Annotated in this window: 55 protein-coding genes; 35 read left to right on the top strand and 20 right to left on the bottom strand. The window is 65.7% G+C overall.

Annotation, left to right across the window (positions count from 1 at the left end; genetic code table 11):
* Positions 1-272 precede the first annotated feature (272 nt).
* Both OVO38_RS10995 and OVO38_RS10990 read left to right on the top strand, forming a co-directional pair.
* Positions 273-1,361: a hypothetical protein gene (locus OVO38_RS10995; RefSeq protein WP_267208499.1), complete on the top strand. Its 1,089-nt coding sequence runs from the start codon at positions 273-275 to the stop codon at positions 1,359-1,361.
* Positions 1,362-1,495: 134 nt separating this feature from the next.
* Positions 1,496-2,107, top strand: a complete 612-nt coding sequence (locus OVO38_RS10990; RefSeq protein ID WP_095553809.1) for a recombinase family protein — start codon at positions 1,496-1,498, stop codon at positions 2,105-2,107.
* 700 nt (positions 2,108-2,807) lie between these two features.
* On the opposite strand, the gene OVO38_RS10985 is transcribed toward OVO38_RS10990, so the two are convergent.
* Complete coding sequence (locus OVO38_RS10985) at positions 2,808-3,206, bottom strand: SHOCT domain-containing protein (RefSeq protein ID WP_095553808.1); 399 nt, start codon at positions 3,204-3,206, stop codon at positions 2,808-2,810.
* 232 nt (positions 3,207-3,438) lie between these two features.
* Between OVO38_RS10985 and OVO38_RS10980 the strand changes: the two genes are divergently transcribed.
* The 12 genes from OVO38_RS10980 to OVO38_RS10930 all read left to right on the top strand — a co-directional run bounded on the left by OVO38_RS10980 (position 3,439) and on the right by OVO38_RS10930 (position 14,612).
* Positions 3,439-3,732, top strand: coding sequence for a transposase family protein (locus OVO38_RS10980; RefSeq protein WP_095553807.1), 294 nt, complete (start codon positions 3,439-3,441; stop codon positions 3,730-3,732).
* Positions 3,733-4,187: 455 nt separating this feature from the next.
* The gene (locus OVO38_RS12495) at positions 4,188-4,331 is read left to right on the top strand and encodes a DUF3039 domain-containing protein (protein ID WP_095553806.1); all 144 of its coding nucleotides are present in this window, start codon (positions 4,188-4,190) and stop codon (positions 4,329-4,331) included.
* A gap of 11 nt (positions 4,332-4,342) precedes the next feature.
* Positions 4,343-4,882 carry a flavodoxin domain-containing protein gene (locus OVO38_RS10975; protein WP_095553805.1) on the top strand — a complete coding sequence of 180 codons (540 nt, stop codon included), beginning with the start codon at positions 4,343-4,345 and terminating at the stop codon, positions 4,880-4,882.
* Positions 4,883-5,084: 202 nt separating this feature from the next.
* Positions 5,085-7,901, top strand: a complete 2,817-nt coding sequence (leuS, locus tag OVO38_RS10970) for a leucine--tRNA ligase (RefSeq protein ID WP_267208498.1) — start codon at positions 5,085-5,087, stop codon at positions 7,899-7,901.
* Positions 7,902-7,966: 65 nt separating this feature from the next.
* Entirely contained in the window at positions 7,967-9,157 is a 1,191-nt protein-coding gene (locus OVO38_RS10965; protein WP_267208497.1) for a hypothetical protein, read from the top strand.
* Between the two features lie 134 nt (positions 9,158-9,291).
* Positions 9,292-10,230, top strand: coding sequence for a hypothetical protein (locus OVO38_RS10960; RefSeq protein WP_095553802.1), 939 nt, complete (start codon positions 9,292-9,294; stop codon positions 10,228-10,230).
* 83 nt (positions 10,231-10,313) lie between these two features.
* The gene (locus OVO38_RS10955) at positions 10,314-11,102 is read left to right on the top strand and encodes a hypothetical protein (protein ID WP_267208496.1); all 789 of its coding nucleotides are present in this window, start codon (positions 10,314-10,316) and stop codon (positions 11,100-11,102) included.
* Positions 11,092-12,618, top strand: coding sequence for a hypothetical protein (locus OVO38_RS10950; protein ID WP_267208495.1), 1,527 nt, complete (start codon positions 11,092-11,094; stop codon positions 12,616-12,618). Before OVO38_RS10955 ends, OVO38_RS10950 begins: the two co-directional genes overlap by 11 nt.
* A 49-nt stretch (positions 12,619-12,667) precedes the next feature.
* Positions 12,668-13,360 (top strand): hypothetical protein, encoded by a 693-nt coding sequence (locus tag OVO38_RS10945; RefSeq protein WP_095545650.1) that lies wholly within the window; start codon positions 12,668-12,670, stop codon positions 13,358-13,360.
* 31 nt (positions 13,361-13,391) lie between these two features.
* Positions 13,392-13,892: a VanZ family protein gene (locus OVO38_RS10940; protein WP_167457448.1), complete on the top strand. Its 501-nt coding sequence runs from the start codon at positions 13,392-13,394 to the stop codon at positions 13,890-13,892.
* A 10-nt stretch (positions 13,893-13,902) separates the two neighbouring features.
* Entirely contained in the window at positions 13,903-14,274 is a 372-nt protein-coding gene (locus OVO38_RS10935; protein WP_095553798.1) for a YidH family protein, read from the top strand.
* Positions 14,274-14,612 carry a DUF202 domain-containing protein gene (locus tag OVO38_RS10930; protein WP_095555622.1) on the top strand — a complete coding sequence of 113 codons (339 nt, stop codon included), beginning with the start codon at positions 14,274-14,276 and terminating at the stop codon, positions 14,610-14,612. Before OVO38_RS10935 ends, OVO38_RS10930 begins: the two co-directional genes overlap by 1 nt.
* A 7-nt stretch (positions 14,613-14,619) precedes the next feature.
* Here OVO38_RS10930 and OVO38_RS10925 read toward each other — a convergent pair whose 3' ends face one another.
* Genes OVO38_RS10925 through OVO38_RS10915 form a run of 3 tightly spaced genes read right to left on the bottom strand, consistent with a single transcriptional unit; the run spans position 14,620 to position 17,524 of the window.
* Positions 14,620-16,035: an IS1096 element passenger TnpR family protein gene (locus OVO38_RS10925; RefSeq protein WP_095278390.1), complete on the bottom strand. Its 1,416-nt coding sequence runs from the start codon at positions 16,033-16,035 to the stop codon at positions 14,620-14,622.
* A gap of 37 nt (positions 16,036-16,072) precedes the next feature.
* The gene (locus OVO38_RS10920; RefSeq protein WP_233126980.1) at positions 16,073-16,987 is read right to left on the bottom strand and encodes a hypothetical protein; all 915 of its coding nucleotides are present in this window, start codon (positions 16,985-16,987) and stop codon (positions 16,073-16,075) included.
* Complete coding sequence (locus tag OVO38_RS10915; RefSeq protein ID WP_095555624.1) at positions 16,988-17,524, bottom strand: hypothetical protein; 537 nt, start codon at positions 17,522-17,524, stop codon at positions 16,988-16,990.
* Positions 17,525-17,541: 17 nt separating this feature from the next.
* Here OVO38_RS10915 and OVO38_RS10910 point away from each other — a divergent pair, with 17 nt between their 5' ends.
* Entirely contained in the window at positions 17,542-18,732 is a 1,191-nt protein-coding gene (locus OVO38_RS10910) for a multidrug effflux MFS transporter (RefSeq protein ID WP_095278385.1), read from the top strand.
* On the opposite strand, the gene OVO38_RS10905 is transcribed toward OVO38_RS10910, so the two are convergent.
* Together OVO38_RS10905 and OVO38_RS10900 are read right to left on the bottom strand one after the other, a co-directional pair.
* Positions 18,729-19,328, bottom strand: coding sequence for a response regulator (locus tag OVO38_RS10905; protein ID WP_267208494.1), 600 nt, complete (start codon positions 19,326-19,328; stop codon positions 18,729-18,731). The genes OVO38_RS10910 and OVO38_RS10905 overlap by 4 nt on opposite strands.
* Complete coding sequence (locus OVO38_RS10900; RefSeq protein ID WP_267208493.1) at positions 19,325-20,425, bottom strand: sensor histidine kinase; 1,101 nt, start codon at positions 20,423-20,425, stop codon at positions 19,325-19,327. The genes OVO38_RS10905 and OVO38_RS10900 overlap by 4 nt, the downstream gene beginning before the upstream one ends.
* An 89-nt stretch (positions 20,426-20,514) precedes the next feature.
* Here OVO38_RS10900 and OVO38_RS10895 point away from each other — a divergent pair, with 89 nt between their 5' ends.
* Positions 20,515-21,495 (top strand): ABC transporter permease, encoded by a 981-nt coding sequence (locus tag OVO38_RS10895; RefSeq protein WP_267208492.1) that lies wholly within the window; start codon positions 20,515-20,517, stop codon positions 21,493-21,495.
* Positions 21,496-22,155, top strand: a complete 660-nt coding sequence (locus tag OVO38_RS10890; protein WP_122086420.1) for an ABC transporter ATP-binding protein — start codon at positions 21,496-21,498, stop codon at positions 22,153-22,155.
* On the opposite strand, the gene OVO38_RS10885 is transcribed toward OVO38_RS10890, so the two are convergent.
* The 3 genes from OVO38_RS10885 to OVO38_RS10875 all read right to left on the bottom strand — a co-directional run bounded on the left by OVO38_RS10885 (position 22,124) and on the right by OVO38_RS10875 (position 25,243).
* Positions 22,124-23,236, bottom strand: coding sequence for an MFS transporter (locus OVO38_RS10885; RefSeq protein WP_095553877.1), 1,113 nt, complete (start codon positions 23,234-23,236; stop codon positions 22,124-22,126). The genes OVO38_RS10890 and OVO38_RS10885 overlap by 32 nt on opposite strands.
* Positions 23,237-23,302: 66 nt before the next feature.
* A complete protein-coding gene (locus OVO38_RS10880; protein ID WP_267208491.1) occupies positions 23,303-24,115 on the bottom strand; it encodes a hypothetical protein in 813 nt (270 codons plus the stop codon).
* Positions 24,116-24,133: 18 nt separating this feature from the next.
* Positions 24,134-25,243: a hypothetical protein gene (locus OVO38_RS10875; protein ID WP_267208490.1), complete on the bottom strand. Its 1,110-nt coding sequence runs from the start codon at positions 25,241-25,243 to the stop codon at positions 24,134-24,136.
* Between the two features lie 271 nt (positions 25,244-25,514).
* On the opposite strand from OVO38_RS10875, the gene OVO38_RS10870 reads away from it, so the two are divergent.
* Positions 25,515-26,261, top strand: a complete 747-nt coding sequence (locus tag OVO38_RS10870) for a TIGR02206 family membrane protein (RefSeq protein ID WP_267208489.1) — start codon at positions 25,515-25,517, stop codon at positions 26,259-26,261.
* Here OVO38_RS10870 and OVO38_RS10865 read toward each other — a convergent pair.
* Genes OVO38_RS10865 through OVO38_RS10855 form a run of 3 tightly spaced genes read right to left on the bottom strand, consistent with a single transcriptional unit; the run spans position 26,237 to position 29,526 of the window.
* Positions 26,237-27,184, bottom strand: a complete 948-nt coding sequence (locus tag OVO38_RS10865; RefSeq protein ID WP_095538202.1) for an NAD(P)-binding domain-containing protein — start codon at positions 27,182-27,184, stop codon at positions 26,237-26,239. The genes OVO38_RS10870 and OVO38_RS10865 overlap by 25 nt on opposite strands.
* A complete protein-coding gene (locus OVO38_RS10860; protein WP_267208488.1) occupies positions 27,177-28,709 on the bottom strand; it encodes a bifunctional ADP-dependent NAD(P)H-hydrate dehydratase/NAD(P)H-hydrate epimerase in 1,533 nt (510 codons plus the stop codon). The genes OVO38_RS10865 and OVO38_RS10860 overlap by 8 nt, the downstream gene beginning before the upstream one ends.
* Before the next feature lie 10 nt (positions 28,710-28,719).
* Positions 28,720-29,526, bottom strand: a complete 807-nt coding sequence (locus OVO38_RS10855) for an Fpg/Nei family DNA glycosylase (protein WP_122086409.1) — start codon at positions 29,524-29,526, stop codon at positions 28,720-28,722.
* 46 nt (positions 29,527-29,572) lie between these two features.
* Between OVO38_RS10855 and OVO38_RS10850 the strand changes: the two genes are divergently transcribed.
* From OVO38_RS10850 to OVO38_RS10840, 3 genes are read left to right on the top strand one after another with little or no spacing between them, the layout of a single operon-like run.
* The gene (locus tag OVO38_RS10850; RefSeq protein ID WP_267208487.1) at positions 29,573-31,066 is read left to right on the top strand and encodes a DUF1846 domain-containing protein; all 1,494 of its coding nucleotides are present in this window, start codon (positions 29,573-29,575) and stop codon (positions 31,064-31,066) included.
* Positions 31,067-31,119: 53 nt separating this feature from the next.
* Positions 31,120-31,479 (top strand): excisionase family DNA-binding protein, encoded by a 360-nt coding sequence (locus tag OVO38_RS10845; protein ID WP_240510767.1) that lies wholly within the window; start codon positions 31,120-31,122, stop codon positions 31,477-31,479.
* Positions 31,466-32,371, top strand: coding sequence for a rhodanese-related sulfurtransferase (locus OVO38_RS10840; RefSeq protein WP_267208486.1), 906 nt, complete (start codon positions 31,466-31,468; stop codon positions 32,369-32,371). The genes OVO38_RS10845 and OVO38_RS10840 overlap by 14 nt, the downstream gene beginning before the upstream one ends.
* On the opposite strand, the gene OVO38_RS10835 is transcribed toward OVO38_RS10840, so the two are convergent.
* Genes OVO38_RS10835 through OVO38_RS10825 form a run of 3 tightly spaced genes read right to left on the bottom strand, consistent with a single transcriptional unit; the run spans position 32,346 to position 34,188 of the window.
* Positions 32,346-32,753 carry a hypothetical protein gene (locus OVO38_RS10835; RefSeq protein ID WP_267208485.1) on the bottom strand — a complete coding sequence of 136 codons (408 nt, stop codon included), beginning with the start codon at positions 32,751-32,753 and terminating at the stop codon, positions 32,346-32,348. The two genes, OVO38_RS10840 and OVO38_RS10835, sit on opposite strands and share 26 nt — an antisense overlap.
* A 3-nt stretch (positions 32,754-32,756) precedes the next feature.
* Entirely contained in the window at positions 32,757-33,719 is a 963-nt protein-coding gene (locus OVO38_RS10830) for a universal stress protein (protein WP_239216654.1), read from the bottom strand.
* A 10-nt stretch (positions 33,720-33,729) separates the two neighbouring features.
* Complete coding sequence (locus tag OVO38_RS10825) at positions 33,730-34,188, bottom strand: MarR family winged helix-turn-helix transcriptional regulator (RefSeq protein ID WP_095278352.1); 459 nt, start codon at positions 34,186-34,188, stop codon at positions 33,730-33,732.
* Between the two features lie 58 nt (positions 34,189-34,246).
* Between OVO38_RS10825 and OVO38_RS10820 the strand changes: the two genes are divergently transcribed.
* The 8 genes from OVO38_RS10820 (at position 34,247) to rplI (ending at position 40,508) form a co-directional block, all read left to right on the top strand.
* On the top strand, positions 34,247-34,624 hold the full coding sequence (locus OVO38_RS10820; protein ID WP_095278595.1) for a DUF5318 family protein: 378 nt from the start codon (positions 34,247-34,249) through the stop codon (positions 34,622-34,624).
* A 77-nt stretch (positions 34,625-34,701) separates the two neighbouring features.
* Entirely contained in the window at positions 34,702-36,996 is a 2,295-nt protein-coding gene (locus OVO38_RS10815; RefSeq protein WP_416358592.1) for a transglycosylase domain-containing protein, read from the top strand.
* Positions 36,997-37,009: 13 nt separating this feature from the next.
* The gene (locus OVO38_RS10810; RefSeq protein WP_267208484.1) at positions 37,010-38,518 is read left to right on the top strand and encodes a glycosyltransferase family 87 protein; all 1,509 of its coding nucleotides are present in this window, start codon (positions 37,010-37,012) and stop codon (positions 38,516-38,518) included.
* A complete protein-coding gene (locus OVO38_RS10805) occupies positions 38,464-38,655 on the top strand; it encodes a hypothetical protein (protein ID WP_095278346.1) in 192 nt (63 codons plus the stop codon). Before OVO38_RS10810 ends, OVO38_RS10805 begins: the two co-directional genes overlap by 55 nt.
* A gap of 38 nt (positions 38,656-38,693) precedes the next feature.
* Positions 38,694-38,999 carry a hypothetical protein gene (locus OVO38_RS10800; protein ID WP_267208483.1) on the top strand — a complete coding sequence of 102 codons (306 nt, stop codon included), beginning with the start codon at positions 38,694-38,696 and terminating at the stop codon, positions 38,997-38,999.
* Positions 39,000-39,113: 114 nt separating this feature from the next.
* On the top strand, positions 39,114-39,410 hold the full coding sequence (gene rpsF, locus OVO38_RS10795) for a 30S ribosomal protein S6 (protein WP_095278341.1): 297 nt from the start codon (positions 39,114-39,116) through the stop codon (positions 39,408-39,410).
* Between the two features lie 48 nt (positions 39,411-39,458).
* A complete protein-coding gene (locus OVO38_RS10790; RefSeq protein WP_095535639.1) occupies positions 39,459-40,004 on the top strand; it encodes a single-stranded DNA-binding protein in 546 nt (181 codons plus the stop codon).
* 51 nt (positions 40,005-40,055) lie between these two features.
* Positions 40,056-40,508 (top strand): 50S ribosomal protein L9, encoded by a 453-nt coding sequence (rplI, locus tag OVO38_RS10785; RefSeq protein WP_095278337.1) that lies wholly within the window; start codon positions 40,056-40,058, stop codon positions 40,506-40,508.
* Between the two features lie 11 nt (positions 40,509-40,519).
* Here the strand turns inward: rplI and OVO38_RS10780 are convergent, their stop codons facing one another.
* Entirely contained in the window at positions 40,520-42,013 is a 1,494-nt protein-coding gene (locus tag OVO38_RS10780; RefSeq protein ID WP_267208482.1) for an HNH endonuclease signature motif containing protein, read from the bottom strand.
* Between the two features lie 551 nt (positions 42,014-42,564).
* Between OVO38_RS10780 and dnaB the strand changes: the two genes are divergently transcribed.
* The gene (gene dnaB / locus OVO38_RS10775; RefSeq protein ID WP_095545669.1) at positions 42,565-44,064 is read left to right on the top strand and encodes a replicative DNA helicase; all 1,500 of its coding nucleotides are present in this window, start codon (positions 42,565-42,567) and stop codon (positions 44,062-44,064) included.
* On the opposite strand, the gene OVO38_RS10770 is transcribed toward dnaB, so the two are convergent.
* Genes OVO38_RS10770 through OVO38_RS10760 form a run of 3 tightly spaced genes read right to left on the bottom strand, consistent with a single transcriptional unit; the run spans position 44,045 to position 46,670 of the window.
* Positions 44,045-46,171 carry a heavy metal translocating P-type ATPase gene (locus tag OVO38_RS10770; protein ID WP_267208500.1) on the bottom strand — a complete coding sequence of 709 codons (2,127 nt, stop codon included), beginning with the start codon at positions 46,169-46,171 and terminating at the stop codon, positions 44,045-44,047. The genes dnaB and OVO38_RS10770 overlap by 20 nt on opposite strands.
* A gap of 37 nt (positions 46,172-46,208) precedes the next feature.
* Positions 46,209-46,409 carry a heavy-metal-associated domain-containing protein gene (locus OVO38_RS10765; protein WP_095538188.1) on the bottom strand — a complete coding sequence of 67 codons (201 nt, stop codon included), beginning with the start codon at positions 46,407-46,409 and terminating at the stop codon, positions 46,209-46,211.
* 48 nt (positions 46,410-46,457) lie between these two features.
* The gene (locus tag OVO38_RS10760) at positions 46,458-46,670 is read right to left on the bottom strand and encodes a transporter (protein WP_095538187.1); all 213 of its coding nucleotides are present in this window, start codon (positions 46,668-46,670) and stop codon (positions 46,458-46,460) included.
* 105 nt (positions 46,671-46,775) lie between these two features.
* On the opposite strand from OVO38_RS10760, the gene OVO38_RS10755 reads away from it, so the two are divergent.
* Together OVO38_RS10755 and OVO38_RS10750 are read left to right on the top strand one after the other, a co-directional pair.
* A complete protein-coding gene (locus tag OVO38_RS10755; RefSeq protein ID WP_267208481.1) occupies positions 46,776-47,159 on the top strand; it encodes a thioredoxin family protein in 384 nt (127 codons plus the stop codon).
* A gap of 60 nt (positions 47,160-47,219) precedes the next feature.
* On the top strand, positions 47,220-48,020 hold the full coding sequence (locus tag OVO38_RS10750) for a PspA/IM30 family protein (protein ID WP_267208480.1): 801 nt from the start codon (positions 47,220-47,222) through the stop codon (positions 48,018-48,020).
* Here the strand turns inward: OVO38_RS10750 and OVO38_RS10745 are convergent.
* Positions 48,017-49,126 carry an NYN domain-containing protein gene (locus tag OVO38_RS10745; protein WP_095545674.1) on the bottom strand — a complete coding sequence of 370 codons (1,110 nt, stop codon included), beginning with the start codon at positions 49,124-49,126 and terminating at the stop codon, positions 48,017-48,019. The genes OVO38_RS10750 and OVO38_RS10745 overlap by 4 nt on opposite strands.
* A gap of 206 nt (positions 49,127-49,332) precedes the next feature.
* Between OVO38_RS10745 and OVO38_RS10740 the strand changes: the two genes are divergently transcribed.
* The 3 genes from OVO38_RS10740 to OVO38_RS10730 are packed head-to-tail and all read left to right on the top strand — an operon-like array spanning position 49,333 to position 51,562.
* A complete protein-coding gene (locus OVO38_RS10740; RefSeq protein ID WP_095538183.1) occupies positions 49,333-49,707 on the top strand; it encodes a GntR family transcriptional regulator in 375 nt (124 codons plus the stop codon).
* Positions 49,704-50,531, top strand: coding sequence for an ABC transporter ATP-binding protein (locus tag OVO38_RS10735; RefSeq protein WP_267208479.1), 828 nt, complete (start codon positions 49,704-49,706; stop codon positions 50,529-50,531). The genes OVO38_RS10740 and OVO38_RS10735 overlap by 4 nt, the downstream gene beginning before the upstream one ends.
* A complete protein-coding gene (locus tag OVO38_RS10730; RefSeq protein WP_267208478.1) occupies positions 50,528-51,562 on the top strand; it encodes a hypothetical protein in 1,035 nt (344 codons plus the stop codon). Before OVO38_RS10735 ends, OVO38_RS10730 begins: the two co-directional genes overlap by 4 nt.
* The last annotated feature ends 159 nt before the right edge of the window (positions 51,563-51,721 follow it).

Raw genomic sequence — 51,721 nt, 5'->3', positions numbered from 1 at the left:
GCTGGGCAGGACGAACATAACCCCAGCACAACACACCCAAAAACCACCCATCCCACCCCCAAAAAAGCACACATTTTGTCGCTTAAGTCGACACGCCGAGAAAAGCACACATTTTGTCGCTTAACCCATATTCTCTTTGCTAATTACACCCGTATGGCTTAAACCCATTCTATTTGGGAAGAGCGTCAATAAATTTAGGGATTATAAAAGCCCCGGGTGCTTACTGAAGTAGAGGCACATCGGGGCGTTCAGTTAAAGGATAGCATGAAAATATGAGCAACGAAATTAGAAATGAAACTCATGGAGTTTTGGCTGGTTTTCCGCAACCTCGTTTAGAACCGTTTCTTAGGGCCGCTGAGGGTGACGAAGCGAAGGCTCTTGATCTGTACGTGTGGAATACCCAAATGGCGGGGGCTGCACTAGAGCAGATTTCACACCTTGAGATCCTACTTCGCCATGCCATCGACACTCAGCTATCAAAGAGAGTGCGTGAGGATACAAGAAAAATTCCTTGGTTTCTCTTACCCCCATTTTACTCCGCACAATCGCAAGCAATCGACAAGGTTCGAGAAAGGCTTCGTTCCGAAGGAAAGGAAACTCGAGATCAAAATGTTGCTGGATTGTCTTTCGGTTTCTGGTCCGGTTGGATGGGGGCAAAGCATGAGGAGTTATGGCGTGAGACTCTGCACAACGCTTTTCCTGGGGCAGGGCTCCGCAAAGATGTCACCGTATTAGCTGAACAGATTCGTAAATTCCGCAATCGCGTTGCCCATCATGATTCTCTCTTAAATATCGATGTCGGTTTTGAAATGCGGGCAGTATTCAGTCTTGCCGAGATGATAAACAAAGATGCCGCGGACTGGATGAGAACGGTGGACCGGACGCGCGACATGGGTATTAAAAAACCAATATCCCCGTTGGATACCGTTGTTGTCCCCTCTGCACAGGCAAAACTTGATGACGGTCCGCTTAACGCGTACATATGCCAGCCTGGGCGCTTTTTTCAAGAAGTAGGCCACATGGCTTTCTATGAGGGGCGAGAAATTGGGGTTGATGTGCCATGTATCAAGGCCCGTTATGACAATGTCCTTTGGAATGAGACAGAAGCGGATCGCCTTAAGCTAAGTGAGAAAAAGGAAGACAAAAAATTGGGCAAGGTGATGGCTTCTAGTCTCGAAAAGGGGTGGTCACCGGGTAAGTACCAAGTATTTCTCCTGTCTCGGGCTGGTGATCCCGATCATGTAGCCCTCGAGAAACCCCTCCAGAATGACCGCGCGGGAAAAGGGTCTGCCTTTGTAAATAAGCAAAGGTACACCAGTGTTCACCGGTTGCGTCACGCTGAAAACGTTTGGGATCTCTAAGCACATCCGTTTGTATTTTTAGGGCACACGCCAGCGGCACATGTCGGCCTCGCGCTCTTCTCGGTGTCTCAGTGGACACTCTCGAATTCAACGAGACGAAGTCCAGCAGGGTTTAGAGATAGGGGGACGGGGCGATGGTGACCTACACCGGGCAGCGCGTGGGGTACATGCGCGTGAGTTCTACAGACCAGAACCTCGACAGGCAAAGCCTCGCGATAGGCGGCTGCGACAAGATCTTCTCCGATAAAGCCTCCGGCAAGGGCGTAGACGGCCGCCAGGGGCTTCGAGAGGCCTTGAACTACCTCCGGGAGGGCGACCTGTTCGTTGTGGCCTCTATGGACCGTTTAGCGCGTTCCCTGCGTGATCTGGAGTCCATCGTCACGCGACTAACCGATGATGGCGTCACACTCCACTTCGTGAAAGAGGACCTCGTCTTTCGCCCGAACTCCGAGGACCCCTACGCGCGCTTCCAGCTCCACCTGATCGGTGCCGTGGCAGAACTCGAGCGCTCATTAATTCGCGAACGCCAGCGCGAAGGGATCGAAGCAGCAAAAGCTCGAGGCGTCTACACCGGGCGAGCGCGCGTCCTCACCGACGAACAAGCCCGCGAGGCCAAGGCCCTCGCCAAACAAGGCATGACCAAGAAAGCCCTCGCCCAGAAGTACGGGATCGGCCGCTCACCCCTCTACCGATACCTCGCGCAAACCGAAGAGACGGAACACCCCTCAGATACGCACCACGCTTAGTTACCGACGGAGGCGAGCGAGCGCACCGCTACCCCCCATCATTTCCCGCTGATTACCACTTACACGCCGAAGCGGGGGCGATTTTTTAAGTGGTCGGCAACTTAGCCTAATCAGATGTTTCCCCTCAGGGGCCTCTAGGCGGCACTCCTGATGCCACCCCCGCATCCCTCCACCCGCTCACTGGCACCCGCTAGCTGTACGGACCGGAGACGTTGATCGATGGGACCGGCATCAGCCGACCATGTGCAGGGCGATTGATTCCTTGACCTGTTCGATGAACGCCCGAGTCGCCGACCAGTATGTGGCCGGCACTGAGCTGCGTCAGCCATCGCGGTGCGACGACCACTCCGCTGCCGTCCAGTTCAGTGGTGGTCGAGGCGGCGTCGACGCTGACCTCGCCCCGCTGCGGCCATGAGATCCCAGCGCCGCGCTGACCTGGTGGCATAGAGAAGGACCACCCTCGACAGAAGCGGCGCCGAGGGTGGCGGGCGCGACCTTACGCTGTGAACCGGTGCACAACCAGAGCCATCGAGTGACCCCCAAGGTCAGGTGGCGCCCCCTCGATGGCGGCGCGGCACCCGGAGCCTAGGAGCCAAGCTGGCCAGCGTCCGGCGAACCGCGAATTCGCCCCGCGACAAGGCCGCGCCGGATGGCCGCCCTCGGACCGCGACGCTGTGGCTGGCGAGGGAGCGGACCAGGGTCAGACCGAGGAGAGCGCCCTTGCCTTGATCTGGTCGAACTCCTGCTGGGTAATCGCTCCCGAGTCGAGAAGGGCCTTCGCCGAGGCGATCTCATCGGTCGGGCTCGATCCGGCGGAGCCGCCGGCGACGGACTTGATGTACTCATCCTGCCGCTGCTGGAGCTCCTGGTGCGCCTCGACCGCGCGGTCGGTCATCCCCCGACCTCGAACAAGCAGGTACGCGAGCATTCCGATGAACGGCAGCACGACGATGAACACCACCCACAGCGTCTTCGCGAAGCCGCCGAGGTCCTTGCTGCGGAAGAGATCTCCGAAGATCCACCACAGGGACATGAACCATGCGAAGAAGATGAAGAACTCGAACATGGCGAGTAGGAATGAGCCGTTGTCGTCGAACATTTGCTGATTGCCTCCTGACTGGATGGACGCTGGCCGAGCGGTCCACGCGGACCCCAGCGCACGACGGTTAGGAACAAGGACGTGCCCGGGCCGTCGCCGAACCATGTTAGCAGCTCTTCCTCACCAAGCGTGGTAGCCGGGTTGCGACGCGCTGACCGGGTTGGGCTGGTGAAGACGGGCCTGGGACTCCACGATTCGTAGCGACCAAGCAACGGATCGAGAGGAGTCCCAGGTGAGTGTTGAGGCTACCGTCCTGCCCGCTGCGATGCTCGGCATCTCGGGGTTGGTGGTGCTTGCCGCCGGTGAGTACGGCGGTGAGCTGGAGCTGTTGGTGGAGACCTCCGAGTCGGTGACCGGGTGCCCGCGGTGCGGGGTGGTCGCGGTGGCCCACGGCCGGCGTGAGCATCTGGTGCGTGACATCCCCTCGGCGGGGCGGCCGGTGCTGCTGGTGTGGCGCAAGCGGCTGTGGCGGTGCGCCGAACCGGCGTGCCCGCAACGTACCCGGTCTGAAGCGTCCTGGGTTTAGTTCCTACCTCTGCTAAGGAAGGATTGGCACTCTAGTGGCTGCGGGTTGGATGAGCTTTCTTCCTGGTTGGGGCTGAACGCTGCAGCATCCCTCCTTGGTTTGAGCGCCCTGCATGTTCGTTTACTTGGCCGTGACGGAAAGGTGAAGCTGCGGTCCGCTCCTGATGGGATTGAAGTGGAGACCGCCTCTGTTCTTTCCAGGCTTTCGGACGCGATACGGAGCCGGGAGGTCTTTGCGCGTCACGCCGCCCATCCTGATGAGCTTGTTGCGTCGTCAGTTGCATCGCTATCTGCGTAACGTTATTACGCATGGTTCTTCCAGCACGGCTCACTATCTACTGCGCGACACACTCTGTGCTGCGGGGAAATCGAAGTGCGAAACCGCCGGCGTGGTTTAGGCCGGGTAGCATGCACCATCTCGTTGCAGAACAAATAACGCAGTAGCACGTTCGCACCGTGTCCGCCGCCATCGCCCAAGGTAGTCCAGTTTTTGCGCTCTGCGGAACGGTGTTCGTGCCGCGTCAAGATCACAAGAAACTTGCCGCGTGTCCTCGGTGCATGCGCATTCAGGGTCTACTAGAACAATCCGAATCGAAATAATGAAGGTAAAAATGCACATCTACTTCTCCTCCGTCTACGGTTCCACGAAGCAGTATGCCGAGGAGCTCGCGCGTCGCCTCAGCACGACCGCGCAGGAGATACTCAACCACGCTGAAGTGCCCGACACGGCAGCAGAGGGCCCCATCATCGTCCTGGCCCCAGCGCACGGCCCGATGAACGCGGCAGCCAAGTTCGTAAAGTCGCTCCCGGAAACAACGATCCAGGCCCGCCCCACCTGTGTGGTCGTGGTCGGCATGACGCTAGACCATGTAGTCCGAGAGGCAGACCCCACGGCGGAACTGCTCGGCGACCGGGCGGACCAGGTACAGCGTTTCTACCTCCCGGGCCGACTGAATTACTCGGAGCTCACCACTGCGCACCTGGGCGTGATGCGCGGGATCATTGGCGCGCTCAAGTTGAAGCCGCGGAAGTCGGAAAACGAGCGCTCGATGATCGAGATGTATAAGAAGGACACCGATCGCGTCGACCTCTCGCGCCTCGACGAGATCGTGGCGTGGGCGGAAGTAGCCAAAGGCGCACAAAACAATTAAAAAATATATCGAAACAATTTGTCTACCAGTCAAAACGTCATAAACAAACCCCAAAACCCGTCCTATCTCTTTCCGATATCTTTTCCGGTTCAAAAATCGCGCCAAAAAGAATTCCCTGGGGAAATTCGTTGCGGGACCACGAGCGTCGGTCGTCGATAAGCAATAGTCCCTGACCGCGCCGGGCCTACTACACTGCTTAACTATGACTGACGCGACCCCGCACCGCTATTCCGCAGAGCTGGCCAACGACATTGAGCAGAAATGGCAGTCGTACTGGCGCGAGCACGGCACGTTTAACGCCCCCAACCCGGTCGGCGACCTGGCCACCGGCGAGGAGCTCCCGAAGGAGAAGCTCAACGTCCAGGACATGTTCCCGTACCCCTCGGGCGCGGGCCTGCACGTGGGCCACCCGCTGGGCTACATCGCGACGGACGTGTACGCGCGCTACAACCGCATGCTGGGCAAGAACGTCCTGCACACCCTGGGGTACGACGCGTTCGGTCTGCCTGCGGAGCAGTACGCCATCCAGACGGGTACGCATCCGCGCACGACCACGGAGAAGAACATCGACAACATGACCCGCCAGCTGGACCAGCTGGGCCTGGGGCACGACAAGCGCCGCTCCGTGGCAACGACGGACCCGGAGTTTTACAAGTGGACGCAGTGGATCTTCCTGCAGATCTACAACGCCTGGTTCGACGAGGAGCAGCAGAAGGCTCGCCCGATCGAGGACCTGGTGCGCGACCTCATGACCGGCGCGCGCACGACCAAGGACGGCCGCAACTTCCGCGACCTCACCACGGCGGAGAAGCACCAGGCTATCGACGAATTCCGCCTCGTTTACCTCGACGACTCGATGGTCAACTGGTGCCCCGGCCTGGGTACCGTGCTGGCCAACGAGGAGGTCACGGCGGAGGGCCGCTCGGAGCGCGGCAACTTCCCGGTCTTCCGCAAGCGCCTGCGCCAGTGGATGATGCGCATTACTGCCTACTCGGATCGCCTGCTCGAAGACCTTGACCTGCTGGACTGGCCGGACAAGGTGAAGAGCATGCAGCGCAACTGGATCGGCCGTTCGCGCGGCGCGGAGGTCAACTTCGACTCCGCCGCGGGCGACATCACCGTTTTCACCACCCGCCCGGACACGCTGTTCGGTGCCTCCTTCGTCGTGCTCGCTCCGGAGCACGAGCTTGTGGGCGCCCTCGTGGCCGACGCCTACCCAGAAAACACCGACGAGCGCTGGACCAACGGCCAGGCCACCCCGCGCGAGGCCGTGGACGCCTACAAGCGCTCCATCGCCGCCAAGTCCGACGTGGAGCGCCAGGAGAACAAGGACAAGACCGGCGTCTTCCTGGGTACCTACGCCACCAACCCGGTCAGCGGCGAGCAGGTCCCCATCTTCATCGCGGACTACGTGCTCACCGGCTACGGCACGGGCGCCGTCATGGCGGTGCCGGCGCACGACGACCGCGACTACGAGTTCGCCACCGCCTTCGGCCTGCCGATCATCCCGGTGCTGGACGGCGACGTCTCCGAGGAGGCCTTTACCGGCGATGCCACCCACATTAACTCCGCCAACAACGATGGCCTTGACCTGAACGGGTTGGGGAAGGCCGAGGCGATTGAAGCGGCGCTGCGGTGGATCGTCGAGAAGCACAAGGGCGCAGAGAAGATCCAGTACAAGCTGCGCGACTGGCTGTTCGCCCGCCAGCGCTACTGGGGCGAGCCGTTCCCGATCGTGTACGACGAGCACGGCCAGGCGCACTCCATCCCGGAGGATCAGCTGCCGGTCGAGCTGCCGGACGTGGAGGACTACAAGCCGGTCTCCTACGAGCCGGACGACGCGGACTCCGAGCCCTCGCCGCCGCTGGCCAAGGCCAAGGATTGGGTCGAGGTGCGCATGGACCTCGGCGACGGCGAGAAGACCTACTGGCGCGACACCAACGTCATGCCGCAGTGGGCCGGTTCCTCCTGGTACCAGCTGCGCTACGTCGATCCGACCAACGAGAACGCCTTCTGCGACCTGGAGAACGAGCGCTACTGGACCGGCCCGCGCGGCGAGAACGACCCGGGCGGCGTGGACCTGTACGTTGGCGGCGTCGAGCACGCGGTGCTGCACCTGCTCTACGCCCGCTTCTGGCACAAGGTGCTCTTTGACCTGGGATTTGTTAGCTCCAGGGAGCCGTACCGCCGCCTGTTCAACCAAGGCTACATCCAGGCCTACGCCTACACGGACGCCCGCGGCGTGTACGTCCCGGCCGCCGAGGTGGAGGAGAAGGACGGCCGATTTTTCTTCGACGGAGTCGAAGTCAACCGTGAGTACGGCAAGATGGGCAAGTCGCTGAAGAACGCGGTCGCCCCGGACGACATCGCCACCGACTTCGGCGCGGACACCCTGCGCGTCTACGAGATGTCGATGGGCCCGCTGGACACCTCCCGCCCGTGGGCGACGAAGGACGTCGTTGGCGCGCACCGCTTCCTGCAGCGCCTGTGGCGCCTGGTGGTCAGCGAGGAGACTGGCGAGGCCAACGTCACCGACGCCGAACTTTCCGAGAACGACGCGAAGCAGCTCCACCGCACCATCGCGGGCGTGCGCGACGACTACGAGCACCTGCGCGACAACACCGTGGTGGCCAAGCTCATTGAGTACGTCAACTACCTCACCAAGGCGTACCCGCAGCAGGCCCCGCGCGCCGCGGTGACCCCGCTGGTGCAGATGGTTGCGCCGGTCGCCCCGCACGTCGCCGAGGAGCTGTGGGCCAAGCTCGGCCACGCCGACACGATCACGTTCGAGCCCTTCCCAACCTTCGACGAGTCGCTGCTCACCGATGACACGGTGGAGATTCCCGTGCAGATCAACGGCAAGGTCAAGGCTCGCATCAACGTCGCCGCCGACGCTTCCAAGGAGGACATGGAACAGGCAGCGCTTGACGACGCCCGCGTGACCGAACTCACCAGCGGCAAGCAGATCGTCAAGACGATCGTGGTGCCGGGCCGCATGGTCAACCTGGTGGTGAAGTAGGGAAGTCCTGTCCGTCCCCTGCCGAGGCGGGCGTTATCGGTGGGGCGGCTGTTATTATCGGCCGCATGACTACACCGAACAATGGAAACACCCCGGGCGACAATAGCCCGAGCGGGGACTCCCCGTACGGCTACGAGCCGTACCCCGACAACCCGGCGGGGAGCCACCCGGAGAACACTGGCTCCTCCGCGTGGAACCCGGACAGCGCCGGCTCCGCCGGCACCACCGGTTCCGGTCAGTCCGACTTCGGCCAGAACAGCGCTGACGCCTACGGCGCGAACGGCTACGGTTCCAACGAGTACGGCTCCAACAGCTACGGCGCCAGCGGCTCCAACACGTACGGCCAGGGCGGCTTCGGCCCGAACGGGTACGAACAGTTCGATGTGAACGCCGCGGCTGGTGCCGCCGGCGCGACCGCGCTGCGCTACCACGGCCAGGAGCTCACCGACGGCACCTACGGCGACGGCGCGACCCCGCACCCGATCAATGACCCGGCCAACAACGGCTGGACGCACACCAAGGGCAACGGCAAGCTGAACATTACCGACGCGTTCTCCTGGGCCTTTAAGACCACGTTCTCCAACTGGAAGCTCTGGATCGTCCTCGGCCTCATTGCGTGTGCGTGGCAGTGGCTCACGATGATCGTCCCGACCGGCGTACTCGGCATTGTCCCGTTGTTTGTGTACCCGGTGTTCTTCTCTGCCGCGCTGCAGCAGACGCTGGCCCGCTCGTTCGGGTGGGGCGACATCAAGACTCCCGCGTACGGGAAGACCCTGGGTGTTCTGGCGGTCTTTTTTGCAGTTGTTACCGTCGGCATGTTTGTGTTCCTCACCATTGGCATGGTTGCCGGCTTCAGCAGCGTGGACCTCAACGCATTGCCAGAGAACCCGACAAGCCCGGAGGACTTCGAGGCGCTGCTTCCCCTGCTCGGCCCGCTCCTCGGCTCCATGGGCCTGCTCATGCTCATCGCATGGTTCGTATCTCCGTTCCTCATGATGACCGTGTGGTACGCCTCTGAGAACAACGGCTCCTTCGGTCAGGCGTTTAGCAAGGGCTTTGCCGACGGCAAGCGAAACTACCTGCCGCTGCTGGGGCTGGCTGTGCTTGCTGGCCTGCTCAGCTTCGTGGGCTACGTCCTTGCGTTCCTCGGCATGATCATTGCCACCCCGGTCGTGCTCCTCGCGCAGGCGCACGCGTACCGCCAGATCTCCGGCGGCCCGGTCCCGGTGGAGGACGAGTTCCCGGCGCAACTCTAAGCGTTTAACCCCGCACCGCCCCGCGCAGCCCACCGGCTGCGTGGGGCGTTCGCTATGTATCACTCACATTGCATTGTGATACAACGCTCACTTTCTGGTCGCGCAATGGTCCGCACCTTGTTACGCTCCGAACCATGACGAGACCGGAATCCCCGTACGGCCCCGATAACAACCCCGATAACAACCCAGCGTTCCACGGCTACGACCAGTACCCCGCGACCGGTTCGAACGCACCGCAGCCCAGCATCCTCTCCCATTCCGTGAACGCCATGAAGTTCCACGGCAAGCGGCTTATTGACGACACCTTTGGCGACGGCCGCACCGCGCACCCCATCAACGCCCCTGAGCGCAACGGGTGGATCCACATGAAGGGCACCGGCAAGCTCAATATCGGCGAGGCGCTCACCTGGGGTGTGAACACCACGTTTTCCCGCTGGAAGTTCTGGATTCCGTGCGGGCTCGGGCTGCTGTTGGCCTTGTTGGTTGGCCTGATCCCGTTCGTCGGGGGGCTAGTCGTAGCCGCCTTGTACCCGCTCTGCATCTCCTTGGGGCTGAAGCAGACGCTGGTGTACAAGAACGAGACATCGGAGCAGGGCACATCGACCTTCTGGGTGACACTCGGCATGTATGTGCTGACCGGGATCATGTCGCTTGGCGCCCTCGCGCTGATCGTCGCCATTGCTGAGCTGCTGCGCCTGGCCACTGGCAATCCTGCGCCTCCTCTACCTGCGGGGTACCCGGTTGTGGAACCGGAGTTGACCCCCTTTGACTACGTCGCCTTCTTCTTGTTCTTGGCCACCCTGCCGTTCTTCTGTCTGCAGGTCTGGTACGCGGCGGACAACGGCGCCGATTTCGGCGGCTGCATCGTCAGGGGGTTTAAGGCGGCGCAGCGCAACTACCTGCCGTTGCTGGGGCTCATCGTTGTCTCGTTCCTCATCTTCGTCCTCGGCGGGGTAGCGGTGGGCGTCGGCCTCATCGTCGCGGTGCCCGTCATCATCCTCACCTGGGCGCATGCCTACCGGCAGATCTCGGGTGGCCCGGTGCCGTCGAAAAGCACGCTCTCTGTACGCTAACGGTGCGCTAACGGTAAAGGGCTGAGGTCACGGATTGGTATCGGCCCCAAACATTTCCCCCAATCGCTGCTAGTCTCAGGCGCATGAGCACCCCGAATGGTGGGCAGAGTCCGTACGCGGAGCACAGCAACCCGCCGCCGATGCAGCCCGCGGGCGGGCTGCGCCTCCTGCCCGCCTACGCGTGGGCGGTGCGAGCCTGGGTAACCAACCTGATCATCTGGGGTCCGCTGAGCCTCATCTGCTTCATCGGGTTGTCAACGCGGTTTTGGCAAACGTTCGCTCTCCTGGCGGTGCCGGTGTTGATTTCGCTCGCGATGCAGCAAACCACGGTGCGGCGACTCAAGCTCGATGAGATCAGCGTGCCCGGCTTTGCCAACCTCCTGGTCCTCGCGTTCCTCTTCGGGCTCTTTGTCGGCGGCTTCGCCATCACCTTGTTCTTCGTGTTCCTTGGCGCGTCGATGTGGAGGTTCGACCCGAGCGGGCATACGCCGGAACAGCCCTGGTACGAGGCCGGCACGACATACGTCTTGCTCGGTGGCGTACTCATCTTCACCGCGGCGACAGCCTTCGTCGCGTTCGTCCCGTTCGCCGCGGCGGACGGCCGCACCAGCTTCGGCTCCGCGGTCACACTGGGCCTACGCGCGTCGGTGCGAAACTGGTTCAAGGTATTTATCGCGGTCGCCGCCCCCTACGCCTTGATGATCGTGGCGGTGTGGAATGATCTCACCATGTTCCCCGGCTCCAGGTACCTCACCTGCGGCGTCGCCGCGCTCGTCTTCCCGCTCCTGTTCCTCGCCCTCGCACACGGGTACCGCCAGGTCACCGAGGGCTTCCCGCTTATCGACGCCACCGCCAACCCCCATGACCGCTAACCCCAAAACCATCAACGCCCGCGCCGCCTTCGAGTGGTCGATCCGCACCGTGCTGAACAACTGGGCGATATGGGTGCCGCTCACGCTCGTCGCCTTCCTCGCGTGGGTCGTCCTGTGGGTCCTGCTGCAGTTTTATGGCCACCTGATCGTGTTCATGCTGGCGTCGGCCCTGTTTGCCATCGTCGCCCTGCAGCAGACGCAGCACCCCCGGCTGCGCCTGACCGAGCTGGAGTTCCCCCGCGCCTTCCAGACGCTCGGCGCGACGGCGGTGGTGGAGCTCGTCGGATTCCTGTGCTTCGCCCTCTGGCTGGGTATTGCAGCCCCTTCCTTCGCCGCGCTGGTGGACCCGTACGGCGAGAGACCACACACCCCGCTCTACACCGACCCGGCCGCCTGGTTCATCCTCGGCGGATTCGTGGCCTTTGTTGTGCTCGCGCCCCTGTGCAGCTTCCTGCCCCTCGCCGCCGCTGACGGCCACGGCCTGCTGGCCGCGACGAAGCGCGCCGCCGCGAACTGGCTGCGCCTCATGGCCCTCGAAGCCTTGTCCCTGCTCACCCTGCTCATCGGCGCAGTCTGCATCGGCGTCGGGCTGCTGGTGGCGGTGCCGATCGTCGTGTGTGCGTTCGCCCACGCGTACTGCCAGGCCGTGGGCCGCACAGTGGAGGAGCCCACAGAGCCGACAGCACCGACAGAGCCCACAGAACCAACAGAACCCGAAAAACCCACACCCGCCCCCACACCAGCCCCCGACGAAAACCCGTACGCCCAGGCCAGCAACACGTACCTCGACCCGCAGGCCTGGCCCACCGAACCCGGCACCGGGCGGGTCCGAGTGGGCCGCGCGTTCTCCTGGGCGTGGGCCGCGTTCACCGGAAACTGGGTCACGTGCGTGCAGCTGACGTTCGCGTTCCTCGTCATCAGTGTCGTGGCTGGCAACCCGCTGCTTTTCATCGTTGCGCTGTTCCTCTTCCCCGCCGTGTGGTTTGTCGTGGTGGTCCCGTTTGCGGTGTCGGCGGCGCTGCGGCAGACGGACCGCATCACGTTCTCGATCGGGGAGGCGAAGCCCCTGCACTTCGCGCAGACCGTGGTGGTCGGGCTGTTCGCCGCCGCGATTTCGTGGCCAGTGCCCTCCGCCGTGCACCGGGCGCTTCACCAGACGTTGCCGTGGGACGTGCCGGAGGGGACGCCGATGGGTCCCATCATGCTGGGCATCGGTTTGCTGTGCTACCTTGCCGTATCGCCGCTGTGGGCGCTCATGCCGTTCTTCGCGGCGGACGGCAGCGGGATCGGCCAGGCGATCGGCCGCGGGTTCCGGCGCGGCGTGCGCAACTATTTCCCGCTGCTCGCCCTGGCGCTGGTGTGCACGGTCCTCAACATTCTCGGCACCGCGGTTCTTGGCCTGGGCCTTTTGGTGACGATCCCGCTCTCACTGCTGGCGTACGCCCACGCGTACCGGGAGGCGTCGCGGGGACCGGTTCCCGTCGATAAGCACAGCACATACCGCAGCAGAAATTAATAGGGGACGTACCCGTGCAAACCCTGGGAACTTTGGTAGCGTGCGGTGTATGCAGGAGGAACATTCACGCGCGGGCACGGTCCGCATCCGCCCGGCGCTGACGTGGGGGTGGGCGGCGGCGACGTCCAACTGGCGGCTCTGGGTCCCATGTACCGCCGTCGCGCTGCTCATCACGGCGGCCAGCCTCGCGCTGTGCTACTACGTCACGCCGCTGGTCGTCGCGGCGCTCGTGATCCCTTTCGCCACGGTCACGGCGCTGCGCCAGACCCGCGAGCGCGCCCCTCGCCTGCGAAAGATGACCACCCTCTTGTACAAGGAGACGCTGCTCACCGCGCTCCTCGTCGTCTTCGTGTTCGTCGCCTGCTTCACGCTCTGGTCCACGGTCGTGGCGTTCTCCGGCAGGGTGGACGGCTTCTTCCCGTCCGGCGCGCTGTGGCTGGGCGGCGGCGCGATCGTCCTGCTCAACGTGCTCGCGCCGTGGCTGACGCAGATCATCTACTACTCTGCAAGCGGCATGACCATGTGGGACGCCACCCGGCCCGGTGTCGTCGCGGGCTCGCGCAACTACGCCCCGCTGCTGGGGCTGGCGGTGCTGCTCACGCTCCTCAACGCCGCAGGCGCACTGCTCGCCGGCGTCGGCCTGCTGGTCACGCTGCCGGTGGCGCTGCTCGCGTTCGCGCACGCGTACCTGCAGGCCTCGGGCGGCCAGGTCCCCAGCAACCACGCAGCCAACCCCCAGTAGCAGGGCAATGCGGGGCGCTAGTGTTGCCCAGGTGAAAATCTCGCCCGCCCTGTACACGCTGAGCCTCACGGTCGCGGCCGCCTTCGTGCTCGCCTTCACGGTGGGCAAGGCCTACATTTCCGTCCCCGGCCTGTGGGACGCCGCCGCGCACCAGATCCAGCAGATCCGCCTCGACCCTTTCGTCTCCTTTCAGCACTACCGCGTGTGGTGGGGCCCCTGGTTTAACCTCTTTGGCAACCTCGCCCTCTTTGTGCCTGTGGGCTATATCGCCTATCGACGCTCCGTCGCCGCCACCACCTGCTTCTGCTTCCTCGCCAGCCTCACCGTCGAGTCCCTGCAATTCCTCCTCGCGGCGGGCTACAGCGACATGGACGACCTCATCTTCAACACCACCGGCGGCCTCATCGGCGCTGCCGCCGCCTCCCTGCACAAGTCGCCCACCGCGATGTGGTTGTTCAACGCCTGCGCCGTGGTCATCCTCGTGCCGTATCTTTCGCTCGGCGCGAACCAGCTGGCCGCGTTCATCGCCTAGGGTAGGGGGCATGAGTCAGGACACGCAGCGCGGTTGGTTTACGCGCCGGGTCTTCCCGGACGGCACCGAGCCGGACCCCCGCTTCACGCTTGCTAACGAGCGCACCTTCCTCGCCTGGACCCGCACCGCCCTCGCGTTTCTGGCCGGGGGCATCGCGCTCGAGGCCTTCGACCTGCCGGGGATCGACCCCGCCACGCGCTCCATCATCGCCGCCGTGATCGTGGTCATCGCGATGGCGATCTCGCTGGGCGCGGCGGTGCGCTGGGCGCGCCTCGAGCGCGCCCTGCGGCACGGCCGCCCCCTCCCGGCCCCGGCGATCGTGCCCGTCCTCGGCGTGGGCATCTTCCTCGCCGCCGTCGTCGTCCTGGTCAGCCTGACCTGATGGGGCAGCAGACGCGGCCGATCCCGCTCGCGGACCCCGGGCTGCAGGCCGAGCGCACCTCCTTGAGCTGGGGGCGCACCGCCCTGGCCATGCTCGTCTGCGCATCCGTGCTGCTGCGCTGGTCCAGCGCGTACCCGGGCGTCATTTTCACCGTCATCGTCCTGCTCACGGTGATGGGCGCGGTGACGATGCTGCTGCAGCGCCGCGCGTACCGGCGCGAGGCGATCCACCTGGCCAACGAGCGCTCGGCGCCGAACACGGTGGGCGTCGCGGCAACCACGCTGGCCATGTGCGTGCTCGGCGGGTTGGGGCTTTACGTGGTGCTGGCGGCTGCGTGAGCGTCGATTAGCGAGCCCCCGGGTCAATCACCGCGAGCAACTCCTCCGTGATCACGTTGACGTCGCCCATCGCGTAGATCCCGCCTAGCACCATGAGGGTGTCCAGCGTGTGCTCCGCCATCGGTGAGGCCCCGGACGAGTCGGTGCTGCGCAGCACCTCGACGGTCTGCCGCCACACAAACGGGGAGAAGTAGTCGGCGAACACCGCGTGGATCATCGCCTCGTGGCCGGCCAGGGACGGATTGTTGAGGAACCGCTCGCCGGCCGCGGTGCGCACCAGGTTGGAGCCCTCCTGGGCCACGAGGCCGAGCTCCTCGAGCAGCACGCGACCCAGCTGGACCGCCTCCCACGTGTCTTCTCGCGGCTGGGTGGGGTAGACCGGCAGCCCCAGCATGCGCACGAGCTCGCGCACCACGGCGACCTTGAGGTTGCCGCGCACCGTAAGCGGTGCCTCCGGCCCGAGCACCTCCAGGTACTGCGCGAGCACCGGCGAGAATCCCTTCGGGGCGTGCATGTCCGCGGACCTCGGGCCGGGGACCTCAGCGCGTTCCACGCCGAACGCCTCCATCGCCGCGTCGACGCCGCCCATCTCGGCGATCGTGCGATCAAAAAACTCCGAGAACGCCTCCACGAGCACCGGGTTGTCCTGCGCGTTCGGGTCCGTCTCCAGGATTTCCTGCAGGTCCGGGCGGTCGTCGAGGAACTTGTGGATCAGCTCGCGCATTGGTGTCGCCTCCGGCTCGTCCCCGAAGCCCGCCGCGAACCCCTGCTCGAAGGCGTCATCAAAGGAACCGGGGTCGAACGTATCGGCATCGAACGGCCCACCGGGGAGCCCACCCAGGTTGGTGCCCAGCTCCTCGCTGACAAAGCCCATGCGGGTGGCCACCGCCACGGGGTCGACCACGCTGAGCCGGTCCAGCATCCGCTCCGGCGTCATCACCGGCAGGTAGCTGAGCAGCAGGGGCGTGACCTCCATGTTCGGCGGCAGCCCGGCGGCCAGGTTCCGCGCCTCCTCGTGGAAGCGCGTCATCATCTCCGGCCCGTTTGCGGTCTCCACCACGTCCGGCCCCTGCGCGTGGATGAGCAGGGGAGTGGGCCCCTCCAGCTGCGACTCGCCGAGCCGCCTGACGTGCACGTTCCAGTTGGCGGCCGGGTCGTAGACGTACAGCATCGGCGGCATCTCGCCCACGGTCATGGAGGTCATGGACCGCTCCCCGGCGCCCGGGTTCTCGGCGTAGACCTCGTTGTCGGCGGAGTGCTCCCCCTCCTGGTGAATAAACAAGTGACCGGCCACCCCCGAAAACCCGAGTGATGCGTCGATAATCTGCGCCAATCGGCTCAGATCAATGTGTGGTTCCACGTTGACACACCGGCTGATCTCGGGCTGGGACCCCTCCACGGTGAACAGCATTGTGATGATCATGCTCTTCACCTTACGTGGGCCCGGCCACCCTTACCCGCTAATGGCCGCACCGCCACGACACGAAGCGCGCCGCGCACAACCCCCAGTGCAGCACCAGCAGCGCGGGGAGCATCGTCGCCACCGCGTTCATCCAGTCGATGCCCCACGCCTGCGCGAGCGTGTAGCCGCCCATCCCGATCGCGCCCGTGGGGAAGGTGGAGGCCCACCACGCCGGCGAGTAGTCCACCCACCGGGCCACGGCGGGGTAGAAGTGCCACATGGCAAACAGCATCATCGGCACCGCCAGCGCCACCAGCGCGCTGCCCACGAGGATCTCCGCGCGGGCGCCGAAGAGCAGGGCGATTGCCGACGTCGACTGCCCCACCACCCCAAGCGGAATCCACGTCGTCGCCGCGCTCGGACCGCTGATGTCTGCCTCCCCGCGCAGCGCGGCCACGTACACGCGGGCAAAGACCGGGTAGGCGGCGAGCACCGACATAGCCATGAAGACAATGCCCAGCACGGCGTAGCTCCGACTGCCCGTCAGCGCGCTGATTGTCCCCGCCGTATTGGACGCCATGATGGGCCCGACCAGGGGCAGCCCCCACGCAAAGTTGGGCACCCCGGAGAACCTGCGCAGCTGGTTGAAGTAGGCCACCACGCACAGCGGCGCGCCCACCCAAAACCCGAGCAAGATGCACCACTCGGCGCCGGTCAGCTTGGTCCACGCGGTGCCCAACGCCATCGTGCCGATGAACCACATCGCCCACGGAGCCATGAGGTCCTGGCGGAAGCGGGGGCTGCGGTAGACCAGGAAACCGCCCAACAGCACCAGGAAGATCAGCGCGCCGAGCACCGCGAACACCCAGGCCACGGCCGGGTAGCCGCTGGTGACCATGAGCGTGGCCATCAGCGAGGTGCCCATCACGCTGCCGCCCCATGCGGGGCCGGGCGGCGGGAGCGTGCCGCGCACTTACTCGGAAGGACGGGCTGCGCCTGCGCGGTCCGCCGGGTTGCCGCCGAGGAGCACCGCGTACGCGCGCTCCTGCGAGGTGTTCGCCACCGCGTGGGTGGACGCGCCCGCCTGCGTGCGGCCGCAGGACCCGGCCGGGACCGGGGTGTTGTCGTACTCAATGCCGCCCGAGCAGGCGACGACACCGTACTCCAGCGCCTCGTCGCAGGTGAAGGCGACCTCCGCGCCGGGCTCGAGCGCGAGCACCACCGCGACCAGCGAGTCCGGGGTGGGCAGGGGGGAGGTCTGGCCGAACAGCGAGCCGGCCACGACGCGCGCCTCCCCGGAGACGCGCGTGGTCACGGAGCGCAGCGTGAACGGCTCCGGGGTAAACGGCTCGGCGCCCCCAGCTGCCCCCGCAAACTGCAGCGCCAGCTCGCCGTAGCGCAGCTCGCCGTCGGAGAGTTCGGCGGAGGCGGCGGCACCCAGCGCCTCGGGCGCCTGCGGTACCTCGATGGAGCGCCACGCGCCGACTACGTTGCTCATCTCAGTGCTCATACAGGTATGGTACCTGCGTGCAAAAACTTTCACCCGGGCTGCTTGTCGCCCTCGCGTTCTTCTCCTCTGTCGCCCCCTTCGGCATTGATATGTACCTGCCGGGCATGCCGTCGCTGGCCAGCGAGCTCGGCGCGTCGCCCGCGGTGGCGCAGCTGACCATCACCGGGTTCATGCTGGGCATGGCGGTGGGCAACCTCCTGTTCGGCGCGATCTCGGACGGCACGGGCCGCAAGCCCCAGATCGTCGGCGCGGCGTCCGTCTTTCTCGCCGCCTCCGTCCTGTGCGCGGTGTCCCCGAGCATCTGGCCGCTCGTCGCCGCCCGCTTCGTGCAGGGCCTGGCCGCCGGCTCGCTCGAGGCGGTCTCGCGCGCCGTGGTCGCGGACGTGTCCAAGGGCCGCCAGGCCGCCCGCGCCCTGTCGGGCCTCATGGCGCTGACCGGCTTTGTCCCCGCGATCGCCCCGGTCCTCGGCGGCGCGCTCCTGCCGGTCGTCGGCTGGCGAGGCCTCTTCTGGGTCCTCACCGCCATCAACGTCGTCCAGGCCATCATGGCGTTCCGCATGCCGGAAACCCTGCCCGCCGAGGGCCGCTCCTCCGGCACCCTGCGCAGCCTCTTCCCCCGCATGTGGCAGTGCCTGCGCCGCCCCGCCTTCGTCGGCTTCATGCTCGCCGGCGGCCTCGGCTTCGGCGCCCTCTTCGCCTACATCTCCGCGTCCCCGCTGGTCCTCCAGTCGCAGCTCGGCCTGGGCGCCACCACCTACGCGCTCATCTTCGGCGGCATGGCCCTGCTCATCCCGGTGTCCAACACGATGAACATGCGCATGCTCAAGCGCTACCACCCCCGCACGCTGCTCATCGGGGCATTGCTTATCGACGCCATCGCCGCCCTCATCCTCCTCACCTTCGCCTTCACCACGCCCTCCCTGTGGGCACTTCCCTTCCTGGCGGTCCTCTCCTTCATGGGCGGGTTCGTCATGGCCAACGCCTCTGCCCTGGCGATCGAGGAGGTCCGAGACATCGGCGCCGGCGCCGGCTCGGGCGCCCTCGGCTTCTTCCAGTTCCTCGTCGCCGGCGCGGTGCCCCCGCTCGTCGCGCTGGGCACGAACCACATGAGCTCCATGGGCCTGGGCACCCTCATCTGCGCCGGCCTGGCGCTCGCCGCGGTGCTGCTGCTCACCACCACCCACGAGCTCAGCGAGGACGCCGCCTAAATAATCCGGCGCTCGCGGGCCTTCTCTACCGCCGCGGTCCGGTTGTCCACGCCCAGCTTGGAGTAGATGTGGATGAGGTGGGTCTTCACCGTCGCCTCCGAGATGAACAGGCTGGCCGCCATCTGCTTGTTGGAGGCGCCGGTCTGCAGGGCTTTCAGGATCTCTATCTCGCGGGCCGACAGCGCCTCCTCCGGGCGCATCACGCGCTCCGCCAGCACGCCCGCCACCTGCGCGGAAAGGACCCGCTCGCGCCTGGCGGCCTTGAGCACGGCGTCGTGAAGCTCCTGCTCGGGCGCGTCCTTGAGCAGGTAGCCGAGCGCGCCCGCCTCCACGGCGGCGACCACGTCGGCCTGCGTGTCGTAGGTGGTGAGGATGAGCACGGGCGGGCCGCCCGCGGCGACGGCGCGCCGGGTGACCTCGATGCCGTCCACGTCGGGCATCTGGATGTCGGAGACGATGACGTCCACGCCGTCGGGGACCTCGGCGGTGCCGTCCGCGCCCTCGGCGACGACCTCGATGTCGCCGAAGGAGTCGAGGACGGCGCGGAGTCCGGCGCGGACGACCGGGTGGTCGTCGATAAGCATGACCCTGATCATGGTGCCTCCTTGCGTTGAACCGGGAGCGTTGCCGCGAGCACGTTGCCCTCCACCGAGAGCTCACCGCCGGCCTCCTCCACGCGGGCGCGCAGGCCGCGCAGGCCGAAGCCCTCCTTGCCGGACATGCCGCGGCCGTTATCAAAGACGTCGACGGTAACGGTCTCGCCCAGCTTATCCACCGTCACGACCGCTTTCGAGGCGTGCGCGTGGCGCACCACGTTGCTTAAGCCCTCGCGGACCACGCGCTCGACCACCTCCGCCGCGCGGCCGACCACGTCCACCACGTTGACCTGCACCTCCAGCGGCTCGCCGAGGGCGCGCTGCCGGTCCTGCGCGGCCTGCGCCAGCGCCCGGACCTGCTCCGGCAGGGTGCGGCGCGGCGGCTCGGCCCCGCCGCCCTCCGCGTTCACGGCCACGAACCGGCGCGCCTCCGCGAGGTTGTCCGCCGCCACCTCGCGGATGGTGCTGAGGGTGGCGCGCGCGGTGGCGTCGTCAAGCTGCTTGTCCAGCGCCCTGCCCAGCAGCACGATGGAGCTCAACCCCTGCGCCATCGTGTCGTGCACCTCGCGCGAGAGGCGGGCGCGCTCCTCCGCCGCGCCGCGGTTGCGCTCCGAGACCTCGAGCTCGAGCGCGAGCGCCTTGTAGTGCTGCGCCTCGGCGCGAAGCATGTTGTAGATCTGCACGGTGACCACCGCGACAACCGTGCCGATGGTCGGGCCGATCAGCCCGCCCACCCCGGAGGCGGGCACCGTCACGCTGAGCGTGAGCGCCAGCATCGCGGCGGCCACGACCAGGCTCGCGGCGGTGGGCAGGAGGATAGCGGCGAGGATGACCAGCGGGAACTCCAGCCACACGTACGCCTCGGAGCGCAGCGCCAGCGCCACCCACAGCGCCGCGATGATGGCGAGCCACGCCCACGACGCGCGCGCCGAGTACTCCGTGCCGCGGTTGTGCGCCACGGTGCCCGCCAGGTAGACGGCGGCGAAGAGGAGCGCGAGCGGCGTGAAGTCGCCCAGCATGCCCACGAGCAGGAGGACCGCGACCAGCAGGTGCAGGCTGACGCGGAGGACGGCGAGGATTCGGCTGGTGGTTTGCACGCGCACAAGCCTAATCAACCGATCGGTTGACTCAAGGTTCCACCGCTCGTCCGATGTGGAACGGTGCAGGTCAGGCAGATAATTGGGGCATGTTCGTTGGATTGAGAGAAATTGGAAACGCCAAGGGCCGCTTCGGCCTGATCATTGGCGTCGTGGGGCTGATCACTCTCCTCGTCGTCATGCTCACCGGTCTGACGGCTGGCCTTGGCAAGCAGAATACGTCGGCGCTTGAGGCGCTCAACCCGCACTCGGTCGTGTTCAAGGATATGGAGGAGCCCTCCTACACCACGTCCCGCGTGGGCCCGGAGGACGCGCAGGTCGGCGACGTCCCGCTGGGCACCGGCCAGACCCTGCTGTCCCGCGCGGACGGCACCGAGGAGTCGGTGGCCATCCTGGGCCTGCCGGAGGGCACGAGGCTGCCCAACGGCGAGGTGCTGGGCACCGACGCCATCGCCTCCGAGTCCCTGGGCCTGACCCCGGGCGAGGAGCTCACCGTGGGCGGCGCGCCCGTGACCGTGGGCAGCACCGCCGAGGACCTGGAGTACTCGCACTCCCCGGTCCTGTGGGTGCCCACCAAGGATTGGCAGGCCGCCATGCACACTGACGCCGAGGGCACGGTCCTCCTTGCCAGCGACGACCGCGGCATGAAGCTGTCCGACTCCTTCAACGCCCTGCCGGCCTACGGCTCCGAGCGCGGCTCCCTGCTCATGATCCAGGGCTTCCTGTACGCCATCGCGGCGCTGGTCATCGTCGCCTTCCTCACCGTGTGGACGATGCAGCGCACCCGCGACCTGGCCATCCTCAAGGCGATCGGCGCGTCGAACGGCTACCTGCGCAAGGACGCGCTCGGCCAGTCCGCCATCATCCTGGCGGCCGGCGTCATCCTCGGTGCCGCCATCGCCACCGGCTTCGGCGCGCTCGTCGGCGGCACGGTCCCGTTCACGCTCTCCGCGCTGTCCACGGTCGGCCCGCCGCTGCTCATCTGGGTCCTCGGCCTCGCCGGCGCCCTGTTTGCCACCCGCTCCATCACCAACGTCGAACCACAACTTGCACTCGGAGGTATCGCCTAAATGCTCACCATGGACAACGTCACCGTCACCTTCCAGGACGGCCAGGAGCGCCTCACCGCTCTGGACAACATCTCCTTCAGCGCCACCCCGGGCCACCTCACCTTCATCGTCGGCGAGTCCGGCTCGGGCAAGTCCACCCTGCTCTCCGCCGCCGCCGGCCTGCTCACGCCCGACTCGGGCACAGTGCTTATCGACGACACGCCCGTGGACACCCGCGTCCGCCTCGAAAAAATCGGCATGATTTTCCAGCAGGCCAACCTGATCGGCGCCCTCAACGTCCGCGACCAGCTCTTGGTCACCGACCACATCCGCGGCGTCAAGCCGCGCAAGGAGCGCGCCGACGAGCTGCTCGCCACCGTGGGCCTGGAGGGCCTGGGCGACCGCAAGATGCAGCAGCTGTCCGGCGGTCAGCGCCAGCGCGTCGGCATCGCCCGCGCGCTCATGGGCGAGCCGTCGCTGATCCTGGCCGACGAGCCGACCGCGGCGCTGGACTCGGAGCGCTCGCACGAGATCGTCGCCCTGCTGCGCAACCTGGTGCAGGACCGCAACATCGCCTGCGGCTTTGTCACCCACGACACGGAGCTGATCTCCTCGGCCGACGAGGTCGTCCGCGTGGCGGACGGGCAGGTTACCGCAGCTTCGGTCGCGAGAGCAGCGTAAGCACGCCGAACCCGCACGCGGCGAGCAGCAGCGTGATGAGGAGGGTGCCGGAGAGGTAGCCCGCGTCCACTGCCGCCGCGCCGAGCGCGGAGCCGGAGGCGATGCCGACCTGGAACGTCACCACGTAGATGGAGCTGGCCAGGTCCTGGTTGCGTTTGCCGGCGAACAGGAAGATGGTGGTGGCGACGGTGGGCAGCGCGCCCGCCGCGGTACCGAAGATGGCGATCATGATGAACATGATCACGCCCGAGCCGGTGTGCAGGCCGATGAGCCCGACGAGCGCGGCGACAATGAGCAGGATCCCAGCGAAGCCGTTGAGGCGGATCATGCGGACGTCGACACGATTGCCCGCGAGCACGACGCCGACGAGGCCGAACGCGCCGTACGCGCCGAGCCCGATGGGGACGAACGCGTGCCCCGCCGTGTTTTCCACGAGCAGCGCCAGGTAGGTGAATGTGGCGAAGACCGCGGTGACGGAGAACGCCAGGTAGAAAACGAGCGAGGGGATGGCGGAGCGCTGCTGCTGCGCGGTCTCCGCCGGCGTCGGCGGGATGGCCGGCATGCTGGGCAGCGTCTTGAGCAGCAGCAGGAACGCGAAGAGGACCGCGACGCCGAGGACCCAGGTGGAGCCGCGCCACCCGATCAGCCCGCCGAGTGAGGTGGTGAGCGGGGAGCCGACCACCAGCGAGAGCGTGGAGCCGAGCGAGACCGCCGCGACCGCCTTGCCGGTCATGCCCTGCGGGGCGAGTCTCGACGCCATGGGGTTGACCAGCGACCAGAACAGACCGTGCGTGAGCGCCGCGCACACTCGGCCCACCACGAGGACCCAGTAGGTGTGCGCGATTGCCTGCAAGATGATGCCCGCGAGCAGGAAGCCGAGCGTAGCCATGAAGAGGGGGCGTCGGTTCACCTTGCGGGTCGCGGCCATGAGCGGGATGGTCACGATGGCGACGAGGCCGGCGTACACACTCATCAGGAGGCCGATCTGGCCTTCGGAGACGTTGAGATCCGAGGCCATCGGAGAGATGAGGCCGACGGCGAACATCTCAAATGTGACGTAGACGAACGCCGCGAAGCTCATCGCAGCGAGGGGGACCACAGGGAATTTCTGGGATTGGGGTGTCTGCAGATCGGTCACACGAACAATCTAGGCGTAGAAATGCGTGTACGCGAACGCCCCGTAGCCGAAAATGCCCAGCAGCATGAGGACCCCGGCGATGATGGGGATGATGTCTGTTTCCGGCTCCGGCGTTTCGGTCGGCTCCGCGTGGTCCGCCTCGCACTGCGCGTCCTGCTGGTCAAAGTAACTGGCGTAGCGGTCGACGGCGCGCAGGTTCTCGTACGTCGCGGTGGAGGTCAGTGTGTCTGCCCAGCGCGTGGCGTCGGCAAGCGTCAGGCCCGGGAACTCTTGGGTGAGCTGCTCGGCGACCGCCTCCGGGTCGGTGGCAACGCCGGTGGGGGCGAACCAGTCCGGGGCGTCCTTGCCCACGGGCACTTGGCCGTCGGTGGCGACGAAGTCCTTGTAGTGCTCGACCTCGGTGATTTGCGGGTTGTGGGTGGTTTGCGTGGGCGAGTGGCGCTGCAGGTACCAGTTGGCCACGGACTCGGGCAGGCCGAGGTCGGCGAACGCCTCGAGAGCGTACGCGTGCTCGGTGGTGGTGGGGTCGGCGAAGTGGGCGTCATCGATGTAGATGCCTAGCGCTTCCTCGAGGATGCGGCGGCGCACGCCGGACTCGACGCTGCGCACCTCGGGGAATGCCTCGACGAAGGATCCGTAGCGGGCGTAGATGAGGTTTGCCTCGCGCTCGAGGTAGAGGTGCGCGGCGTCGCTGGCCGCACCGAAGGCCTCCGGCTCCATGGTGAGCGTGCAGGTGGCCGCGCTCGCGGCGGGAATGGGCGCAACGGCAACGCCACCGCAGACCAGTGCGGTCGCGGTGGCGAGTGCGGCGAGCGTTCTCATCGGTGCCCTGCTCGGGGTCTAGCCAAGGAAGGAGAAGGCTGCGCCGCCGATGGCTGCCAGCAGGGCGAGCACGATAGCGGCGATGATGCCGGAGTCAACGGAGATGTGCTTGCCGGCTGCGGCGGCGGTGTCCACCTTGGGCTCGTTGTCCTGCCTGTCGGTCGGTTCCGATGCGGTGTGCGACTTGGTGCGCGAGGTGACGGAGACGTTGACGGTGGTTTTGCCGTTCTCCCGCACGACGGTGGTCGTCGTGCCGTTCTCGGTGCCGTTTTCGTGCTCGGTGCGCTCAGGCTGGTCAGTCTGCTCAGTGGTCAGCGGGTTCCGTTCCGCCGAGGGAAGCACGTCCGCGCCCTGGTCGGTCTTCTCCGCCGCGCGCTGCGCGTCGGGGTTTGCACCGTCGGTGGGGAACAGGACGATGGCATCGCCGCCCTCTGCGCATTCCTGGCGGGCCTGCTGGAAGACGGACTCGAATGCGGCGCCCTTGCGGTAGTCGGACAGGGCCTCCGACTCCACGAAGGCGTCGGTCCACGCGGCCGCGTGCTCCGGGCTCAGCTCCGGGAACTGGGCCTTGCGTTCCTGCTCTAGGACGGCCAGCGGGGCGACCGGGCGGAAGGCGGATTCAGACGCGGCATCCTGTTCCGAAGCGGTGATGGTGCCCGCGTCGAGGGAGTTGTGCACGTCGTTCCAGAAGTTGACCAGGGCGATGTCCGGCTCGGTGGAGACAGCGAGGCTGTTCCACAGGTGGGAGAAGTACCAGAAGGACGCGTCGTGCGAGACGCCGGTTTCTGCGGAAATCCGGTCGGCCCACGCGTTCAGGTTGTCCATCAGGTTGCTGTTGAAGGACTCGCGGCCGCCGTTCTCGTAGACGTCCTGGAACTCGGCGGCGATGTCGCCGGCGGCAGGGAACGCGACCTCGAAGGCCTGGCGCCAGTTGTCATCCTGGTTGAACTTGGAGGAAGCGAACGCGACGCGCTCGTATTCCTGCTGCTCCTGGCTGTTCAGCTGGATGTGGCATGAACCAGAGTCGTTACTACCAACAGTTGCGCCCTGCGCTTGTGGCGCAATGACAGCGCACGCGCCCAGGGCGACGGCGGTGGCTGCTGCTGCGAATCTCTGATTGTTGAACACGCTGATTATGTTACCTGAGGAATACATAAATGGAAGCATTTGCGTGAGCCGTGTTCGCTTTATAAAAACGGTAATGACCGTGTATATTTACATAATCCCAGGAAGGAGCTGTGGATTGATATGGTATTATTTAATATCGCCTGTCAATAGTTTAAAAAGCGCCCCTATATGGGGTGGCTCCTTAATGGTCCAGATCGAGGTAGACGGGCTGAACCTGAGAAGTTACACCATTGTAATTCTTAGACACCCCAACCGCGGTACCCTTACTCGTATGCAGCTACAGCCGCTCCAACCGCCGGACTGGACGTCGCGCAACGGACGCACCTACCGGACGATGACACAGTACGACGCTCGGCACCTCTCCGTACTCGTGGTCCTCATTCTCTGCTGTGGCATCCTCGTCGTCGCGGCCCGCAACCTGCCCCGCAATGTGGTCAAAGCTGCGCGAAAGGTCGCCGGCGCCGTCCTGGGCATCCTCGTGTTCGCCTACTACTGCTGGGTCCTCGCGCCGAGCAACATCGTGTGGGACGAAACTGCGCCCTTCCACATCACGGACTTCCTCCGCGTGATCACTCCAACGGCGCTGCTCACCGACAATCCCACCGCGAGCGCGCTCTCGTATTATTGGGGTTTCCTCCTCAACCCGATGGCGCTGCTCTTCCCCGACATGGCCTACGTCCAGGACTTCCCGGGCCTGCAGGAATTCGCGTACTGGTTCTTCCACAGCGCCGCCCTCGTCGTCCCGACGGTGCTCACTTTCGGTCTTGGCTACCGCCCCACCTGGCGCGATTGGCGCATCACCACCGCCATCACCGTCGCTTGGGCCGGTTTCGCCGCCACCGCCAACCGCATCACCGGCGGCAATTATGGTTTCCTCGCCGGCTACCCGCGCGGCTGGTCCATCCTCGAGCTCTTTGGCAAGTGGCCCTACTACCTCCTCATCGTCGTCCCCGGCGTCCCAGCGGTCTGGGCCGCGATGACCTGGGCGAGTGCTTACCGACGCCCCGCCACCGCCTGAGCCACGTCCCTGGCAAAAGGACTCACGCCACCCAGCGTGGCCGCGCCCGGCCCGTTGATGCGGTTGTAGCCCACAAACCACAGCCCCGGGGTGTTGCGGTCCAGGCCGCGTACCGGCCCGAGCGCCGGGCGGAACCCCGTGGCCCACACGATCGCCTCGACCCCAAGCGCCGAAACCTCATCAAGCGTGTCCGGCATCGTCTCCGTGCGCATCAGCCCGGCGTCGCGGGCGCGGCGTACCTCGGGCACCACGACGATGTCGCCGCCGAAGTCGGCCCCGCCCGGGTCCGGCTTGCCCTGTGAGATAGCGACGAAACGTTCACGGTTGCGGCGGAACAAGTCCGAACCATCCACGTCATCCGGCATGAAGCGCGGCGCGTGGCGGGTCAGCCACACCACATCAACCCCGCCCAGCGCCAGGTCAGCGGTGATCTGCGCACCGGAATCGCCGGATCCCACCACGGCGACGCGTTTGCCCGCCAACTGCTGCGGGTTGCGGTATTCGGAGGCGTGCAGCTGCACTCCGGGGAACGTGCCCGGGTAGTGAGGCACGAACGGGACGTTACCGGTGGCCATGATCACGTTGCGGGCGGTGACGCGTTGGGGGTGGAGGGTAAACGTGGCGTCGTCAAGCGAAATGCGCTCCACGCGCTCACGAACGACGGGGAAGCAGTAGCGCTGCTCGTAGCGCGTGAGGTAGTCCACGACGTGGTCGCGCGGCGGATAGCCGTCGAAGGCGGGCATAGGCCAGCCGGGCAAGTTGGAAAATTCCGCGCGGGAAAACAACGTGAGGTTATCCCAGTACGTCGGCCAAGCGCCGGCAGCACGGTCGCCGAAGATGGTGAAATCCACCTTGTACTTGCGCAGGTAGTAAGCGGTCGCGAGTGCAGATTGGCCACCACCGATGATCGCGGCATCAAGCATTGTTCGCCTCCAGAGTCGTTGTGGTCAGTAGAGCGGTAGCCTCGCGGACAAACGTGGCGATCCGGCTCGCGGGTGCGGTGGCGTCGCCGTACTCGGTGGCGGCGGCCAGCTTCGCGGCCACGGCGTGCACGGTTGCGGCCGAAATGAGCGAGGAGGTCTCCGCGCAGCGAGCCAGGTGCGCGCCCGCAATGCCGGCGAGCACGTCGCCGGAACCCGGGGTCGCGGCCCAGGAGTGCCCGGCGTCAAGGCCGTAGACGAGGTGGCCGTCGGAGATGAGTGTGGCGCGCCCCTTGCGCAGGACGTCGCAACCGAGGTGTGCGGCGAGGGCGAGCGTCTCCTCCATCCGCGAATCCGCGGAAAGGCCCGCCGCCTCGCGCAGCCGGGCGAACTCGCCGTCGTGCGGAGTGAGCGCCGTGTAGGTGTCGCGCTCGCGCAGGGCGGACAGGAGGTCGGGGTGGGTGGCAAGGAGGGTGAGCGCGTCGGCGTCGAGAAGCAAAGGCTCCGGGGCGCTGAGTAGGGCGCGCAGCTCTGCGGCCGCCGCCTCGTCGGTGCCCGCGCCGGGGCCGAACACCCAGGCCTGGACGCGGCCGGACGCATCCACGGAATCCGCGACGACGACCTCCGGGTGCGCGCGTACGACCTCGGCGGCTTGCGGGCCCGCGTAGCGCACCATCGCCGGGGTGGCGTTGACCGCGCCCGCCGTGCACAGCAGCGCCGCGCCCGGGTACGTGCCGCTGCCCGCACGGATGCCCACTACGCCACCGGAGTACTTGTCGTCGGACGCGCCGGGCTCCACCGACGGCACGGGCGCAGGGAGCAGGGTGCGCATCCCCTCAGGGAGAGGGAAGTCCGGGGTGACGGCGCGGTTTGCTGTGAGCAGCGGTGGCCCGTCGGCGGACCACTCGGGCAGGGTGTCGGAGAGCGTTTCGTAGAGGTGGCGGCCGCCGATCCCGATGTCCGCAATCAGCTGCACCCCGCACGCGGCGGAAAGGACGTGGGCGCGCCGGAACCCGCCGAAGGTCACGGTCGCGTCCGCGGTGACGTGGAGCTCGCCGCCCTCGCCCGTGTCGGCGTCGACCCCGGAGGGCACGTCGACCGCGAGCACGCGCGTCCCCCGCAGCGCCTCCACCACCTCTGCATATTCCGCGCGCAGTCCCGCAGTACCACCAATACCGGTCATGCCGTCGATGGCCAGGTCATACGCGCGGGCAACACGCTCCACCACCGTCCCGCCCGCGTTGCGCAGCGCCGAAAGCGCCCGCTCCTGCGCACGGCCCGCCACCAGCAGCGCGTCCACCTGGTAGCCGGACATGGCCAGCTCCGCGGCGGCGTAGAGGGCGTCGCCGCCGTTACCGCCCGGTCCGGCCACCGCGAGCACCCGGCAGCCCGGCTCCGCCATCGCGCGGGCCACCTGGGCCACGGCGTGCGCGGCCTGTTGCATGAGCTCGTCCGGCGAGGTTTGCGCGTCCAATAGTGGCTGCTCGGCGGCGCGGACTTGGGCGACAGTAAAGGTGCAGGCGTACATACCGGCCAGGCTAGTCGCGCTGGCAGGTGGGGCACCAGAACAGGTTGCGCCCCTCCACCTTGCGCAGCGCGATCTCGTCGCCGCACACGTAGCAGGGCTGGCCTGCCCGACGGTACACGTAGACCTCGCCGCCGTGGTCGTCCTTGCGAGGCTCGCGCCCCATCGCCTCCGGCGCGTGTTCGTCGCGCACCGTGTCGATGCGGCCGTGCTCGACCCCGTAGTGCATGAGGTGCACTAGGTCGGCCCACAACGCGTCGAACTCGGCGCGATCCAGCGCCCGCCCCGGTGTGAACGGGGAGAGGCCGAGCCGGAACAGCGGCTCTGCGCGGTAGATGTTGCCCACCCCGGCAAAGTAGGCCTGGTCCATCATCAGCGAGCCGATCGTGCGCTTCGAACGGTGCACGCGCGCCCACAGCGCGTCCGGGTCCGCGCCCGCGTCGAGCGGGTCCTCGCCAGTGCGCTCTAAGATGGCGGCAACCTCCGCCGGGTTGAGGTAGGCGCAGGTCTGCGGCCCGCGCAGGTTGGCCGCCACCGCGCCCCTCCCACGATCCGGCACGAGCCGCAGTCGGATCTGGCCCCACACGTCCTCGGCCGGCTCGAAGCGCAGCGAGCCGATGAGGCCCAGGTGGATGTGCACGGTCGCCGGCGCAAACTCCAAAAACAGGTGCTTGCCGTGGGCGCGTGCGGCGAGGAGCGGGTGGGCGTCGATAAGCGATGCATCGAAGCGCCCCTGGGGCGAGGAGGCGGCGATGGGTGCGCCCCGGAAGTCGTCGTTCAGGCGCGTGGCCAGACGGTGGATGACGTGACCTTCAGGCAAAGCGCCGCTCCGCAAGATTCATGGCGCAGATTGTAGTATTGCTTCCATGCCGTACAAGATCGGGTTTGACCGAGAGAAATATATTCAGATGCAGTCCGAGCACATCACCGCCCGCAGGCGGGAAATCGGCGGCAAACTCTATCTAGAGATGGGGGGCAAGCTTTTCGACGATCACCACGCCTCCCGCGTCCTCCCCGGGTTCACCCCGGACAACAAGATCGCCATGCTGGACCGGATTAAGGACGAAGTGGAGATTGTCATCTGCTTCAACGCCGGCGACGTCGTGCGCCAGAAGGTGCGCGCGGACCTGGGCATCACCTACGAAGATGACGTGCTGCGCCTCGTGGACGTGTTCCGCGACCGCGGCTTCCTCGTGGAAAACGTGGTGGTCACGCAGCTGGAGGGCCACAACGAGAACGTCGAGGCCTTCCTCGAGCGCCTCGGCCGCCTGGGCCTGAAGGTGTCGCGCCACTACATGATCCCGGGCTACCCCAACGACACGGCGACGGTGGTCTCCGACAACGGCTTCGGCCGCAACGACTACGTGGAGACCTCCCGCGACCTCATCGTGATGACCGCGCCGGGGCCGGGCTCCGGCAAGCTGGCCACCTGCCTGAGCCAGGTGTACCACGAGCACAAGCGCGACATCCCCGCTGGCTACGCCAAGTTTGAGACCTTCCCCATTTGGAACCTGCCGCTGTCGCACCCGGTGAACCTGGCCTACGAGGCGGCCACCGCGGACCTGGAAGACATCAACGTGATCGACCAGTACCACCTGGAGGCGTACGGGGAGAAGGTCACCTCTTACAACCGCGACATCGAGGTTTTCCCGCTGCTGAAGACGCTGCTGCGCGAGGTCACGGGGGAGACGCCGTACCAGTCGCCCACGGACATGGGCGTGAACATGGCCGGCTACTGCATCTCAGACGACACCGCGTGCCGCCACGCCGCGGAGCAGGAGATCATCCGGCGCTACTACAAGACCCTCGTGGAGGAGCGCCGCGCCGAGGCCGATTCGACCGAGTCGGACCGCATCTCCAACGTCATGCGCAAGGCGGAGGTGACCACGTCGGATCGCCCGGTGGTCGCGCCGGCGCTGGCGGTGGCGGAGGCGACCGGCCAGCCGGGTGCCGCGCTGGAGTTGCCGAACGGGAGCATCGTCACGGGCAAGACCTCGGACCTGCTCGGCCCCTCGGCCGCCGTGCTGCTCAACGCGCTGAAGGAGCTCGCGGGTATCGACGATTCCGTGCACCTCCTCTCGCCCGACTCCATCGAGCCGATCCAGACGCTGAAGACGAAGCACCTCGGCTCCGTGAACCCGCGCCTGCACACGGACGAGGTGCTCATCGCCCTGTCTGTATCGGCGGCTTCGAGTGCGGACGCCGCCGCAGCGCTTGAACAGCTGCGGAACCTGCGCGGCTGCGACGCTCACACGACGACCATCCTTGGCTCCGTGGACGAGGGAATCTTCCGCAACCTGGGCGTTCTGGTGACCTCCGAGCCGACCTACTGGAAGAAGCGCCTGTACCACAAGCGGTAGTTCGGGTAATTCGGGTATTGCGCCCGTTGCGTCTTGTTCGTATGATGTTGGGCATGGAACAAGACGAGAAGCTCTCCCCGGTGGAGCAGGCCCTGGCGGACCTCAACGGCAACCTCTCCCGTGCCCGCACCCACTCGGAGGACAGCGTCACGCTGCCCAAGGAGACCGCGGTGTGGCTGCGCGACATTATTGAGGATATTGCGGAGGGGCGCCTCATCCCCGCCCCCGGCCCGGAGGAGGAGATGACGACGCAGCAGGTGGCCAACCTGCTCGGCGTCTCCCGCCCCTTCGTGGTCAAGCTTATTGATGATGGCCGCCTTGCCGGCCACAAAGTGGGCACCCACCGCCGCGTCTACACGCGCGACGCCGTGGCGTACAAAGATCTGATGGCCGGTAACCGTGGCCAGCGTTAGCAAGATCCTCCTGTACTACAAGTTCCAGCCCATCGCGGACCCGGACGCGGTGCGCCTGTGGCAGCGCGACCTGTGCGAGGGGCTTGGCCTGTACGGGAGAATCATCGTTTCCAAGGACGGGATCAACGGCACCGTCGGCGGCCCGATCGACGCGTGCAAAACCTACGCGAAAAAGACGCGCGAGTACTTCCGCGGCATCGAGTTCAAGTGGTCCGAGGGCGGCAAGGACGACTTTCCCAAGCTCTCCGTCAAAGCGCGCGAGGAGATCGTGTCCTTCGGCGCGCCGGGCGAGCTCAAGGTGGACAGCCACGGCGTCGTCGGCGGCGGCACGCACCTCACGCCGGAGGAGGTCAACGAGCTGGTTGCCAACAACCCTGACGTCGTCTTCTTTGACGGCCGCAACGCCCGCGAGGCGGCGATTGGCAAGTTCAAGGACGCCGTCGTGCCGGACGTGGAGACCACCCACGACTTCATCAAAGAGCTGGACAGCGGCAAGTACGACTGGATGAAGGACAAGCCCGTCGTCTCCTACTGCACCGGCGGCATCCGCTGCGAGGTGCTGTCTAGCCTGATGAAGAACCGCGGCTTCGAGGACGTGTACCAGCTCGACGGTGGCATCGTCCGCTACGGCGAGAAGTACGGCAACTCCGGGCTGTGGGAGGGCTCCCTCTACGTCTTTGACAAGCGCATGCACACCGAGTTCGGCGGCGGCGCCGACGACCCCAACTACGTCCAGCTGGGTCACTGCGTGCACTGCGGTGCGGACACGAACCAGTTTTACAACTGCGCCAACGAGCCGGAGTGCCGCGTCCAGTACTTGAGCTGCCCCGAGTGCCGGGAGGAGAACCCGTACTGCGCGGAGTGCGCTACACGGCGAGCTTCCCAATCGTGATGATCAGCCACACCATGGTGAACGGTACGAGCGGCAGCCAGAACACGCCCATCCACGGCACCCACCGCTCGTAGCGGTTCAGCTTGCGCACCATGATCACGGCGCAAGCGAGCAGCGCCGCCACCGGCGGGATGGACGTGAGCACCGCCCACCAGGTCTCGCTCACGCCCGAAATCCACGACAGCACCAGGCCAAAGAGCAGGCAAAAGCTTATCGACGCCACCGTGAACCCCAGCGCCTGCCGCGTCGACCTCCGGTTCCGCTCCGCCACCTCGGCCGGGTCCGGCTCGTCCGCGAGCGCGTCGAAGTCCCGCGGCTCCGGCCGGGTCCTGCTGAACCGGTCGGCCCCCGAGTGCAGGTCGTTTTCTGGGTGCTCCTGCATGGGCTAGCCCTCCGCGTCCGAGCGCGGGTAGATGACCACGGGCACCGGCGCGAAGCGGATGAACTCGCCCTCGCGGGTGCCCACGAACACACGCTTGAGCTGCCCCGACGGCTGGGAGCCGAGGCACATGATGTCGCCCTTCTTCCACTTCACGCTGTCCACGGCGCGCTTCCAGCCCCGCCCGGACGCGAGCAGCGTCTGCACGTCCAGCGAGTCGGAGACCTCGAAGGCCTGGTCGCGGACGCGGTCGAGCAGCCCCAGTGTGGACTCGTTCCAGGCGGCCAGCTCGTGGGAGAACTCGGAGCTGCGCTCGTCGGGGGAGAACGCGACAATGCGCAGCGGCACGCCGATGACGGAGGCGAGGGAGGCGGCGTAGGCGAGGCCCGGGAAGCGGTCGCGGGTGCCGGTGCCGGAGATTTCGTCGGAGTCAATGAGCGCGTAGGTCACGCGCGTAATGCCCTTCTTGGACAGCTTCACGTGCTTCGGCGCCAGCCCGAGCGGCAGGGTGGAGGAGTGCATGAGCTCCTCGGCCACGGAGGTGGGGCGGAAGCGCTTCTTGGAGGTTTTGGCGCGTGAGCCCATGACGATCATGTCGGCGTTGAAGGCGGCGGCGGCGTCGTAAAGCGGCTCCGTGCTGCTCGTCTTCTCAATGAGCCGGGCGACGTGCTTGGCGCGCTGCGAGCGGGGAACCACGCCGTCGAGGGCGTCGTCGACGCGGTCGCGGAATTCCTCGCGCGCCCGCTTGAGCCATTTCTTGTGCTTCTTTTCAGACACGGAATTGGTCCACGAGCTCTTGGTCGCGCTCATGACCTGCACCTTGACGGGCAGAGAGCGGCCGAGCCAGGCCGCGAACTCGAGGGCCTCGGTGTTGTTGGAGTTGCTTGAGTCCCAGCCAACAACGATGCGCAGCGCCTCCCGGGTCTCGGGGAGCTGCGCGAGATCTGTGGAGAACGAACGTGCTGACACGCCGCCCAGTCTACGTTGTGGTCTGTTCCTTATTCACGTAGGCATCGGCAAGGAGGTTGATGGTATCGGCGACGCTGGCCAGTCGGCGCAGCGAGTCGTCGTCTAGCGTGCCAAGCATCTCGCCGAGGTACTTCGTGCGCTCGTCGCCCACGCGCTCGAGCTCGTCGAGCCCCAGTTGCGTCGTCTCCACGCTCACACCGCGGCGGTCGTCCTCGCTGCGGATGCGGTGCACGAGCCCGCGCTTCTCCAGCTGGTTGACGGTGTTGGAGGCAGTCGGCATGCGCACGCCCTCCGCCTCCGCGAGGTGGCTGATGCGGGACGGGCCGACGTCCGCAAGCCGGCGCAGGATGGACAGCTGCGGGCCCGTCAGGTCGGAGTGCTCGGCCGTGCGGAAGTAGGTGACGTACAGCGAGGTCATTGCGGGGCGAATGCTCCGCGCGATCTCGTACGGATCGGGTGCTTCATTCATGAGAAATCTCCTCCACGCTTTTCGAAGACTAAATAGTACCAGCTTCCGTACGACTATGATGGGGCGAGTGTTTGCGTACAGATACGAGGTGTCACACGAGTGGGCTCGCCGCACCACGCTGCGGGACCTCCGCCAGGACAAGATCACGCTTGACGACGTCTGCGACGCCGATTTCCTCCTCCGCACCGCCAGCCAGTACCACGGCGCCAAGGCCGACCGTCCCTGCCCGATTTGCGGCGCCGAGCTGCGCGAAGTGAAGTGGGTGTACGGCGAGAACCTGGGCCGCCGCGCCAACACTGCCCGCAGCGCGAAGGAGATTGACCAGCTCGTCGCGGAGGTGGGGCCGATCACCGTGCACTTCGTCGAAGTTTGCCTAGAGTGCAAGTGGAATCATCTACGGAAGGCCGTGACCGCTGTTCCCGTCTCGGACGGGTAGTGTGTCCTATTAATAATGCGCAGTGGGCTTCGAGGTCTGAGGCCTGCCGCACGTCCGCACGTCTTGAGGGAAAACGAGTGACAAACAAAGAGAACGCCTCGGAAAGTGGAAGCACGGTAGCGTCGTCAAGCAAGCGAGCGTCGAAAGGCGCAAAGCGCTCACGGTGGTGGCAATGGCTGCTGGCGCTGCTTCTGCTGCTGGTGCTGATCGCCGCGATCCCGGCGATCTGGTTTGCCTGGAACTACAGGCAGGCGGAGATCCCGGAACCCAACGACATTGAGGCGGCGCAGATCTCCAACATCTACTTCAGCGACGCCCAGACTGAGCTGGCGCGCGTCGTGCCGCCGGAGGGCAACCGCGAGCAGATCCCGCTCGACGCGGTGCCCGAGGAGGTGCAGAATGCGGTGCTCGCCGCCGAGGACCGCGACTTCTGGGACAACTCCGGCTTTTCCTTCACCGGCTTCGGCCGCGCCGCGGTGGGTCAGCTGACCGGCAACACCTCCGCTGGCGGCGGCTCGACGATTACGCAGCAGTACGTGAAGAACTCGATCGTGGGCAACGAGCACTCCTACGAGCGCAAGGCGAAGGAGCTGGTCTACTCCATCAAGATGGCCAACTCCTGGTCCAAGGAGGAGGTGCTCAACGCCTACCTCAACACCGTGTACTTCGGCCGCAACGCCTACGGCATCGAGGCGGCGGCGCACGCGTACTTCTCCAAGCCCGCCTCGGAACTCACCGTGGAGGAGGGCGCGGTGCTCGCCGCGCTGATTCAGCGCCCGAGCCAGCTTGACCCGTGGAACAACGAGGCCGGCGCCCAGGACCGCTGGAACTACGTCATGGACGGCCTGGTGGAGATGGGCGCGATCGACCAGGCGACGCGAGCGGGCGCGCAGTTCCCCGAGACGCGCGACCCGGCGACGTACTCCGCCTACACCGAGGCGACGGGCCCGAACGGCCTGATCAAGAACCAGGTGATGACGGAGCTCGCCGCGATTGGTATCACGGAGGATGACCTGACCAACCGCGGCCTGCAGATCACCACGACGATTGATAAGAAGACGCAGGACGACACGGTCCGCATCTCCGAGGAGCGCATTTCCGCCCTGCAGGACGACGCCCGCACCGGCGTGGTCGCCGTCGAGCCGGGCACGGGTGCCGTGCGCGCCTACTACGGCGGCAACGAGGCCTCCGGGTGGGACTACGCCAACGCCGGCCTGCAGACCGGCTCCACCTTCAAGATCTTCGCGCTGGCGGCGGCCCTGCAGCAGGGTATCCCGCTGACCGCGAACTTTGACGCCTCCCCGGTCACCCTGCCGGGCGGGTTCTCCGTGACCAACTCCGACGGCGGTGGCGGCGGCATCATCAACATGACCGAGGCCACCCGCACTTCCTCGAACACGGCGTACATGCGCATCCAGGACGACCTGGACAATACGACGCAGGACACGGCGGACATGGCGCACGCCCTCGGCGTGGCGCGCTCCATCCCGGGTATCCCGGTGACCCTGCGCGAGAACGGCGGCCAGCCCTACGAGGGCATCGTGCTGGGCCAGTACCAGTCGCGCGTGCTCGACATGGCCGCCGCGGTGGCAACGCTCACGGACCGCGGCGTGTACCACCCGACCCACTTCGTGCAGCGCGTCACCGACGCGCAGGGTGAGGTGCTCTACGAGAACGATGACAAGTACGCCGAGCGCCGCGTCTCCGCCCAGGTTGCGGACAACGTGATCCAGGCGATGCAGACCGTGATTCCGTACTCCTATGCCAACCTGGCGGGCGGGCGTCCGTCGGCGGGCAAGACGGGTACCGCCCAGATGGGCAACACCGGCCAGAACAAGGATGCCTGGATGGTCGGCTCCACCCCGCAACTGTCTGTCGCGGTGTGGGTCGGCACGGCCGACAACACCTCGCCGATCTTCAACGAGTACGGCGGCCTGATGTACGGCGCGCAGACCCCGGCCAAGATTTGGAAGGACGTCCTGGACACGGCCCTGGAGGGCCAGGAGATCCAGAACTTCCACGAGGCATCGCCGGTGTACTGGGGTGTGAACCCCTACGGCGGCGGCGCGAACCTGGGCGGCAACTCCTGGGCGTACTACAACCAGCAGCAGGGCACGACGCAGTCCGGGAACGGCGCCGCGGCGGCTCCGGCCGAGCAGCAGCAGTCCGCTGCCCCGTCGCAGCCCGAGCAGGCGCCCGCACCGGACCCGGCCGCACCCGCCGCACCGGCTCCGCAGCAGCAAGCGCCGGCGCCGGCCGCGCCCGCCCCCGCCCCCGCGCCGCAACAGCAGCAGCCGGCGCCGGCGCCGGACCTGGGGCTCGACCAGGCGGTGGACGACTTCTTCAACGGCCTCGACAACGCGCTGCAGTAAGCGAAGGGGAGCAATGGAACAGCACACTCAGGACGTGACGGACACGGCGGCGCAGCGAGTCCAGCCGGGGCGCACCGAGCCGGTCGCTCGGGGATTCGTGGAATATCTGGGCGGCCCGATGGGCAAGTTTGCCCAGATCGGGCGGGCGAAGTTTTGGACGCCGCTGCGCACCATCTTCGCGGTCGCCTACACCTTCCTCTTCTTCGGCGCGCTTTCTAAATCCAACTGCGCGCTGGGCAAGGCCGACGAGAACGGTGTGCTGCAGCTGAACTGGGACGGCAACCGCCAGTACACGTCGTTCTGCTACAACGACATCGTCCCGCTCTACGGCGCGCGCGGCCTGGACCAGCCCGGCTTTGTGTACGACTACTCCTGGGTGGAGGACGGCCTGACCCGCTACATGGAATACCCGGTGCTCGCCGGGCTGTTCCAGGGTGTTGCCTCGTTCATCTCGCGCAACACGTACTTCCTCGTGGACCGCGTCCTTCCCGAGGTCGGCTGGTACTTCTACGTCACCGTGTTCATCCTGTCCGTCATCTGGGTCGCCACCGTGCGCATGGTGGCGGAGCTCGCGGGCAACCGCATTTGGGACACGCTGCTGGTCGTCGGCTCCCCGCTGCTGATCATGCACTCGTTTACCAACTGGGACATCCCGTCCATTTTCTTCGCGGTGGCGGCGATCTATGCGGCGCGCAACAAGAAGTTCTGGCTGGCTGGTGTGATGATCGGCCTCGGCACAGCGTTCAAGATGTGGCCCATCTTCGCCCTTGGCGCCTACCTGGTCGTTGCGCTTCGGAAGCGCGACCTCGTCCCGTTCCTCAAGATGGTCGCCGCGACCGTGGTGAGCTGGGTCGCGGTCAACCTGCCCATTTACCTGCGCGACCCCGAGGCGTGGGGCGAGTTCCGACGCCTCAACACCGACCGCAGCTGGGAGTGGACCACCATCTACGCGGTGTTCAGCCGCATCACCGGGTGGGCCGGATTCGACTCCGGCGACGGGGCGCCCGTGATCCTCAACGCGGTCACGCTCGTGCTCTTCCTCGCGGGCTGCGCTGCGGTCCTGGTTATGGGGCTCAAGGCGCCGCGCACGCCCCGCATCGCCGAGCTGCTCACCCTCATCGTCGGCTTCTTCCTCCTCTTCAACAAGGTGTGGAGCCCGCAGTACTCGATCTGGCTCATCGTCCCCGCGGTGCTCGCGCTGCCGTACTGGCGCCTGCTGCTCACCTGGATGACCGTGGACATGATGGTGTGGCCCATCCTCATGTGGCACATGATGGGTACCGATAACCTCGGGGCTCCGGGCTGGCTTCTCGACGCCACCATCATCGCCCGAGACGGCCTCATCATCACCATCATGGTGCTGGTCGTGCAGCAGATGTTTGGCAAGCGCACCGACAAGGTCGCCGAGGCCCACAACGGCCACGACCCGCTGCTGAGCACACCCGACGAGTGGGGCGAGGAGGCAGCGTGGGCACCGCGACGGTCGTCGGCATCTGCTCCATTGCAGTCGGTTTCCTCCTAATCGCGGGCGCCTTCTGGGCGATGGCCAAGCTGCAGCGCCCGATGCTCTCGCTCGGTCTTGGCGTCCTCGCGTTCGTCTTCATCACGGTGATTCCCGTTTTCCTTGCATTATTTGTGGCGGCACCGCGACCGGTTTAGGTATGGTGGCCAAAAAGTTCGACGAAACTAAGGAAAATATGCAACGCCTTTCTATTTTGGCCACCACCGTCGCGCTCGCGGGCGCACTGACCGCTTGCGGCACCAGCGAGAGCGAGCCGACGACGGAGACCGTGGAACAGCCGAGCCAAGAAGCAAAGCAGGAGCCGCAGCAGGGGTCGGAGCTGCCGGCGTCGATAAGCGGCTACAGCGAAGAGGCCCAATCCGACATGGCGAAGGATGGTCGCGCCGAGGTGGAGTTCGATGACGAGCACTGGGAGCTCGAGTTCAACGACATAGACGTTGACATCACGCCGGACGGGTTGGTCACCGAAGCGGACCGGTAGGCATTTGGCCTGCGGGATTGTGTGGGGTACCCTGGACGGGTTGCTTGACGCAACGACCCTCCTGCCGCCGCAAAAGTGCGGTGGCCGAAACAAGTTACTAGACCATAGGAGGTGATGAGGTCCGTGCGTCACTACGAAGTAATGATCATTCTTGACTCTAAGCAGGATGAGCGCACCGTTGCCCCGTCCCTGGACAAGTTCCTGGAGATTGTCCGCAAGGAAAACGGCAAGGTGGAAAATGTTGATGTGTGGGGCAAGCAGCGCCTTGCTTACCCGATCAACAAGAAGGAAGAGGGCATCTACGCCGTTGTAAACCTCGAATGCGAGCACGCAACCGTCGATGAGCTCGACCGTGTTTTGAACCTGAGCGATAACGTCGTGCGTACCAAGGTGCTGCGCACCGACAAGTAGGAACAGGTAGGCTCAAACCACACGTAAACCAGCTGGTAGGAGAAGAGCATGGCACAGAACGAGACCCCGATCACTGTTGTCGGCAACCTGGTTGCTGACCCGGAACTGCGTTTCACCCCGAGCGGTGCCGCGGTAGCGAACTTCCGTATCGCTTCCACGCCCCGTTCATTTAACCGGGAAACGAACCAGTTCGAGGACGGTGAGGCACTGTTCCTGACCTGCAACTGCTGGCGCCAGATGGCCGAGAACGTCGCGGAGTCCCTGACCAAGGGCATGCGCGTGATCGTGCAGGGGCGTTTGCGGCAGCGTTCTTACCAGACTCGCGAAGGCGAGAATCGTACCGTGTTTGAGGTCGAGGTTGATGAGGTCGGCCCGTCCATCAAGTTCGCTACGGCGAGCGTGACGCGCACCCCGCGCGATGGTGGCGGCCAGCAGCGGAGGCCACAACAGCAGCAGGCCCCGCAGCAGCAGTACCAACAGCAACCGCAGCAGGCCCAGCGCCCGCAGCAGCAGGCCCAGCCGGATAACGATCCCTGGAACTCCGCCCCACCGGCAGGTGGTTTCGGCGGGATGGATGACGAGCCCCCGTTCTAAATGTTGTTCCCACCCACACAAGATTTTTCATCATAAGGAAGGTTAGGATTCATGAAACTGATCCTCACCGCTGCCGTTGATAACCTTGGCGAGCCCGGCGACATCGTCGAGGTCAAGGACGGCTACGGACGTAACTTCCTGCTCCCGCGCGGCCTTGCCATTACGGCCACCCGCGGTGCAGAGAAGCAGATCGAAGACATCAAGCGTGCACAGGCAGACCGTCAGGTCCGCGACCTGGATCACGCGAAGGAGCTGCGCGATCAGCTGGACCAGCTCACCGGCGTGAAGGTCCCCGTGCGCACTTCTGAGAAGGGCAAGCTGTTCGGCTCCGTCACCGGTGCCGACATCGCCGACGCAGTGAAGGCTGCCGGCGGCCCGTCCCTGGACAAGCGCCGCATCAATGTGCCGAAGGGCCTTGTGAAGAAGACTGGCGGCTACCAGGTCAAGGTCAACCTCCACGACTCCGTGGAAGGCAAGATTAACTTCGAGGTCGTCGCAGCGTAAGAGCTTTACGCTTATCGACGAGCGACAACAGCATTTTCTGACGCGCACCCCTTTGTGAGGAGGGGGTGCGCGTTTTTTGCGCGCTGCGTGGGCTGCTGCGCAGGGACGTACCCTGGTGGGAACGGGCAGGGCTCGCGTTCGGGCTCGGGGTAGGGATCCGGGTCTGGTTCCTCCGGGATGACTGTTGAGTCTTCGGTCGGCGGTTCAGGGGCCAGGTCGAAGCTGTGCCCTGTGGCGTGCTCGAGTGCCTGCAGGTCCGCCATCAGCCGGTAGTAGTCGCCGTGGTTGTCGTACTCGTCCAGCAGGTGGTGCGCCCGGGCGAGGAAATCTGCGTACGCGTCCCGGTTTCGGGCGACGTTGGGCAGGGAGCTGCGCCAGCGGGTGGTGGTGGGCGTGGTTTCGTCGAAAAGCGGGCCCTCGTGGCGGCTGAGGAGGTAGGTGCCGTCTTCGCACAGCCACACGATGTCCCCGGTGACGGGGTCGGGGACGTAGAAGATGCGCTTGTCGGTCTTCATGTTGTGGTGGTGCGGGCAAAGGCAGAAGAGGTTGTGAGGCGTGGTCTCTCCACCGCGGTCGAACGGGATGCGGTGGTCCAGTTGGCAAGCGGTCGCGGGTCTGTCGCAGCCGGGGAAGATACAGTTCCCGTCTCGGGCGTGCGCGTAGTGTTTCATTCCCTCCGTCGGCGCGTAACTGTCCGTCTTGGTGGTGGCTGTCTCATCCAGGTTGACCGTTTCAGGCGGGTGGTTGCTGAGCAGACTCTCGAGCTCCGCGGTGGCGAGGGCGTCAGTCCATCCGTAGCGAGGAATGAATACGGGGGCGCCGGCCGCCCGGGTGCCGTCGGCGCCCGCGGGTGCGTAGACATGGATGCGGACGTTCGCGGCAGGCTCGACGTCGCCGTTGAGGAGCTTTACAGCGGCGTCCGCGAGCGAGACCTTCTCTTGGCGTGCTGTGGCCTGCAGCGTGGCGCGAAGGACGGCCATTGTGGTGGTATCGGTGCTGAGCGTCATTGTTGCGATGCCCGCGCTGCCGTGGTCCTCCTGCGCAGAGAACTCGATGTTGCGCACGCGGTGGTTGTGCTCTGCCTCGCGCTTTTTGCGCTTTTCCGGGTTGTGGCTGAGTCCGACGTCAAGCTTGGCAATCATCGTGCGGATGCGGCGGGCAACTGACGCGCGGGAGGGGAGCTCCTGGTTTGCGCGCTTCGGTGTGAAGATCCGGGTGAGCATGTCGTCAAAAGCCGCCCACGTTGCTTCGTCCGCTGAAGCGCCGATCTTGCACAGGGCAGTATCTATGCCGGTGAGCATGTGCACGGAAAGGAGGCAGGTCTGCTCTTGCAGAGCGAGCAGCTTGGGCAGGCTGGCGAGCCGGAAATACGCCAAAACCGCAGCTTCGACCTCATGTTTGGGGCGGCTGGTAACCTGAGCTAACTCTTCGACCTCCAGGTCGAAGTCTTCAACCGCGGTCGAGGCTGCGTAGCCGCGGTAGAGGGCAAACTCGGCCTCCCGCATACGCTGCGAAAGCTGCGCGCGATGGTCCGTCGAGTTTTGGCATCTGAAGTAGTGAGCGGGTGGCACGATTCCCCCTTTCTGCGGTGAGCGGTCATTGTGGTCATTGCGGAAAATTATACCGAACATACAAACGACGTCAACGTCTGTGGCCATATTGTTACGCTGTGTTCTAGTAGGTGTGTGCGAGTCACGTCCCGCGCTGTACCGATGGCACCCCTACTGCTGTGGATAACTCTGCGGAATAAGCCCTGCTCAACGGCAAAGTTTAGGTTACTAGCCGGTGAACTTACGCCTGTCAAACCTGGTGGTGAACGGGGTTTTTCACAACCTGCACACACAACTCAAAAAGTCCCAAAACTCCTGTGACCAGCAGCGATGCGCCGTTTCCCCAGGTCGCTGATACTAGTTATCCACAAGTTATCCACACCCTGTCCTGGGCCGTGTGTACAAGACGTCGATTCATCCCTAAGTTATCCACACCTACCTGTGGAAAACGCAGTGTTTGGCGCTCGCGGTACGCTGTAGGCCTACGAAACAAAGGGGTGACGACGATGGCCGACGATGCACTTCACGGCTTTGATGATGACTACGTCCTGCCGCCAGAGCCACGCGACGAGTTCAGCGAATTTGGCGACTTTGATGACTTCAGCGGAAATTCGCGGCGAGGGCGCGGGAATCAGCGGTATCAAGGACAGAAGGGGCAGCAGGGGCAGCGCAACGGCCAGGGCGAGTACCGCCAACCGCCGCACGATGAGCGCGCGGAGCGCTCGGTGCTCGGCGCGATGCTGCTCAACCAGGAGGTCGTGCTCGACGTCGCGGAGGGCCTGCAGCCGGAGGACTTCTACTTTCCGGCTCACCAGCTGATTTACCAGGCGATTATCGAGCTGTTCTCCTCGGGCAGCCAGATCGACGTGCTCATCGTCTCCGGGCGGTTGGACCGCCTGAACCAGCTCGAGCGGGTGGGCGGGGCGCCGTACCTGCATACGCTGATTTCGGAGGTGCCGACGTCGGCAAACGCCCGCTACTACGCGGAGATCGTGGAGGAGAAGTCGCTCCTCCGGCAGCTTGTCAACGCCGGTACGCACGTGGTGCAGCTGGGCTACGAGGGCGAAGACGGCATGGAGATCGAGGCGCTGGTGGATCGCGCGCAGCAGGAGGTCTTCGGGATCTCGCGCAACAACCAGGGCGAGGACTACCGCGTCCTTTCGGAGCTGCTCAAGCCGACTATCGACGAGCTCACGCAGATCGCTCAGGGCGGCGCCCTCGACCAGGGCGTGCCGACCGGGTTTACGGACCTGGACAATCTCACGAACGGCCTGCACGCGGGCCAGATGATCATCATCGCGGCCCGACCTGGCGTGGGTAAGTCGACGCTCGCGCTCGATTTCATGCGCTCCTGCTCCATCCAGCACGGCAAGACCTCAGTGATCTTCTCGCTGGAGATGAGCGCCTCGGAGATCATCATGCGCATGCTGTCGGCGGAGACGGAGATCAAGCTGTCCGCCATGCGTGCGGGCAACATGGAGGAGCGGGATTGGGAGAAACTCACCACCCGCCTCACCGAGATCCAGGACGCCCCGCTATTTATCGACGATTCCCCGAACCTCACCATGATGGAGATCCGGTCCAAGGCGCGACGCCTGAAGCAGCAGCACGGGCTGGACCTGGTGGTGCTGGACTACCTGCAGCTGATGAGCTCGGGCAAGCGCGTCGAGTCGCGCCAGCAGGAGGTCTCGGAGTTCTCGCGTAACCTCAAGCTCCTGGCAAAGGAGCTGGAGGTGCCGGTGATTGCGATTTCTCAGCTGAACCGTGGCCCGGAGGCGCGTACGGATAAGAAGCCGCAGCTGGCGGACCTTCGCGAGTCAGGCTCGCTGGAGCAGGACGCCGACATGGTGTTCCTGCTCTACCGTCCGGACTCGCAGGATCGTGACGACGAGCGCGCGGGCGAGGCGGACATTATCGTCGCGAAGCACCGCGGCGGCCCTATCGACACGATCCCGGTGGCGCACCAGCTGCACTACTCTCGCTTTGTCAATATGGCGCACGGCTAAACCCGCGTAGGCGCAGCGAGTTGGACACCACAAACACTGAGGACAGGGCCATGGCGATGCCGGCCAGCATCGGGTCGAGGAGGCCGAACGCGGCGACCGGGACGAGCACGACGTTGTAGGCGAACGCCCAGAACAGGTTGCCCTTGATGGTGCGCAGGGTGCGGCGCGAGAGGCGGATCGCGTCCGCCGCAGACATGAGCGTGTTCTGCATGAGGGTGATGTCGGAGGCCTCGATCGCCACGTCTGTGCCGGCGCCCATGGCCAGGCCCAGGTCGGCCTGCGCGAGCGCGGCTGCGTCGTTGACGCCGTCGCCGACCATGGCCACGTGGCGCCCCTGCTCCTGAAGCTCGCGGACCACGCGTACCTTGTCCTCCGGCAGGACGCCGGCGGTGACGTTGTCCGGGTCGATGCCTACTTCCTCGGCCACGGCGCGCGCGGCGCCCGCGTTATCGCCGGTGAGCAGGTGCGGGGTGAGCCCCAGCTCGCGCAGCTTCGCCACAGCGCGGGCCGAGTCCGGCTTCACCGTGTCCCGGACCGCGACCATGCCTTCCGCGTGCCCGTCGACCTCCACGGCGATCGGGGTGGCCCCGGCCTGCTCAGCCTCGCGGAACGCGCGGGCCAGTGGCCCATCGAGTTCCGCGCTGGGCCGGCCCACGCGCACGCTGTGGCCCTCCACGGTGGCGGACGCCCCTCGGCCCGGCTCATTGGTAAACTCGGACGCTTCCGGGACGTCGTCGCCCGCGGCCTTGACGATCGCGCGGGCGATGGGGTGCTCGGACCCGGCCTCCACGGCTGCGGCGAGGCGCAGCGCGTCGTCGCGGCCGGTGACGTCCACGACCGCCATCTCGCCGCTGGTCACGGTGCCGGTCTTGTCCATCACCACCGTGTCCACCTGGCGTGTGGATTCCAGCATCTCGGGGCCCTTGATCAGGAGGCCCAGCTGCGCGCCGCGCCCGGTGCCCACCAAAATCGCGGTGGGGGTGGCGAGGCCGAGGGCGCAGGGGCACGCGATGATGAGGACGGCGACCGCAGCGCGGAACGCCTCGCTCACGCCGTTGCCCACGAGCAGGTGCCCGACCAGGGCCACGACGGAAATGGCGATGATGGTGGGGACGAACACGCGCGAGATCCGGTCCACCAGCCGCTCGACCGGGGCCTTGCCGGACTGCGCGTCCTTGACCAGCTTGCCCATCTGGGCGAGCGTGGTCTCGCTCCCCACGCGCGTCGCCTCTACCACGAGGCGCCCGGACGTGTTGAGCGTCGCGCCCGTCACGCTGGCGCCCTCGTCCACTTCGACGGGGACGGATTCACCGGTGAGCATGGAGGCGTCGATAGCCGAATGCCCCGACACCACGCGCCCATCGGTAGCAATCTTCTCACCGGGGCGCACAACAAAACGGTCGCCGACCTGGACTTCCGCGATCGGGACGCGGACTTCCTTGTCGCCGCGCAGCACGCTCGCGTCCTTCGCGCCCATGCTCAGCAGCTCGCGGAGCGCGGCGGAGCTTTGCCCCTTCGCGCGCGTCTCAAACCACCTGCCGAGCAGCAGGAACGTAATCACGACGCAGACGGATTCGAGGTAGATCTCGTGCGGGCCGCGCTCCGCAAACAGCGCCACGATGGACCACACGTACGCCGCGGTCGTGCCCAGCGTAATGAGGGTGTCCATAGTGGTCGCGCCGTGGCGCAGGTTGATCAGCGCCGCGCGGTGGAACACGCTGCCGGCGGAGAAATACACCAGCGTTGTCGCGGCGAACGCGGCCCATTGCCAGTTTGGAAACTGCAGGCCGTGCACCATCGACACCAGCATGACCGGCACCGTCACCAGCGCCGCCCAGATCGTCGTTCGCTTGAGTCGCTCGGCTTCGTCGTCGCGGGCGTCGCTCACCGAGCTTATCGACGCCCCCTCGTCTCCGCCTTCCTCGCCCCCCATCACGAAGGCGTCGTAGCCGGCGGTGCGGACGACGTCGATAAGCTGCTCCGGCGTCGTGTTGGCCTCGTCGAAATCAACGGTCGCCGTCTCCGTGGAGTAGTTGACGGCGGCGGTGACCCCGTCGACCTTGTTCAGCTTGCGCTGGACGCGCGACGAGCACGACGTGCACGTCATGCCGGTGACGCCCAGCTCGATGTGGCTGGTCACGGGACTACTCCAGGGTGTAGCCGGCCTCGGCGACGGCCTTGGCCACGTCTTCGGCGGAGAAGCCTTCGCCGGACACGGAGACGGCGCCGGTGGTGTGATCGGCCTTGACGTCGGTGACGCCCGGGATCTCGCTAATCTCCTCCTGCACACTGAGCTCGCAGTGGCCGCAGGTCATGCCTTCAACAGTGAATTCGCGGGTTGCCATGATGCTGTCCTTTCGGTTGGCGGTTCACGTACACCCGCGACTATACCCCTAGGGGGTATCTGGCGAAAGAATGGTGAAGCCGGCGTGCTCTGCCGCAGCCACGACGTCGGCGTCGGTGAAGTTTTCGCCCGAGACCGTCATGCGGCCCTCGTTCGGCTCCACGGTGACGTCGAAAGTGCCCTCGACCAGGCGTACTTCGTCGATCAGCGAATCAACTGCGACCTCACTGGACTGGCCTGAAATGTTGTAGTTCTTCGTCATGATTTCCGCCCCTACCGGATCGGCTGAAACTGCAAAGGAATGCAGTCGCGCTTGTTACTGTTGCACCGAGGGCAACGTTAACAAACCCCTGTAAAGGAGTATGCAATGAGCACTATCGATGTGACGAAAGAGAACTTCGAGGAACTCATCCAGAAAGACGGCATCGTCTTCGTCGACGCTTGGGCGGAATGGTGCGGTCCGTGCAAGGCCTTCGCGCCGACCTTTGCTAAAGCATCGGAAGAGCACCCCGACGTCACCTTTGCCAAGCTGGACACCGAGGCAGAGGAAGAGCTTGCTGGCAAGCTCGGCGTGACCGGTATTCCAAACATTATTGTCTTCCGTGACGGCATCCCCCTTTACCAGCAGGCCGGAAACATGGCGCCGGCCGACTTTGAATCGCTCATCGGCCAGGTCAAGGCATTGGACATGGAGGAGGTCCGCAAGCAGTACGAGAAGATGCTGGCCGAGCAGGGCAAGCAGGGCGAGTAGCCCGAAAACCTGCGTACACTGGGGCGGCGACCATTTTGCGACGACGGAAGGACACGACACATGGCAAACCCGTTCTCTAAGGGCTGGAAGTACCTGATGCAGTCGTTCGACACCAAGATCGACGAAAACGCTGACCCCAAAGTGCAGCTCCAGCAGGCGATTGAGCAGGCGAAGAAGAACCACCGCGACATCTCCGAGCAGGCGGCCACCATCATTGGTAACCGCAACCAGCTGGAGATGAAGCTGGACCGCCTGATCAAGTCGCAGGAGGACCTGCAGCAGAAGGCCCGCGTGGCGCTCCAGGCCGCCGACAAGGCGCAGGGCGAGGGGGACGCGCAGAAGGCGCAGGAGTTCAACAACACCGCCGAGGTGCTCGCGTCCCAGCTGGTCGCTGTGGAGCAGGACCTGGAGCAGACGAAGCAGGCCCACGCGTCGGCCGATCAGGCGGCGCGCGAGGCGCAGGCGCAGCAGCAGCAGTCCGAGGCGCGCCTGCAGGAGCAGCTGCAGCAGGCGAAGCAGCTCGAATCCCAGCTGGGCCAGGCGAAGATGCAGGAGGCCACGTCCAAGACGATGGACTCTATGAACAACTTCACTGCGGACCAGAACGTGCCCAACATGGACGGCGTGCGCGACAAGATTGAGAAGCGCTACGCCACCGCGCTCGGCCAGCAGGAGCTGGCCAAGGACTCGCTGGGCGACCGCATGGCGGAGATTGAATCCGCTGGCACGGACGTTGCTGCGGCAAGCAAGCTGGACGAGATCCGCGCCTCGATGGGCTCCGGGAGCGCCGACAAGCAGCTGGAGGCCCCGGAAGCTCCTGAGGAGTCCGAGGAGTCTGGGGAGTCCAGCAAGGACGACTAGTTGCGGCTGATGCTGATCAGCACGCCGCGAATGCCCGAGTGAAACCCATCGCGGAGATTGACGCGCTGGGTTTCACTCAGCGTGTACTCGTGCAGCGTCTCGCACGCGAACTGTAGGAGCGGGCGATCAATTTCGGGCGGGAGGCCGCCTCCGGAGAGCATGTGCGCCTTGTCGCGCTGCTCCGAGGAGGCGGCGTTTTCGTACCACCAGGACGCATACTGCTGGCCCACGTCGTACGGGGTCTGGAAGCCTGCGGAGGTCCACACTTCCTCCGGGAGAGGGACGTAGCGCGAGCGTAGCTTGCGCCGGGGCGCCATCATCGACGGCTTCGGAGCGGGCTTCGGCTTCGGTGCCGGCGCTTCCTCCGGGTCGGGCTCCGGTTCCGGCTGCGCCTCGGGCTCCGCCTCCTGTTCCTCCGGCTCCTCCTGCGCCTCCGGTTCTTCGGGTTCCTCGGGCGCCAGCGGGTCCGGGCCGAGCGGGACGGGGGACGGCCCCTCCGCCTCGTCGAGCGGCTCGGCGTCCGCGAGCGGGCGCTCCCGGATCGTCGGTGGCAGCGGGCCTTCGAGGACCTGCAGCTGCATGGCGTCGGCGAAGTCCTCGCGGGGGTCCAGGATCGTCGTCGTATCGCACGCGTGGCGCAGGGCGGAGGACATGGAGTCCCAGCCGAACCCGTAGAGGTGCACGCGCATACCGTTGACGGTCGCCTCCTCGACGCCGGGGATCATGTCCGCGTCGCCGGAGACCAGGACAAAGTCGGTGAACTGCCCGCGCATGGCATGCGCGACCAGGTCCGCCACCAAGCGGGTGTCCACGCCCTTCTGCGTGCGACGGTCGCCCCACTCGATGAGTTGGCCGGTGCGCAGCTGCACGCCGTCGCAGGTCCGCAGCGCGCGCTGGTAGCGGTGCGGGCCCGAATCCGGGATGCCGTCGTACCAGAGCTGGCGGTGGATGGGCTGGTTGAGTTGCTGGCTGATCATGGTGCCGAGGGTTGCCACGACCTCGGGCAGGTCAATTTCTAACTGGGATCGTGCGCCGATTTCCCACGAGTTGTAAAAGCTCGCGAGCAGGTAAGACGTGTCGACGAACACCAATGTGCGTTCAAGCATGGCTCCTAAATTCCGATTCTTTTCGTTGCTAAGTGCTATTTACTTCCCCAGTGTGCCTGAATTGGCCTGCTGGGTCCACCCCTTTCAACGATCCTTGACGGCCCAATGTTCCGCAGTTACCGTGTTAGTTACTCAAGTAACCAACCAACGCACCAGGGCAGCTTTTCGACGCCACGGGGCAGGGAAGGAACCGCAGGACCCATGCCATGAACGCTGAATCAGATCCCCTCTTCGTGCAGGTAGCGCGCTTCGTGGAGGACCTCGTCGTTGACGGCTCTTTGGAGCCCGGCCAGCGTGCCCCCTCTACCAACGAGCTTGCCGCCTTCCACGAGATCAACCCCGCCACCGCCCGCAAAGGTCTGGGAATCCTCGTCGACGACGGGATCCTGGAAAAGCGCCGCGGGCTTGGCATGTTCGTCACCCCCGACGCGCGCGAGCGGGCCGTGCAGTCGCGCCGCGAGCGCTACGCGGGCGAATACCTTGCCCCCGCAATCGACGAGGCCGTCCGCCTCGGTTACGACCGCGCCACCTTGCACACCCTCATCGACCGCGTCGCAGAAAGTAGAGGAATGTACCAATGATCACCGCAACGCACCTGGAAAAACAGTTCCGGAAGCAGCCGGTCCTCACCGACATCACCTTCGAGCTCCCCGGCTCCGGCATCCACGCCCTGCTCGGCCGCAACGGCGTGGGCAAGTCCACCTTGCTCGCCATGATCGCTGGCCAGCTCAAGCCGACCAGCGGGGAGCTCACCGTCTTCGGTGAGCAGCCCTTCGATAACGCAAGCGTGATGGACCGCGTCTGTTTTACCGGCGTCGACACTGCGTACCCCGCCTCGTGGTCGCTGGCGGACATCGTCGCCGCCGCGGCGAAGCGCTACCCGCACTGGTCGCAGGACCTCGCGGACACGCTCATGCGCGACTTCGCCCTCGACGAGCACGCGCCCACCATCTACAGCAAGTGCTCCCGTGGCCAGCGCGCGATGATCGGCATCGTGGTCGGCCTCGCGTCCGGCGCCGAGCTCACGCTTCTCGACGAACCCTACGTCGGCCTCGACGTCCACAACACCTCCGTCTTCTACCGCCACCTCCTCGAGCTCGCCGAGTCCCAGCGTTGCTTCATGATGGCGACTCACCACATCGAGGACGCCGCCAAGATCCTGGATTCGGCGCTCGTGCTGGGGCGGCAGGGGAGCGTCGATAAGCATCTGCTCGCTGAGGACGCCGACGGCTACGTCATCGCCACCGGCGACTTCGACGAGCCCGCCGGGGCCATCGCTTACCGACGCCACGCCTCCGCTGCCCGCGCCATCCTCCCCGCCCCAACCGCCGCTGAACTGGGCTTACGCGGCCAGGCCGCGGACCTCGGCGACGTGCTCGAGGCGATCCTGGAGGTGCAGGCATGAGCGCAATGACGCACCTCGACCGCAGGTTCCTCTGGCACCAGTTCAAGGCGGGGCCGTGGATGCGCTTCCTCGGTGCCGCATCGCTGCCGCTCTTCGTGCTCTTCGCCATGGATGGGGCGCAATGGATGATTCTCTTCGGCAGTTTCATGTGCGTGATGACGCTGTCGTGGATCGCCATCCCCGAACCCAGCGCCTTCAAGGCGCTAGGCATGAACCGCGCGCGCGTCCGCCAGCAGGTCCTCACGCTTGTTGTGCCCTTTGCGGTCGTGGTCTTTGCCGTGTTCAGCCTCATCAATCCGCACCGGGCGACTATCTCCAGCGCGATTGGGGTGGTTCTTGCCGCAGTGACGTTCCTGGTCTCGGCGCTGCCATCGGGTGAGTCGGCCGACCTCACTCGCACCGGAGGCATCAACTTGGCGCGGCGGCGCGGCAACTTCGCTTTCGAGGTCTTCTGGCGCCGCATGTGCGTGTGGGCGGCGCCCGTCGGCCTGATCACGGGCATCCTTTACGCGGTGTGCGCCCGGTCCGCGAGTAGCTGGGTCACCGGAATGCTGCCCTCCGGCGCGTTGCTCTTCTACTGGCTCTGGGGCGTCGGAGGCGGCATGCCGACGGCGGCGGTTGCGCAATCGTTCGGCACAACCCGCAAGTTCTGGGCCGCGACAACGGTCGGCGTCGCGTCGGTCGCATCCCTACTGGTCACCGGGTCCGCGATCCTCGTCGCATTGCTTATCGACGCCTCCGTGCCCCTCACCCCACTCCTCCTCCAAGGAACCATCGGCCTCGGCGTGCTCCTGCTGGCAAAGGTGCTGCAAGTCTGGATCACGTCCTCGGGCTTCTTCATCGGCGTCATGGCGTGGTCTGCCACCCGCGACATCATGGACGTATCCGGCAACAACACCGAAGTCGGCACCGGTGAAGTTGTGGTGGTGCTCGTGTTCTGCGGCGTGTGCCTGCTTTCGGCTGCGGTGGTCTTCGCGCTCATGCTTACTGGGCGGCTTGATCCGAAGCGGCCGCGCAAAGTGAAGCAGTAAGTAACGTTACGTTCACCCCAACACAGCCCGTGCGCTGGGGATTTGTGTTGGTGTTTGGGTGTGTGTAACTTTATGTGAGTCAGCGAGACCGACAGCGCCCCGCCAGACAGACTCCGCAAGGGGGTTGAGCTGGTGAGATGGCGGTCAGGAAAACGATCG

This window comes from Corynebacterium sp. Marseille-P8863 (assembly GCF_946902955.1).
GTDB classification, from domain to species: domain Bacteria; phylum Actinomycetota; class Actinomycetes; order Mycobacteriales; family Mycobacteriaceae; genus Corynebacterium; species Corynebacterium gottingense.
This window is presented reverse-complemented; position numbering and strand designations above follow the sequence as displayed.

Excerpts from the sequence above, each read along its gene's own strand:
- OVO38_RS10995 (WP_267208499.1), top strand. The coding sequence starts at position 273 with ATGAGCAACGAAATTAGAAATGAAACTCATGGAGTTTTGGCTGGTTTT.
- OVO38_RS10990 (WP_095553809.1), top strand. The coding sequence starts at position 1,496 with ATGGTGACCTACACCGGGCAGCGCGTGGGGTACATGCGCGTGAGTTCT.
- OVO38_RS10985 (WP_095553808.1), bottom strand. The coding sequence starts at position 3,206 with ATGTTCGACGACAACGGCTCATTCCTACTCGCCATGTTCGAGTTCTTC.
- OVO38_RS10975 (WP_095553805.1), top strand. The coding sequence starts at position 4,343 with ATGCACATCTACTTCTCCTCCGTCTACGGTTCCACGAAGCAGTATGCC.
- leuS (WP_267208498.1), top strand. The coding sequence starts at position 5,085 with ATGACTGACGCGACCCCGCACCGCTATTCCGCAGAGCTGGCCAACGAC.
- OVO38_RS10965 (WP_267208497.1), top strand. The coding sequence starts at position 7,967 with ATGACTACACCGAACAATGGAAACACCCCGGGCGACAATAGCCCGAGC.
- OVO38_RS10960 (WP_095553802.1), top strand. The coding sequence starts at position 9,292 with ATGACGAGACCGGAATCCCCGTACGGCCCCGATAACAACCCCGATAAC.
- OVO38_RS10955 (WP_267208496.1), top strand. The coding sequence starts at position 10,314 with ATGAGCACCCCGAATGGTGGGCAGAGTCCGTACGCGGAGCACAGCAAC.
- OVO38_RS10950 (WP_267208495.1), top strand. The coding sequence starts at position 11,092 with ATGACCGCTAACCCCAAAACCATCAACGCCCGCGCCGCCTTCGAGTGG.
- OVO38_RS10945 (WP_095545650.1), top strand. The coding sequence starts at position 12,668 with ATGCAGGAGGAACATTCACGCGCGGGCACGGTCCGCATCCGCCCGGCG.
- OVO38_RS10935 (WP_095553798.1), top strand. The coding sequence starts at position 13,903 with ATGAGTCAGGACACGCAGCGCGGTTGGTTTACGCGCCGGGTCTTCCCG.
- OVO38_RS10930 (WP_095555622.1), top strand. The coding sequence starts at position 14,274 with ATGGGGCAGCAGACGCGGCCGATCCCGCTCGCGGACCCCGGGCTGCAG.
- OVO38_RS10925 (WP_095278390.1), bottom strand. The coding sequence starts at position 16,035 with ATGATCATCACAATGCTGTTCACCGTGGAGGGGTCCCAGCCCGAGATC.
- OVO38_RS10915 (WP_095555624.1), bottom strand. The coding sequence starts at position 17,524 with ATGAGCACTGAGATGAGCAACGTAGTCGGCGCGTGGCGCTCCATCGAG.
- OVO38_RS10905 (WP_267208494.1), bottom strand. The coding sequence starts at position 19,328 with ATGATCAGGGTCATGCTTATCGACGACCACCCGGTCGTCCGCGCCGGA.
- OVO38_RS10895 (WP_267208492.1), top strand. The coding sequence starts at position 20,515 with ATGTTCGTTGGATTGAGAGAAATTGGAAACGCCAAGGGCCGCTTCGGC.
- OVO38_RS10890 (WP_122086420.1), top strand. The coding sequence starts at position 21,496 with ATGCTCACCATGGACAACGTCACCGTCACCTTCCAGGACGGCCAGGAG.
- OVO38_RS10885 (WP_095553877.1), bottom strand. The coding sequence starts at position 23,236 with ATGAGCTTCGCGGCGTTCGTCTACGTCACATTTGAGATGTTCGCCGTC.
- OVO38_RS10880 (WP_267208491.1), bottom strand. The coding sequence starts at position 24,115 with ATGAGAACGCTCGCCGCACTCGCCACCGCGACCGCACTGGTCTGCGGT.
- OVO38_RS10870 (WP_267208489.1), top strand. The coding sequence starts at position 25,515 with ATGCAGCTACAGCCGCTCCAACCGCCGGACTGGACGTCGCGCAACGGA.
- OVO38_RS10865 (WP_095538202.1), bottom strand. The coding sequence starts at position 27,184 with ATGCTTGATGCCGCGATCATCGGTGGTGGCCAATCTGCACTCGCGACC.
- OVO38_RS10860 (WP_267208488.1), bottom strand. The coding sequence starts at position 28,709 with ATGTACGCCTGCACCTTTACTGTCGCCCAAGTCCGCGCCGCCGAGCAG.
- OVO38_RS10850 (WP_267208487.1), top strand. The coding sequence starts at position 29,573 with ATGCCGTACAAGATCGGGTTTGACCGAGAGAAATATATTCAGATGCAG.
- OVO38_RS10845 (WP_240510767.1), top strand. The coding sequence starts at position 31,120 with ATGGAACAAGACGAGAAGCTCTCCCCGGTGGAGCAGGCCCTGGCGGAC.
- OVO38_RS10835 (WP_267208485.1), bottom strand. The coding sequence starts at position 32,753 with ATGCAGGAGCACCCAGAAAACGACCTGCACTCGGGGGCCGACCGGTTC.
- OVO38_RS10825 (WP_095278352.1), bottom strand. The coding sequence starts at position 34,188 with ATGAATGAAGCACCCGATCCGTACGAGATCGCGCGGAGCATTCGCCCC.
- OVO38_RS10820 (WP_095278595.1), top strand. The coding sequence starts at position 34,247 with ATGGGGCGAGTGTTTGCGTACAGATACGAGGTGTCACACGAGTGGGCT.
- OVO38_RS10810 (WP_267208484.1), top strand. The coding sequence starts at position 37,010 with ATGGAACAGCACACTCAGGACGTGACGGACACGGCGGCGCAGCGAGTC.
- OVO38_RS10800 (WP_267208483.1), top strand. The coding sequence starts at position 38,694 with ATGCAACGCCTTTCTATTTTGGCCACCACCGTCGCGCTCGCGGGCGCA.
- rpsF (WP_095278341.1), top strand. The coding sequence starts at position 39,114 with ATGAGGTCCGTGCGTCACTACGAAGTAATGATCATTCTTGACTCTAAG.
- OVO38_RS10790 (WP_095535639.1), top strand. The coding sequence starts at position 39,459 with ATGGCACAGAACGAGACCCCGATCACTGTTGTCGGCAACCTGGTTGCT.
- rplI (WP_095278337.1), top strand. The coding sequence starts at position 40,056 with ATGAAACTGATCCTCACCGCTGCCGTTGATAACCTTGGCGAGCCCGGC.
- OVO38_RS10780 (WP_267208482.1), bottom strand. The coding sequence starts at position 42,013 with ATGCGGGAGGCCGAGTTTGCCCTCTACCGCGGCTACGCAGCCTCGACC.
- dnaB (WP_095545669.1), top strand. The coding sequence starts at position 42,565 with ATGGCCGACGATGCACTTCACGGCTTTGATGATGACTACGTCCTGCCG.
- OVO38_RS10770 (WP_267208500.1), bottom strand. The coding sequence starts at position 46,171 with ATGACGTGCACGTCGTGCTCGTCGCGCGTCCAGCGCAAGCTGAACAAG.
- OVO38_RS10765 (WP_095538188.1), bottom strand. The coding sequence starts at position 46,409 with ATGGCAACCCGCGAATTCACTGTTGAAGGCATGACCTGCGGCCACTGC.
- OVO38_RS10760 (WP_095538187.1), bottom strand. The coding sequence starts at position 46,670 with ATGACGAAGAACTACAACATTTCAGGCCAGTCCAGTGAGGTCGCAGTT.
- OVO38_RS10755 (WP_267208481.1), top strand. The coding sequence starts at position 46,776 with ATGAGCACTATCGATGTGACGAAAGAGAACTTCGAGGAACTCATCCAG.
- OVO38_RS10750 (WP_267208480.1), top strand. The coding sequence starts at position 47,220 with ATGGCAAACCCGTTCTCTAAGGGCTGGAAGTACCTGATGCAGTCGTTC.
- OVO38_RS10745 (WP_095545674.1), bottom strand. The coding sequence starts at position 49,126 with ATGCTTGAACGCACATTGGTGTTCGTCGACACGTCTTACCTGCTCGCG.
- OVO38_RS10740 (WP_095538183.1), top strand. The coding sequence starts at position 49,333 with ATGAACGCTGAATCAGATCCCCTCTTCGTGCAGGTAGCGCGCTTCGTG.
- OVO38_RS10735 (WP_267208479.1), top strand. The coding sequence starts at position 49,704 with ATGATCACCGCAACGCACCTGGAAAAACAGTTCCGGAAGCAGCCGGTC.
- OVO38_RS10730 (WP_267208478.1), top strand. The coding sequence starts at position 50,528 with ATGAGCGCAATGACGCACCTCGACCGCAGGTTCCTCTGGCACCAGTTC.